The sequence below is a fragment of the Mitsuaria sp. GD03876 genome (assembly GCF_029840635.1).
GTDB lineage: Bacteria > Pseudomonadota > Gammaproteobacteria > Burkholderiales > Burkholderiaceae_C > Roseateles.
Genome location: NZ_JAOCCU010000037.1, coordinates 1 through 56,200 on the forward strand (window position 1 = coordinate 1; position 56,200 = coordinate 56,200).

The 56,200-nt window shown below is 70.5% G+C and carries 47 protein-coding genes (1 of these 47 cut by a window edge); 26 read left to right on the plus strand and 21 right to left on the minus strand.

Features of this window, described 5'->3' with window-relative positions; translation table 11 throughout:
* The first annotated feature begins 130 nt into the window (after positions 1 to 130).
* Positions 131 to 532: a response regulator gene (locus N5D62_RS20755; RefSeq protein WP_279759794.1), complete on the plus strand. Its 402-nt coding sequence runs from the start codon at positions 131 to 133 to the stop codon at positions 530 to 532.
* Positions 533 to 632: 100 nt separating this feature from the next.
* Here N5D62_RS20755 and N5D62_RS20760 read toward each other — a convergent pair whose 3' ends face one another.
* Together N5D62_RS20760 and N5D62_RS20765 are read right to left on the minus strand one after the other, a co-directional pair.
* Positions 633 to 1,973, minus strand: coding sequence for a sigma-54 dependent transcriptional regulator (locus N5D62_RS20760; RefSeq protein ID WP_279759795.1), 1,341 nt, complete (start codon positions 1,971 to 1,973; stop codon positions 633 to 635).
* Positions 1,966 to 3,852: an ATP-binding protein gene (locus N5D62_RS20765; RefSeq protein WP_279759796.1), complete on the minus strand. Its 1,887-nt coding sequence runs from the start codon at positions 3,850 to 3,852 to the stop codon at positions 1,966 to 1,968. Before N5D62_RS20765 ends, N5D62_RS20760 begins: the two co-directional genes overlap by 8 nt.
* Before the next feature lie 286 nt (positions 3,853 to 4,138).
* On the opposite strand from N5D62_RS20765, the gene N5D62_RS20770 reads away from it, so the two are divergent.
* The 4 genes from N5D62_RS20770 to N5D62_RS20785 are packed head-to-tail and all read left to right on the plus strand — an operon-like array spanning position 4,139 to position 7,764.
* Positions 4,139 to 5,062: a branched-chain amino acid ABC transporter permease gene (locus N5D62_RS20770; RefSeq protein ID WP_279759797.1), complete on the plus strand. Its 924-nt coding sequence runs from the start codon at positions 4,139 to 4,141 to the stop codon at positions 5,060 to 5,062.
* A 13-nt stretch (positions 5,063 to 5,075) separates the two neighbouring features.
* Complete coding sequence (locus tag N5D62_RS20775; protein WP_279759798.1) at positions 5,076 to 6,206, plus strand: ABC transporter ATP-binding protein; 1,131 nt, start codon at positions 5,076 to 5,078, stop codon at positions 6,204 to 6,206.
* Between the two features lie 22 nt (positions 6,207 to 6,228).
* The gene (locus N5D62_RS20780) at positions 6,229 to 7,023 is read left to right on the plus strand and encodes an ABC transporter ATP-binding protein (RefSeq protein ID WP_279759799.1); all 795 of its coding nucleotides are present in this window, start codon (positions 6,229 to 6,231) and stop codon (positions 7,021 to 7,023) included.
* Between the two features lie 24 nt (positions 7,024 to 7,047).
* Complete coding sequence (locus tag N5D62_RS20785; protein WP_279759800.1) at positions 7,048 to 7,764, plus strand: ABC transporter ATP-binding protein; 717 nt, start codon at positions 7,048 to 7,050, stop codon at positions 7,762 to 7,764.
* A 113-nt stretch (positions 7,765 to 7,877) separates the two neighbouring features.
* Here the strand turns inward: N5D62_RS20785 and N5D62_RS20790 are convergent, their stop codons facing one another.
* The 3 genes from N5D62_RS20790 to N5D62_RS20800 form a co-directional block, all read right to left on the minus strand.
* Entirely contained in the window at positions 7,878 to 8,471 is a 594-nt protein-coding gene (locus N5D62_RS20790) for a GNAT family N-acetyltransferase (protein WP_279759801.1), read from the minus strand.
* Positions 8,472 to 8,619: 148 nt separating this feature from the next.
* Entirely contained in the window at positions 8,620 to 9,603 is a 984-nt protein-coding gene (locus N5D62_RS20795) for an alpha/beta hydrolase (RefSeq protein ID WP_279759802.1), read from the minus strand.
* 172 nt (positions 9,604 to 9,775) lie between these two features.
* Complete coding sequence (locus N5D62_RS20800; RefSeq protein WP_279759803.1) at positions 9,776 to 10,264, minus strand: MarR family transcriptional regulator; 489 nt, start codon at positions 10,262 to 10,264, stop codon at positions 9,776 to 9,778.
* A 169-nt stretch (positions 10,265 to 10,433) separates the two neighbouring features.
* On the opposite strand from N5D62_RS20800, the gene N5D62_RS20805 reads away from it, so the two are divergent.
* A complete protein-coding gene (locus N5D62_RS20805; RefSeq protein WP_279759804.1) occupies positions 10,434 to 10,787 on the plus strand; it encodes a hypothetical protein in 354 nt (117 codons plus the stop codon).
* A gap of 35 nt (positions 10,788 to 10,822) precedes the next feature.
* Here N5D62_RS20805 and acpA read toward each other — a convergent pair whose 3' ends face one another.
* Positions 10,823 to 12,529, minus strand: coding sequence for an acid phosphatase (gene acpA, locus N5D62_RS20810; protein WP_279759805.1), 1,707 nt, complete (start codon positions 12,527 to 12,529; stop codon positions 10,823 to 10,825).
* A 169-nt stretch (positions 12,530 to 12,698) separates the two neighbouring features.
* Here acpA and N5D62_RS20815 point away from each other — a divergent pair, with 169 nt between their 5' ends.
* Entirely contained in the window at positions 12,699 to 14,129 is a 1,431-nt protein-coding gene (locus tag N5D62_RS20815; RefSeq protein ID WP_279759806.1) for a cytochrome c peroxidase, read from the plus strand.
* A gap of 159 nt (positions 14,130 to 14,288) precedes the next feature.
* Complete coding sequence (locus N5D62_RS20820; protein WP_279759807.1) at positions 14,289 to 15,371, plus strand: substrate-binding domain-containing protein; 1,083 nt, start codon at positions 14,289 to 14,291, stop codon at positions 15,369 to 15,371.
* Positions 15,372 to 15,384: 13 nt separating this feature from the next.
* Here N5D62_RS20820 and N5D62_RS20825 read toward each other — a convergent pair whose 3' ends face one another.
* The 3 genes from N5D62_RS20825 to N5D62_RS20835 form a co-directional block, all read right to left on the minus strand.
* Entirely contained in the window at positions 15,385 to 16,188 is an 804-nt protein-coding gene (locus N5D62_RS20825) for a class I SAM-dependent methyltransferase (protein ID WP_279759808.1), read from the minus strand.
* Between the two features lie 87 nt (positions 16,189 to 16,275).
* Positions 16,276 to 18,510, minus strand: a complete 2,235-nt coding sequence (locus tag N5D62_RS20830; protein WP_279759809.1) for a TonB-dependent receptor — start codon at positions 18,508 to 18,510, stop codon at positions 16,276 to 16,278.
* Between the two features lie 129 nt (positions 18,511 to 18,639).
* Positions 18,640 to 19,011, minus strand: coding sequence for a DUF2946 family protein (locus tag N5D62_RS20835; RefSeq protein ID WP_279759810.1), 372 nt, complete (start codon positions 19,009 to 19,011; stop codon positions 18,640 to 18,642).
* Between the two features lie 284 nt (positions 19,012 to 19,295).
* Here N5D62_RS20835 and N5D62_RS20840 point away from each other — a divergent pair, with 284 nt between their 5' ends.
* From N5D62_RS20840 to N5D62_RS20855, 4 genes are all read left to right on the plus strand, one after another.
* The gene (locus N5D62_RS20840; protein ID WP_279759811.1) at positions 19,296 to 21,041 is read left to right on the plus strand and encodes an Hsp70 family protein; all 1,746 of its coding nucleotides are present in this window, start codon (positions 19,296 to 19,298) and stop codon (positions 21,039 to 21,041) included.
* Complete coding sequence (locus tag N5D62_RS20845; RefSeq protein WP_279759812.1) at positions 21,041 to 22,822, plus strand: hypothetical protein; 1,782 nt, start codon at positions 21,041 to 21,043, stop codon at positions 22,820 to 22,822. Before N5D62_RS20840 ends, N5D62_RS20845 begins: the two co-directional genes overlap by 1 nt.
* A gap of 205 nt (positions 22,823 to 23,027) precedes the next feature.
* Complete coding sequence (gene lepB, locus N5D62_RS20850) at positions 23,028 to 23,726, plus strand: signal peptidase I (RefSeq protein ID WP_279759813.1); 699 nt, start codon at positions 23,028 to 23,030, stop codon at positions 23,724 to 23,726.
* 187 nt (positions 23,727 to 23,913) lie between these two features.
* Positions 23,914 to 24,624, plus strand: a complete 711-nt coding sequence (locus N5D62_RS20855) for a glutathione S-transferase N-terminal domain-containing protein (RefSeq protein ID WP_279759814.1) — start codon at positions 23,914 to 23,916, stop codon at positions 24,622 to 24,624.
* A 13-nt stretch (positions 24,625 to 24,637) separates the two neighbouring features.
* On the opposite strand, the gene N5D62_RS20860 is transcribed toward N5D62_RS20855, so the two are convergent.
* Genes N5D62_RS20860 through N5D62_RS20875 form a run of 4 tightly spaced genes read right to left on the minus strand, consistent with a single transcriptional unit; the run spans position 24,638 to position 28,930 of the window.
* A complete protein-coding gene (locus tag N5D62_RS20860; protein WP_279759815.1) occupies positions 24,638 to 24,877 on the minus strand; it encodes a SlyX family protein in 240 nt (79 codons plus the stop codon).
* On the minus strand, positions 24,874 to 26,718 hold the full coding sequence (locus N5D62_RS20865) for a DUF885 domain-containing protein (protein WP_279759816.1): 1,845 nt from the start codon (positions 26,716 to 26,718) through the stop codon (positions 24,874 to 24,876). Before N5D62_RS20865 ends, N5D62_RS20860 begins: the two co-directional genes overlap by 4 nt.
* 33 nt (positions 26,719 to 26,751) lie before the next feature.
* Positions 26,752 to 28,617, minus strand: coding sequence for a ferrous iron transporter B (locus tag N5D62_RS20870; protein ID WP_279759817.1), 1,866 nt, complete (start codon positions 28,615 to 28,617; stop codon positions 26,752 to 26,754).
* Positions 28,610 to 28,930, minus strand: a complete 321-nt coding sequence (locus N5D62_RS20875; RefSeq protein ID WP_279759818.1) for a FeoA family protein — start codon at positions 28,928 to 28,930, stop codon at positions 28,610 to 28,612. The genes N5D62_RS20870 and N5D62_RS20875 overlap by 8 nt, the downstream gene beginning before the upstream one ends.
* 254 nt (positions 28,931 to 29,184) lie before the next feature.
* Between N5D62_RS20875 and N5D62_RS20880 the strand changes: the two genes are divergently transcribed.
* The 12 genes from N5D62_RS20880 (at position 29,185) to N5D62_RS20935 (ending at position 42,434) form a co-directional block, all read left to right on the plus strand.
* Positions 29,185 to 30,177, plus strand: a complete 993-nt coding sequence (locus N5D62_RS20880) for a BMP family ABC transporter substrate-binding protein (RefSeq protein WP_279759819.1) — start codon at positions 29,185 to 29,187, stop codon at positions 30,175 to 30,177.
* Positions 30,178 to 30,203: 26 nt separating this feature from the next.
* Entirely contained in the window at positions 30,204 to 31,835 is a 1,632-nt protein-coding gene (locus tag N5D62_RS20885; protein WP_279759820.1) for an ABC transporter ATP-binding protein, read from the plus strand.
* Positions 31,832 to 32,965 carry an ABC transporter permease gene (locus N5D62_RS20890; protein ID WP_279759821.1) on the plus strand — a complete coding sequence of 378 codons (1,134 nt, stop codon included), beginning with the start codon at positions 31,832 to 31,834 and terminating at the stop codon, positions 32,963 to 32,965. Before N5D62_RS20885 ends, N5D62_RS20890 begins: the two co-directional genes overlap by 4 nt.
* Positions 32,958 to 33,923 (plus strand): ABC transporter permease, encoded by a 966-nt coding sequence (locus tag N5D62_RS20895; RefSeq protein WP_279759822.1) that lies wholly within the window; start codon positions 32,958 to 32,960, stop codon positions 33,921 to 33,923. Before N5D62_RS20890 ends, N5D62_RS20895 begins: the two co-directional genes overlap by 8 nt.
* A 2-nt stretch (positions 33,924 to 33,925) precedes the next feature.
* Entirely contained in the window at positions 33,926 to 34,372 is a 447-nt protein-coding gene (locus tag N5D62_RS20900) for a cytidine deaminase (RefSeq protein ID WP_279759823.1), read from the plus strand.
* A gap of 46 nt (positions 34,373 to 34,418) precedes the next feature.
* A complete protein-coding gene (locus tag N5D62_RS20905) occupies positions 34,419 to 35,276 on the plus strand; it encodes a purine-nucleoside phosphorylase (protein WP_279759824.1) in 858 nt (285 codons plus the stop codon).
* Between the two features lie 142 nt (positions 35,277 to 35,418).
* Positions 35,419 to 36,210 (plus strand): deoxyribose-phosphate aldolase, encoded by a 792-nt coding sequence (gene deoC, locus N5D62_RS20910; protein WP_279759825.1) that lies wholly within the window; start codon positions 35,419 to 35,421, stop codon positions 36,208 to 36,210.
* Positions 36,211 to 36,299: 89 nt separating this feature from the next.
* Positions 36,300 to 37,616 (plus strand): thymidine phosphorylase, encoded by a 1,317-nt coding sequence (deoA, locus tag N5D62_RS20915; protein ID WP_279759826.1) that lies wholly within the window; start codon positions 36,300 to 36,302, stop codon positions 37,614 to 37,616.
* A gap of 166 nt (positions 37,617 to 37,782) precedes the next feature.
* Positions 37,783 to 38,541, plus strand: a complete 759-nt coding sequence (gene trmB, locus N5D62_RS20920; RefSeq protein WP_279759827.1) for a tRNA (guanosine(46)-N7)-methyltransferase TrmB — start codon at positions 37,783 to 37,785, stop codon at positions 38,539 to 38,541.
* A gap of 119 nt (positions 38,542 to 38,660) precedes the next feature.
* Positions 38,661 to 39,890: a bifunctional phosphopantothenoylcysteine decarboxylase/phosphopantothenate--cysteine ligase CoaBC gene (gene coaBC, locus N5D62_RS20925; RefSeq protein ID WP_279759828.1), complete on the plus strand. Its 1,230-nt coding sequence runs from the start codon at positions 38,661 to 38,663 to the stop codon at positions 39,888 to 39,890.
* Between the two features lie 68 nt (positions 39,891 to 39,958).
* Positions 39,959 to 40,408, plus strand: coding sequence for a dUTP diphosphatase (gene dut, locus N5D62_RS20930; protein WP_279759829.1), 450 nt, complete (start codon positions 39,959 to 39,961; stop codon positions 40,406 to 40,408).
* Between the two features lie 181 nt (positions 40,409 to 40,589).
* Positions 40,590 to 42,434, plus strand: coding sequence for an Ig-like domain-containing protein (locus N5D62_RS20935; protein ID WP_279759830.1), 1,845 nt, complete (start codon positions 40,590 to 40,592; stop codon positions 42,432 to 42,434).
* Between the two features lie 27 nt (positions 42,435 to 42,461).
* Here N5D62_RS20935 and N5D62_RS20940 read toward each other — a convergent pair whose 3' ends face one another.
* Positions 42,462 to 45,815, minus strand: a complete 3,354-nt coding sequence (locus tag N5D62_RS20940; RefSeq protein WP_279759831.1) for an amidohydrolase family protein — start codon at positions 45,813 to 45,815, stop codon at positions 42,462 to 42,464.
* A 191-nt stretch (positions 45,816 to 46,006) separates the two neighbouring features.
* Here N5D62_RS20940 and N5D62_RS20945 point away from each other — a divergent pair, with 191 nt between their 5' ends.
* Positions 46,007 to 46,507, plus strand: coding sequence for a hypothetical protein (locus tag N5D62_RS20945; protein WP_279759832.1), 501 nt, complete (start codon positions 46,007 to 46,009; stop codon positions 46,505 to 46,507).
* Positions 46,508 to 46,549: 42 nt separating this feature from the next.
* Here the strand turns inward: N5D62_RS20945 and N5D62_RS20950 are convergent, their stop codons facing one another.
* Positions 46,550 to 48,130 (minus strand): MFS transporter, encoded by a 1,581-nt coding sequence (locus N5D62_RS20950; protein ID WP_279759833.1) that lies wholly within the window; start codon positions 48,128 to 48,130, stop codon positions 46,550 to 46,552.
* 116 nt (positions 48,131 to 48,246) lie between these two features.
* Here N5D62_RS20950 and N5D62_RS20955 point away from each other — a divergent pair, with 116 nt between their 5' ends.
* Positions 48,247 to 49,107 (plus strand): LysR family transcriptional regulator, encoded by an 861-nt coding sequence (locus N5D62_RS20955; RefSeq protein WP_279759834.1) that lies wholly within the window; start codon positions 48,247 to 48,249, stop codon positions 49,105 to 49,107.
* Between the two features lie 17 nt (positions 49,108 to 49,124).
* Here N5D62_RS20955 and N5D62_RS20960 read toward each other — a convergent pair whose 3' ends face one another.
* The 6 genes from N5D62_RS20960 to fusA all read right to left on the minus strand — a co-directional run.
* Positions 49,125 to 50,372: a type II toxin-antitoxin system HipA family toxin gene (locus N5D62_RS20960; protein ID WP_279759835.1), complete on the minus strand. Its 1,248-nt coding sequence runs from the start codon at positions 50,370 to 50,372 to the stop codon at positions 49,125 to 49,127.
* Between the two features lie 49 nt (positions 50,373 to 50,421).
* Entirely contained in the window at positions 50,422 to 51,159 is a 738-nt protein-coding gene (locus N5D62_RS20965) for a LytTR family DNA-binding domain-containing protein (protein WP_279759836.1), read from the minus strand.
* Entirely contained in the window at positions 51,156 to 52,328 is a 1,173-nt protein-coding gene (locus N5D62_RS20970; protein ID WP_279759837.1) for a hypothetical protein, read from the minus strand. Before N5D62_RS20970 ends, N5D62_RS20965 begins: the two co-directional genes overlap by 4 nt.
* Positions 52,325 to 53,404: a histidine kinase gene (locus tag N5D62_RS20975; protein WP_279759838.1), complete on the minus strand. Its 1,080-nt coding sequence runs from the start codon at positions 53,402 to 53,404 to the stop codon at positions 52,325 to 52,327. The genes N5D62_RS20970 and N5D62_RS20975 overlap by 4 nt, the downstream gene beginning before the upstream one ends.
* Positions 53,405 to 53,471: 67 nt before the next feature.
* Entirely contained in the window at positions 53,472 to 53,942 is a 471-nt protein-coding gene (locus N5D62_RS20980; RefSeq protein WP_279759839.1) for a hypothetical protein, read from the minus strand.
* Positions 53,943 to 54,116: 174 nt separating this feature from the next.
* A protein-coding gene (gene fusA, locus N5D62_RS20985; RefSeq protein WP_279759840.1) for an elongation factor G crosses the window boundary here: on the minus strand, positions 54,117 to 56,200 show its 3' portion. 19 nt of this gene lie beyond the right edge of the window; the window shows 2,084 of its 2,103 coding nt (coding positions 20-2,103); its start codon lies off the right edge, out of view; it ends in the stop codon at positions 54,117 to 54,119.

A 56,200-nucleotide genomic window follows, 5' to 3' on the forward strand; every position in this document is an offset into this window, starting at 1 on the left:
CGCCCGAGGGCACGGCGATTGCCCACCAGCGCCATCTCACGTCCGTGGCGTGATGCCGGGGGTCTGGTCTTGCCGCCGGTGCCCGCGCGTCCGGACGGCACTTCATGGACCTCTTGCCGCAGGGATTGCCATGCCGCGTCATGTCGTCATCGTCGATGACAACCTCGAATCCAGCGAGACGCTGGGCATCCTTCTCGAGCTGGAGGGGTACAGCACCGCGACCGCCGCGAGCCTGGGCGAGGCGCGGCTGCGCCTGGCCGAGCGCCGGCCCGACGTGCTGATCCTGGACCGGGTGCTGCCCGACGGGCAGGGCATGGACTTCGTGACCGAGGCGCTGAAGGGCGGTCCCATGACGATCGTCATGCTGACCGGCATGTCGGCGCCGGAGGACGCGGTGGAGGCGATCCGCCGCGGCGCGACCGCCTATCTGGTGAAGCCCGCGACGATCGACCAGTTGAACGCGGTCCTCGATGCGCAGCCGAGGAAGGACGATCGCCTGTCGCGGTATGGGGGCGGGGTTTTTGCGGCCTGACCGCGAAAATTTCTCTTCCCTGCCGGTGCGCCGGCGCCGCGCCGGGAGGGCGGCACACCGATCGCGCACCGGGCTCCCGCTGGCGCGCTCGTCGTGGTTCTCAGCGGAACTCGTCGAGCTGGATCCCGTGGCGGTGCAGCTTGTCGTACAGCGTCTTGCGCGGCGTCCCGAGCAGCTCCATCGCCGCCGGCACCTTCCCGCCCGCGCGCCGCAGCGCCTGCTCGATGAGCGCCTTCTCGACCATTTCCATCTGCCGCGCCAACGCCAGGTTGGGCACCGCCTGGATGGCGGCCGAGGAGTCCAGGTCGTCCAGCGCCAGCACGAAGCGGTCGGCCGCGTTGCGGATCTCGCGCACGTTGCCGGGCCAGTCGTGGGCCATCAGCTCGCGCAGCTTGTCGGGGGTGAGTTCGGGCGCCTCGCGCTCGTAGCGCTTGCAGGCCTGCGCGACGAAGTGCTCGAACAGCAGCGGGATGTCCTCGCGGCGCTCGCGCAGCGGCGGCAGCACGAGCGTGGCGATGTTGAGCCGGTAGTAGAGGTCGCTGCGGAACTGCCCGCGCTCGCCCATCTCCTTCAGGTCGGCCTTGCTGGCGGCGATGAAGCGGACGTTGATCGGCTGTTCCTCGTTGGAGCCCAGGCGCTCCACGCGGCGTTCCTGCAGCACGCGCAGCAGCTTGATCTGCAGCGGCACCGGCATGGTCTCGATCTCGTCGAGCAGCAGCGTGCCGCCGTTGGCGTGCTCGATCTTGCCGATGCGGCGCTTGCCGGCCGAGGTGAAGGCGCCGGACTCGTGGCCGAAGAGCTCGCTCTCGAACAGCGCCTCGGGCAGCCCGCCGCAGTTGATCGCGACGAAGTGGCGGTCGCGCCGCGGGCTCTGGTCGTGCAGGCAGCGCGCGACGAGCTCCTTGCCGGTGCCGGTCTCGCCCAGGATCATCACGTCGGCCGAGGTCGACGCCAGGTTCAGCACCTGGCGGCGCAACTGCTGCATCGCCGCGGACTTGCCCAGCAGCGCGGCCTCGATGCCGCTGGCCGCCGACAGCTGCGCGCGCAGCTCGTCGGCCGAGTGCCGGATCATGCGCAGGTCCAGCGCGCGGCGCGCGGTGTCCAGCAGCCGCTCGGGCGCGAAGGGTTTCTCGATGAAGTCGTAGGCGCCGCTGCGCATCGCCTGCACGGCCATGTTCACGTCGCCGTGCGCGGTGATCAGGATGACGGGGATCTGCGGATCGGTCGCCTGCACGTGCGCCAGCAGCGCGCGCCCGTCCATGCCGGGCAGCCGCACGTCGGTGATGACGATGACCTGCGCGCCGGGCTGCACGTGCGGCAGCGCTTCCTCGGCGGAGCGGCACGGCACGACGCTCAATCCCTCGAGCTCCAGCGTCTGCGTCAGGCTGACCCGCACCGGCAGGTCGTCCTCGACGAACACGACCTTGTAGCCCTCAAACATACTGGTCCTCCTCGGCCTGCCAGGTGTCGACCTCCAGGTCGAATTCGAAACTCATGCCTTGCTCCAGGCGGAGCGCGCGCAGCGCCCCGCCGAATTCGTGAACGATCTTGGACGAGATCACCAGCCCCAGCCCCAGGCCCTCGCCGGCGGGCTTGGTGGTGAAGAAGGGCTCGAACAGCCGCGGCAGCAGCGATTCGCTGAGCCCCGGCCCGGTGTCCTGCACCTGCACCAGCACGCGCCGGCCCTCGTCCTGCGGGACGGCGGCGACGCGAAGCCGGCGCTCGTGGCCCTCGTGCGGCGGCTCCGACGCGATCGCGTCGATGCCGTTGGCGAACAGGTTCACCAGCACCTGCTCGAGCCGGTTGGACTCGGCGCTGACGCGCAGCCCCGGCGGCACGTCGACGTCGATGCGCAGGTCCAGCGAACGGGTGCGGTGCTCCAGCAGCAGCCGCGCGTTGTTCACGCAGGCCAGCAGCGACACGGCCGCGCGCGCGGGCTCCGCCTTGCGGGCGAAGCTCTTGAGCTGGCGCGTGATCTGTCCCATCCGCTCGACCATGTCGTCCATCGTCTGCAGGTTGTCCGCGACCGCTTGCGTGCGACCGGCCTCCAGCAGACGTTGCGAATTCCGTGCCAGCGCGCGCAGCGCCGTCAGCGGCTGGTTGACTTCATGCGACAAGCCGGCCGACATCTGCCCCAGCACCGCGAGCTTGCTGGTCTGCAGCAGCTCGCCCTCGGCCTGGCGGCGCTGGGCGATCTGGTCGAGCAGTTCCTCGTTGGTCTGGCGGAGTTCCGCCGTGCGCTCGCCCACGATCAGCTCCAGCTGCGCATGCGCGTTCTGCAATTCGGTCTTGGCGTGGAAGAGCTGGCGCAGCGCGCGCCGGCGCGACGCGAGGTACAGCAGCAGCATGCCGATCGCCGCGCCGAAGGCCGCGCCGCTCCAGGCGGCCAGGCGCGCCTGGCGGCGCACCTCGGACAGGTCCGACAGCGCCAGCAGCCGCAGGCCCAGCGGCAGCAGCTGGCGCTCCTGCGCCAGCAGCGTCGTGCTGGCCGGCGCCGGCGCCCGCACCAGCAGGCTGTTGTAGGCCTCCAGCGCGCCGGGCAGGTTCAGGTCGGGGCCCACCCGCGGGTAGCGCGCGCTGGCCTGCAGCCGGTCGCGCTGCGCGACGTCGGCGCGGTTGAGCACCGCGTAGCGCCAGTCCTCGACCGAGCTCATGATCACCACGCCCTGGTCGTCGGACACCAGGATGCGCTCCCCCTGCGAGCGCAGCCCGAGGTCGACCCAGGTCGACTCCAACGGGGCCAGGTTCAGCTTGACGACGATGACGCCCTGCAGCTGCTGGTTGCGCCGCAGCGGATGCAGCAGGAAGAAGTTGGTGGAGCCGCTCAGCCCCGCCTGGCCGGCGTCGGAGGCGAAGAAGTGGTGGCGGTCGAGCTCGATGGCCTGCTGCAGCCGCAGCGGCGGGGTCAGCGGCTCGCTGGCCGCGAGCACCCGCCCGTCGGGGTCGGCCACGAAGATCTGCGTCGTGCCGGCGCGCACGTTCACCCGCGCCAGCATCAGGCTGGCGGCCTTGCGCAGCGCCTCGTCGCCGGGGTGGTCGACGAGCTTGACCAGCGTGTCGTCGATCGCCAGCAGGCTGGGCAGGTAGGCGTGGCGGCCGAGCTCGGTCTGCAGGTTGGAGGCGTAGAGCTCCAGCCGCTCGGTGGCCAGCGCGCTGAGCTGGTCCAGGCTGGCGCGCTCGCTGAGCCGGTGGCCCAGCAGCAGGCCCAGCAGCATCAGCACGCCGGTCAGGTACAGGTAGAAGCTGGGCCGGCCCAGGGAGTACGCCAGCCGTTGACGCAACGACGCGGAGGCGAAGGAGGAAGTGACGACCGGTTCCATGGAAGACGAGAAATCGCCGCCCAGTGTGCCCAAGTTGGCGCGCGGCAAGCACCCGGCGGGCCGGCTTTTTTACGGCTGGCGACTAATCGCCCGGCTGTCGAGGCGGTTTGTGCGGATTTCCGCACCTCGTTGCGTCGCCGAGACTGGGAACACAACGTCGACGGGTGCGCACGCATGCACCCATGTCGGTGAATACCCTTGAAACGGACGGACTGGCACGGGGGTTGCACCCCGAAGGGCCGTCACGCGGCGCGAGCCGTGTCCAACAACATGATGCTGGGGCCTTATGGAGATACTTTTTCAGCAGATCATCAACGGGCTGGTGCTCGGGAGCATGTATGCCCTCGTCGCGCTGGGCTACACGATGGTTTACGGGATCATCAACCTCATCAACTTCGCCCACGGCGAGGTGCTGATGGCCGGGGCCCTGGTGAGCTGGACCGTCGTCACGGCGCTGGCCGGCGCGGGGCTGCCGGGCTGGCTGCTGATGATCATCGCGCTGGTGTGCGCGATCGTGGTCTGCACGCTGCTCAACTTCACGATCGAGAAGATCGCCTACAGACCGCTGCGCAACGCGCCGCGGCTGGCCCCGCTGATCACCGCCATGGGCATGTCGCTGCTGCTGCAGACGCTGGCCATGATCATCTGGAAACCGAACCCGAAACCCTTCCCGCAGCTGCTGCCCACCGACCCGATCCAGATCGGCGGCGCGGTGATCACCGTGACGCAGGTGCTGATCCTGGTGTCGACCGTGGTGATCCTGGGCGGGCTGCTGTTCCTGGTGAACCACACCAAGATGGGCCGCGCGATGCGCGCCACCGCCGAGAACCCGCGCGTGGCCGCGCTGATGGGCGTCAAGCCTGACGCGGTGATCTCGCTGACCTTCATCATCGGCGCCGCGCTGGCCGCGGTGGCCGGCCTGATGTGGGCCGCCAACTACGGCACCGTGCAGCACTCGATGGGCTTCATGCCCGGACTGAAGGCCTTCACCGCCGCGGTGCTGGGCGGCATCGGCAACCTCGCCGGCGCGATGGTCGGCGGCGTGCTGCTGGGCCTGATCGAGGCGATCGGCGCCGGTTACCTCGGCGACCTGACCGGCGGCGTGCTGGGCAGCCATTACGCCGACATCTTCGCCTTCATCGCGCTGATCCTGGTGCTGACGCTGCGTCCGTCGGGCCTGCTGGGCGAACGCGTCGCCGACCGCGCCTGAGGAGCCCCGAACCATGTTCCAAAGCAAATCCTCCAAGCTGATCACCTTCCTGGTCGCCGGCGCGCTGCTGCTGGTGCTGCCGCTGTTCGCGCAGACCTTCGGCAACGGCCCGGTCCGGATCATCGACCTGGCGCTGCTGTACGTGCTGCTGGCGCTGGGCCTGAACATCGTGGTGGGCTACGCCGGCCTGCTCGACCTGGGCTACGTCGCGTTCTACGCGGTCGGGGCTTACCTGTTCGCGTTGCTCAACAGCCCGCACCTGGCCGAGAACTTCGAGCACATCGCCGCGGCCTTCCCGCAGGGGCTGCACCTGCCGCTGCTGCTGGCGATCGCGCTGGCGGCGCTGCTGGCCGGGCTGTTCGGCGTGCTGCTGGGCGCGCCGACGCTGAAGCTGCGCGGCGACTACCTGGCCATCGTGACGCTGGGCTTCGGCGAGATCATCCGGGTGTTCCTGAACAACATGGAATACCCGCTGAACATCACCAACGGCCCGCGCGGCATCGGCCAGATCGACGGCGTGCACTTCCTGGGCTTCGAGTTCAGCCAGAACCACGAGATCCTGGGCTTCGCCGTGAACTCGGTGTCGATGTACTACTACCTGTTCCTGGCGCTGGTGATCGCGTCGGTGGTGATCTGCTACCGGCTCGAGAACTCCCGCATCGGCCGCGCCTGGATGGCGATCCGCGAGGACGAGATCGCCGCCAAGGCCATGGGCATCAACACCCGCAACATGAAGCTGCTCGCGTTCGGCATGGGCGCGACCTTCGGCGGCGTGGCCGGCTCGATGTTCGGCGCCTTCCAGGGCTTCGTCTCGCCCGAGTCGTTCAGCCTGCAGGAGTCGGTGATGATCGTGGCGATGGTCGTGCTGGGCGGCATCGGCCACATCCCGGGCGTGATCCTGGGCGCGCTGCTGCTGGCGGCGCTGCCGGAAGTGCTGCGCTACGTCGCGGGCCCGCTGCAGGAGATGACCGACGGCCGCCTGGACGCGGCCATCCTGCGCCAGCTGCTGATCGCGCTGGCGATGATCACGATCATGCTGATCCGTCCGCGCGGCCTGTGGCCGTCGCCGGAGCACGGCAAGTCGCGGCCGTTGCCGCCGGGGTCGCAGCCGCCTGCGAACGCCGGCAGCACCATCAACGCCTGACCCGTGCGAGGAGCGAGAAACAATGACTGAAACCGTACTGAAAGTGGCCGGCGCGTCCAAGCGCTTCGGCGGCCTGCAGGCGCTCTCCGACGTCGGCATCGAGATCAAGAAAGGCCAGGTCTACGGCCTGATCGGCCCCAACGGCGCCGGCAAGACGACCTTCTTCAACGTCATCACCGGGCTGTACGTGCCCGACGGCGGCACCTTCGAGCTGGGCGGCCAGCCCTACAAGCCGCAGGCGGTGCACCAGGTCGCCAAGACCGGCATCGCGCGGACCTTCCAGAACATCCGGCTGTTCGCCGAGATGACCGCGCTGGAGAACGTGATGGTGGGCCGCCACGTGCGCACCCGCTCGGGGCTGATGGGCGCGGTGTTCCGCACCCCCGGCTTCAAGAAGGAAGAGGCCGACATCACCGCCCGCGCCCGCGAGCTGCTGGAGTACGTGGGCATCGCCAAGCACGCCGACTTCAAGGCCCGCACGCTGTCCTACGGCGACCAGCGCCGGCTGGAGATCGCGCGCGCGCTGGCGACCGATCCGAAGCTGATCGCGCTGGACGAGCCCGCCGCCGGCATGAACGCGACCGAGAAGGTCGTGCTGCGCGAGCTGATCGACCGCATCCGCAACGACGGCCGCACGATCCTGCTGATCGAGCACGACGTGAAGCTGGTGATGGGCCTGTGCGACCACGTGTCGGTGCTGGACTACGGCAAGCTCATCGCCTCCGGCACGCCGGCGGAGGTGCAGCGCAATCCCAAGGTGATCGAGGCCTACCTCGGTGCCCACGCGGCGCAGGAAGCGGCCCACGCGGCCCCCTGATCCCGACCCATGGAAACTGAAAAGATGGCAGACAACATCCTCCTCCAGGTCGAGGGCCTCAAGGTCGCCTACGGCGGCATCCAGGCAGTCAAGGGCGTGGACTTCGACGTGCGCGAGGGCGAGCTCGTCTCGCTGATCGGCGCCAACGGCGCGGGCAAGACGACCACGCTCAAGGCGGTCACCGGGCTGCAGCCGGTGGCCGTGGGCGACATCAAGTTCCTCGGCCGCTCGATCAAGGGCCAGGGCGCCTGGAACCTGGCCAAGCAGGGCCTGGTGATGGTGCCGGAGGGCCGCGGCACGTTCACGCGCATGACCATCACCGAGAACCTGCAGATGGGCGCGTTCATCCGCAAGGACAAGGAGATCGAGGCCGACATCGAGAAGGTCTTCGGCCTGTTCCCGCGGCTGAAGGAACGCCGCGCGCAGCTGGCCGGCACGATGTCGGGCGGCGAGCAGCAGATGCTGGCGATGGGCCGCGCGCTGATGGCGCGTCCCAAGCTGCTGCTGCTGGACGAGCCGTCGATGGGCCTGTCGCCGATCATGGTCGACAAGATCTTCGAGGTCGTGAACGACATCCACCAGCAGGGCGTGACCGTGCTGCTCGTCGAGCAGAACGCCAGCCGCGCGCTGGAACTGGCCACCCGCGGCTACGTGATGGAGTCGGGCGCGATCACGATGAAGGGCGACGGCAAGGCGCTGCTCAACGACCCGAAGGTGCGCGCGGCCTACCTGGGCGAATGACGCGGCGCGCCGCCGGGCGCGTTCCCCACGAAGAAGGGCTCCCTCGGGAGCCCTTTTGCATTGGCCCTGGCGTCGGCGCCGGCCTCGATGCGGAGGCCGCGGGGGGCGCTGGTTCAGGCCTCGCCGGGCCGGTCGCGCGGCACCAGCGCGAGGTAGTCGTCGAGCCGGCCGCCGTCCAGCGGCTTGACCATCACGCGCAGCGCGTTGACGCGCTCGCCCATCGTGAGGCCGTCGCGGCGGCGCACCTCGACGAAGCCCTGGCGTTCCCAGAAGCGCTCGGCGCGCCGGTTGCCGACCACCACGCCCAGCCGCACCCAGGCCGCCCCGTGGCGGCGCATCCAGCGCTCGAGCTCGGCGTAGATCTCGCGAGCGGCCGGCGAGCCGTGCAGCGACGTGGCCACGATGAACAGCCCCACCAGCCACACGCCGGGCGCCATCAGGTCCGACACCAGCGACGCCATCGCGACCAGCTCGCCGCTCTCGTCGGCGTAACCGAGCAGCCGCTTGGCGCTGAAGCTCCAGCCTTCGGGGGGAACGTCGCGGATCTCCTCACGCGCTTCGTCCACCCGCGGGGGGAGGCCGTTGACCTCCTCGAAGTACAGCGGGTTGCGCTCGTAGAACCGTTGGAGAAGGTCCTCGTCCTCGGCCTGAAGTTCGAACACGCGCACGTGCGGCAACAAGGAGGAGGGCGGGAGGGGAATCGGCATCGGCAGGGTCCACGTGCCGGCGCCTCGGTGCGCCGGCCATCGGAAAGATCACCGAGCGTACCAAACGAATCGCATGCCGAAATCCCACGTCTCCCTTCCCCCGAAGGTGGGGGAAGGGCGGAGCGGTCGTCTCCCGACGACCGGAGGCTCACTGGCGGATGAAGGCCAGCAGGTCGGCGTTGAGCCGGTCCTTGTGCGTGTCGGTCAGGCCGTGCGGCGCGCCTTCATAGACCTTGAGCTGCGCGCCCTTGATCAGCTTGGCGGAGGCGCGGCCGGCGGTGTCGATCGGCACGATCTGGTCGTCGTCGCCATGGATGACCAGCGTGGGCTTGTCGAACTTCTTCAGGTCCTCGGTGAAGTCGGTCTCGGAGAACGCCTTGATCGAGTCGAACGTGTTCTTGTGGCCGCCTTGCATGCCCTGGAACCACCAGTTGTCGATCAGGCCCTGCGAGACCTTCGCGCCCGGGCGGTTGAAGCCGTAGAACGGACCGGCGGGGATGTCCTTGTAGAGCTGCGAGCGGTTGGCCAGCTGCGCGGCGCGGATGCCGTCGAAGACCTCCTTGGGCACGCCGTTGGGGTTCTTGTCCGACTTCACCATGATCGGCGGCACCGCCGAGACCAGCACCGCCTTGGCCACGCGCGAGGTGCCGTGGCGGCCGATGTAGCGGGCGACTTCGCCGCCGCCAGTGGAGAAGCCCACCAGCACCGCGTTCTTCAGGTTCAGCGTCTCGATGACGGTGGCCAGGTCGTCGGCGTAGTGGTCCATGTCGTTGCCGTCCCACGGCTGGCTGGAGCGGCCGTGACCGCGGCGGTCATGGGCGATCACGCGGTAGCCCTGGTCGGCCAGGAAGATCATCTGCGACTCCCAGCTGTCCGAGTTCAGCGGCCAGCCGTGGCTGAAGACGACGGGCTGGCCGTTCTTCGGGCCCCAGTCCTTGTAGTAGAGCTGCACGCCGTCCTTGGTCGTGATGAAGCTGCCCGCGGGCTGGGCGCCGGCGACCTTGGCGGGAGCGGCCTTGGCCTCGGCCGCGAGGGCCGGCGTGGACACCGCGCCGACGGCGGCGACGGCGAGCGTCGACAGCACCAGCAGCTGACGGCGGGATTGGCGGGCGAGGGAAGCGAGTGCGTTCATGGTGGGCTCCTTCAGGGGGGTGGGTGAGAGGTGGGGTGAGAGGCGGGGGGTGAGAGGTGACGGGGCGTTGCGTGGTGGTGGATGAAAACGGGTTGTCTTGCGTTTGCGAATTATTCGTGTGCTAAGTATTTGGGGCGGTCGAGCATGGCTTGAAGTCGGGGGGACGCGGAGCTCAGCCGGCGGACTTGCGAGCCATCCGCTCGCGCAGCGTCAGCAGCCGGTCGCGGAGGTCCATCAGCTCGGCCAGGTCGGAATCCGACGCGTCGACGATGCATTGCGGCAGGTGCATGGCGCGCTTGCGCAGCGCGCGGCCGGCGTCGGTCAACGTGATCAACACCTGGCGCTCGTCCTGCGGCGGGCGGTCGCGGCTGACCAGGCCCGCGGCCTCCAGCCGCTTGAGCAGCGGGGTCACGGTCGGGGAGTCGAGGAACACGCGCTCGCCGATCTCGCCGACGGTCAGGCCGTCGCGCTCCCACAGCACCAGCATCACGAGGTACTGGGGGTAGGTGAGCTCCAGGTCCTTGAGGAGCTCGCGGTAGACCTTGTTCAGCCCCAGCATCGTCGAGTAGATCGCGAAGCAGAGCTGCTGGTCGATCTCCAGCGGGACCGCGGCGTCGACCTTGCCGGTCGACTTCTGCTTGGAGGTGGTGGTGCGTGCCATGGAGCGAAATTTAATTCGCACGCAAAGTAATTGCAAGCGAAAAGATTCGCCGGGGTCCGGCGCAGGGTCTTCGACGCCCGGCGACACCGCCGCCGTCATCAGCCGCTACATCGCGCGCGGGCACAATGCGCGCCGCCCGACAGGGCATCCACAACCACAGGGAGAACCCATGCGCCACGTCGCATTCGCTCAAGCCGCGCTGGTCGCGGCCACGCTCTTCGCCGCCCAGTCCGCCTCGGCCCAGGAAGTCGGCTTCCGCCGCGTGCTCAGCATCGGCTGCCACAACACCGACAACACCTGCTTCGTCACCCTCGACGGCGCCCCCTTCGGCCAGACCTCCGGCTGCCCCCGCGCGCCCGACACCGAAGTCCGCTTCGACAACGGCGACACCGCCGAAGGCCGGCGCACCTACGCCTCGCTGCTCCTGGCCATGCAGACCGGCGCCCCCGTGACCGTGTCGATCAACGGGTGCACCGTCCAGGGCTCGATGAAGCTGCAGTACTTCCGGGTCTACAAGGGCTGACTTCGGGTCGAGGCACCGGGGACGGTGCCTTCCGCTTACTGCTGGAGATCCAGCGCCGCGGTCATGTCGCCCATCGGCTGGCCGCCGGCCGCCTTGAGGGCGTCGTCACGCTGCTTGAGGCCGGGCAGCAGGTCCAGGCCGAAACGGCGCGTGATCAGGCGCAGCACCGAAGCGGTGTCGTACTGCGTGTGGTCGACCGTGCCCTTCTTCGAGTAGGGCGAGATGATCAGCGCCGGGATCCGCGTGCCCGGGCCCAGCTTGTCGCCCTTGGGCGGCGACAGGTGATCCCACTGGCCGCCGTTCTCGTCGTAGGTCACCACGATGACCATGTTCTTCCACTGCGGGCTGGCCTGCAGTTTGGCCACCAGGTCGGCGATCTTCTGGTCCGCGTTGACGATGTTCGCGTAACCCGGATGCTGGTTGTACAGGCCCTCCGGCTTGTAGAACGTCACCGCCGGCAAGGAACCCGCCGCCGCGTCCTTGACCAGGTCGTCGTAGTCCTTCATGTGCGTCGCGCGATCGGTCGCGTTCTTCACCGGGTCCATGTTGGCGTAGAAGTTGAACGGGTGATGGTGCGTCTGGAAGTCCACCGCGTCCGTCGCCGCCACGCCGTTGGCATTGCCCGCGTAGATCACCGTGCGCTTGGCCGTCGCCACCTGCTGGCCGTCCTTCACCGCCGCGTTCCACGAGCCCGCGTACCAGGCCCAGCTCACGCTCTCGGCGCTCAGCAGGTCGCCGATGTTCTTCTGCGTCTGCGCCGGCAGCGTCGTGTTCTTCGACGCGTCCGCGAACAGCGCGTCGTTGCCGTTCAGGTCGGCCGGGCCGTTGCCGCTGGGCTGGAAGGCCGGCTGCATCGTGTTGACCGCGTAGAACTTGTTGTCGCCGAAGTAGTTGGCCGGCGTGATGTTGCCCGAGCCCGCGAAGGTCGGCGCGCCGTCCAGCGCCGAGGCCTTGCTCGTCCCCGCCAGCGTCAGGTTGCTCGTGTACGAGCCGTCCGCGTTCTTGTCCACGACCTGGATCGTCGGCTTGGCCGCGGCCGTGTCGGCGTTCGGGTACTCCGGCGCGCAGGCGCAGATCAGGTACTGGTGGTTCAGGAAGGAACCGCCGAAGGCGCCCTGGAAGAAGTGGTCCGCCAGCGTGTACTGCTGCGCCAGCTTGTACAGCGGCGAGCCGCTGTAGTCGAAGTAGCCCATCACCAGGCCGCCCGAGTCGGCGAAGGCGGCGAACATGTCGTTCTTGCCGCCGTTGATCTGCATCTGGTTCTCGAAGAAGCGGTGATACAGGTCGCGGGTGACGACGGAGCCGTCGATCGTGGCGTTGGCGCTGGCCTTGAAGGCGGTGCCGATGTTGAACGGCGCGTTGGCCAGGCCGGCGCTCTGCGCCTGCGAGACTGTCACCGCGCTGCCCGGCGCCGTCACGCCGCCCCAGACCGGCGGCAGCGTCGCCAGCGCCTGGCCGTTGCGGTCCTTCTGCGCGATGTAGGCGGCCGTCGGCTTGCCGTCGCTGCCGACCACGGTGCCCAGGCCGTCGGCGCCGGGGAAGTTGCCGTACAGGTTGTCGAAGGCGCGGTTCTCGGCGTAGATCACGACGATGTTCTGCACCTTGCTCTGCAGCTGCGCGGTCGGGTCCGTGGACGCGGCATCGTCGTCCTTGCCCAGGCAGCCGCCCAGCATCAGCATCGCGCCGAGCGCGAGCGGGGTCAGCGCCAGGGTCAGGCGCGGGGCACGGGAGGAAATCTTCATGTGGCTAGCTCCAACAGGGGAATGGCGAACGGCGCGCAGCTTCGTTTCGCCGCATGACACGTCCGTGTCATTCCGTGCCGGTACACCGTTGTTTGCGCACAGTTCCTGCGTGGCGCGTGAGAGATGCGTTAAGAACCTTGCGTGATTCCGTGAATCCGTTGCTGTTTCGTTGCTGACCACCGTGATCGACCCGACCGCTTCCCCCATCCCCGCCACCCGCCGTGCGCGTCGCGCCCCGCCGTCCTGGTTCACTGCCGCCGCCGTCGCGGGCGGCGCCGTCGCCTGCCTGGCTTTCGGGATCGGCCTCGGCCACGCCGCCGCGCCCGGCGACGCCCACCCGCCGGCCCCCGTGCCGGCCGCCGCGGTCGTGAAGGTCGCCACGGCGTCTCCTTCCGCCTCGGCCACCGCCGCGCGGCCGTTCTACGCGACCGCCTTCGAGCGCAAGCCCGATGCGAACGCGCTGACCGAGCTCGGCCGCAAGCTGTTCTTCGACAAGACCTTGTCGGCCTCGGGCGCGATGGCGTGCGCGTCCTGCCACGACCCGGCGCATGCCTACGGCCCGCCGAACGCGCTGCCGGTGCAGCCCGGCGGCGCCAGCGGCGCGGTGCCGGGACTGCGCGCGGTGCCGTCGCTGATGTACCGGCAGCAGACGCCGCAGTTCTCGGAGCGCTTCTTCGACAACGACGGCGACGACAGCCTCGACCAGGGCCCCACCGGCGGCTTCGCCTGGGACGGCCGCGCCGCGTCCGCGCACGAGCAGGCGGAGGCGCCGCTGCTGTCACCGTTCGAGATGGCCAACACCGACCGCGGCGCGGTGGTGCGGCGCATGGCGGGATCGCCCAACGCCGCCGCGCTGCGCGAGGCCTTCGGGCCGCGCCTGTTCGACGACGCGGGCCTGGCCTGGAACGCGCTGGTGCTGGCGCTGGAGGTGTTCCAGCAGAACCCCAAGGACTTCGCGCCGTTCAGCAGCCGCTACGACGCCTACCTGCGCGGCAAGGGCGTGCTGACGCCGCAGGAGGCCCGCGGGCTGGCGCTCTTCGAGGACAAGGGCAAGGGCAACTGCGCGTCGTGCCACGTCAGCGTGATCAAGCGCGGCGCGTTCCCGCTGTTCACCGACATGGGCCACATCGCGATCGGCGTGCCCCGCAACCCGGCCATCCCGGCCAACCGCGACCCGGCCTTCCACGACCTGGGCACCTGCGGCCCGCTGCGCACCGACCTGAAGGACCACCCCGAGTACTGCGGCCTGTTCAAGACGCCGTCGCTGCGCAACGTGGCGACGCGGCGGGTGTTCTTCCACAACGGCGCGATGCGCTCGCTGGAGGAGGCGGTGCGCTTCTACGCGCTGCGCGACACGGACCCGGCGCGCGTCTACGGCCGCGACGCCAAGGGCCGCGCGCGCAAGGACGCCGACCTGCCGGCGAAGTACGAAGGCAACCTCAACCGCGAGCGCCCGTTCGGCGGCGAACCCGGCGACAAGCCGTCGCTGAGCGAGCCCGAGATCCGGGACATCGTCGCGTTCCTGAAGACGCTGGACGACGTGCCGCCCGCGGCGCTGGCGTCCACCGGGAAGGGCCCCGGCGGGCGCGCCGGCCGCTGAGCATGCCCGCAGCCCGGAGGCCCCAAGCCGCCGGCTCCAAACCGCCAGCCACGCGGCCCGCCGACCTCCGACCTCCGGCGGCCTGCCGGCCCCCCGTGGCCGCGCGATGGCGCAACGGTCCCGACGGGCGCAAGATCGCGCCCCGAGGAGACCACACCGATGACTGTCCGCCGCCATGCCGGCCTGTCCCGCCGCGCCTTGCTGGGCCTGGCGAGCCTCGTGCTCGCCGCGAGCCAGGCGGCGCACGCGACACAGGGGTCGCAGGGAACGCCCGCCGCCGCGAAGGAGCGCCCGCGCCGCGTGGCCTTCATCGCGCAGGACTTCCGCAACGGCGGCATCGCCGCGGTCTTCCGCGGTTTCGAGGAAGCCTGCCGGGAACTCGGCTGGACCTTGCAGGTCAGCAACGGCGGCGGCGAACGCGCCCGGCTGCGCGCGGAGTTCGGCCGCGCGCTGGCCACCGGTCCGGACGGCATCGTGCTGGGCGGCTTCAACGAATCCGACGTCGCCGACCTGCTGCCGCAGGAGCACGGCGCGGCGCGGCCGGTGCTGGTCGGCTGGCACGCGGCATCCCGGCCCGGCGCGACCTCGCTGCTCTACGCCAACGTCACCTCGGACCCGACGGCGGTCGCGGACATGGCGGTGGAGCTGGCGACCCAGTCCGAACGGCCGCGCGTGGGCGTGGTGATCTTCGGCGACAGCCGCTTCGAGATCGCCAACGTCAAGACCCGGCGCATGGCCGAGGGGCTGCAGCGCTGCGCGCGCTGCGAGGTCCTGGCCATCGAGGACCTGCCGATCTCGAGCGCCGCGCGCGACATGCCCGCGGCGCTGACGCGGCTGCAGCGGCGCTTCGGCGCGCGCTGGACCCATGTGCTGGCGATCAACGACGTCTACATGGATTCGCTGAGCTTCCCGCTCCGCGCGATGGATCGCGCCGATGTCGTCGGCATCGCCGCGGGCGACGGCTCGCGGCTGGCGCTGAGCCGGATCCGCTCCGGCCGCTCGATGCAGCTGGCCACGATCGCGGAACCCACCGGCCTGCAGGGCTGGCAGCTGGCCGATGAACTGCGGCGGGCCTTCGCCTCGCAGCCGCCCAGCGGCCGGGTCGCGCAGCCGATCGCGGTGACGACGCAGCTGCTGCAGGCCTTGCCGGTGCTGGGCAGCGTCGACGACCGGCTGGGCTACCGGGAGAGCTACCGGCAGGAATGGTTCGGGTCTCCCGAGCCGCGGACGCCGCGGCCCTGAGCCGCGGTCGGCGTCAGGCCGAGGGCGCAGGTCCCGTCGAGGCGCCGTCGACACCGACATCGCCGTCGACACCGACATCGCCGCCGTCGCCGTCGGTGGCGCCCGTGTCAGTGGCGGGCCGCCGGCCGCAGAAGAACTCCCACACCGACTTCGGCTTGCCATAGCGGCTCAGCGTGCGCTTGGCCAGGTGCTCGATGTCGAAGCAGGGCGCGAGCGCCTCGCGCAGCTTCTCCTCGGTGAAGAACTGCTTGGCGACGCCGTCGACGACGACGAGCCGCCAGTCCGACGCGTCGTCGGGCGCGCCGTAGTGCCAGTCGTCGGACGCGTTGACGCAGCCGATCAGCTTGCCGCCGTCGGCCAGCACCCGGGCGATCTCGCACAGCGCGCGGCGCGTGTCCTCGCGGTCGAAGTAGTGCAGCGACAGCTGCGCCACCGCGAGGTCGAACTCGCCGTCGCGCAGCATCGGCATCGCGCGCACGTCGGCCAGCAGGGGCCGGGCGCGTGGCGACTGCTGGCGGCAGCGCGCCAGCGCCTCGGCCGAGATGTCCATCGCGGTGACGTCCACGCCCATCTCCAGCAGCGCGGCCGTCTCCCAGCCGTCGCCGCAGCCGATGTCCAGCGCGCGCCGCACGCCGGGCAGCCGGTGCTGCCAGCCGCTCAGCCAGGGCTCCTGCTGGCTCAGCGCGTGCGCGGCGTAGCGGCGGTCCCAGACGTCGGCGGGCGCGTCGGGCATGTCGGGCACGGCGGGCGCGACGGGCGCGGCGTGTGAGTCGGGCGCCTCCTCGGAGGCGGGCAGGTCGGGCGGTAGGGCGGTCATGCGGCCGAGCCTACCGTGTCCGACCCCGCCGCGCGGTGCGCCGGCCCACCTTCACCCGATCCAGGCGACAGGGCCGGCGGCCTCCGCTCAGAACGTCTTGGTCAGGCTGACGTAGACGGTGCGGCGCTGCCCGTACTGCGGCGCGCCGACGCCGATGCCCGAGCCGTCGCGCAGCTGGTAGCCCTTGTCGAACAGGTTGAGCACCGACAGCCGCGCCTCCACCGGACCGCCGCCGCCCAGGTCCAGCGTCTTGCTGACATCGGCGTTGACGCTGGTGTACGAGGGCAGGTGGGTCGTGTTGGCGAAGCCGTTGCGCAGGCCGCTGCCGAACAGCGCGCTCGCGCCGACCGCGTAGCCCTCGGGCAGCCGCACGTTGAAACCGGCCGAGGCGCTGAGCTTCTGCTCATGGTCCAGGTGCACCCAGTTGCCGGCGATGAAGTCCAGCTCGTCGGGCTCGAAGTTGAACTGGCCGGTCTCGACCTGCTTGGCGCGCGCATGCACGCTTCCCAGGTTCACGTAGGCCGACCAGTCCTTCTCCTTGTAGCTGGCCGACAGGTCGACGCCGTAGATGCGGCCGTGCGCGTAGTTGAAGGCCGAGTAGATGAGCGCGTTGCCGAACTGGCCCTCGTCCTGCAGGTGCTGCACCGCGCGGTAGTAGCCGTCCACGCCCAGCGTCAACTGGGGCGTGACCTGCCAGGCCAGGCCGGCGTCGTAGTAGTTGGAGCGCTCGGACCGGACCGCGGTGTTGGCGTCGCTGGGCAGCGCGTTGGTCGTGCCGGCGAAGGCCGCCACCGAGGTGGTGTCGATCTTCTCCGTCGGCGGCGGCGTGAAGTAGCGCGCGTAGCCGGCATGGGCGCGCAGCGTCGGCGTGGCGTCCCACACCAGGCCGATGCGGGGGCTGAGCTGGTGTTCCTTGGTCACCGTGTCGACCTGGTCGTAGCGCACGCCGTAGTTCAGCGTCAGCGCGCGGTCCAGCTTCCATTCGTCCTGCAGGTAGGCGCCCCACAGGTGGCCGCCCAGGCGCCCGCCGTCGGCGATGGACAGCGGCGTGGCGCTGGTCGGGTTGCCGCCGTCGTCGGCCGGGAACACCCGCGCGTCGTTGCGCGTGCTGGCGTGCTCGCGTTGCGCGAACAGGCCGGTGCGCAGCGTGTGCGCGCTGTCCAGGCGCCAGCTCAGGTCGGCCTGCGCGCCGTTGGCCTCGTTGCGGCGCAGGATGTCCGCGGCCACGCCCAGGTACTGCAGGTCGCCGACCGGGTCGGGCGTGTAGTGCACGTCGGTCGTGCGGTGGAACAGCGAGACCTGGTAGTCCACGTCCCGGCCGAGCGCGCCCTGGTAGCTGAGCACCGCGAAGCGGTTGCGCTCGCGCTGGCGGGCGTCGAGCGTGCTCGAGTCCTTGTCCGGCACGCCGTCAAGTTGGAACGCGGTCGACTGCCCCGGCGAGTTCGGGATCTGGAAGCGGTTGTTGGTGACGCCGGCCATCGCGGTGATGCGGCTGTCGTCGCCCAGCAGGTAGGACACCAGGCCGAAGGCCTTGCCCTGGTGCGTGCGGTCGTGCAGCGCGTCGCGCGAGGCGGTCGGGTTCTCGATGCCGAGGTCGTTGCCGAGGTAGGAGCCGCTGAACTCGTAACTCAGCCGGCCCTGGCTGCCGTGCAGCGACAGGTCCAGCTCGCGCGAGCGCTGCGTGCCCAGCGTGACGCCGACGCTGCCGGCCAGCGGCTTGTCGTCGCCGTCGACGCCCTTGGTCGTGATGTCGACGATGCCGGCGGTCCGGTAGCCGTATTGCGCCGGCAGCGCGCCGGTGAGCAGGCTGATGCTGTCGGCGAAACGCGTCTCCAGCGTCTGGCCGAAGCCGCTGATCGCCTCCGGGATGACGACGCCGTTGATGCGGTACTGCAGGTTGGCATGGTCGCCGCGCACGTGCAGCCCGCCGTAGGAGTCCTGCACGACGCCCGGCGTCTGCAGCAGCACCTGGTTCAGCGGCGTGTCGTCGCCCTGCGGCAGGCGGCCGATGTCGGCCTTGTCGAACTTGTAGATCGTGCTGCCGGTGTCGGGCGAGAGGCCGTTGCGCGCGGCATCGAGCCGGCTGCGCGCGCCCTGCACCTGCACCGTGGGCAGCGGGGTGCCGGGCGAGGCGGAGGGGGCGGCCTCGGTCGAGGCGGAGGGCGAAGAGGAGGGCGAAGACGAAGCGGCGGAAGCGCCCGTGGCGGGCGAGGCCGAGGCGGGCGAGGGCGCGCCGTCGTCGGCGCGCGCGGGCAGCGCGTGCAGCAACGGATAGGCGAGCGACAGGGACAGCGCGAGCACGCGCAGCGGTGGCATGGACATGGTGGTTCTCTGAAGGCGACGGACCACGGAGCAAGGGTCCGGCGCGAAGTCGGATCGGACGCGGGCCGGCGCCGCCCGGGCTTCAGCGAAGCGCGGGCGCGATCGGCGACGCGGTCGGGGAGGACGGGATCAGAGAACCAGGGGCGGGCCGCGGCTGCGCGGCTGGGGCGCGGGCTGGGAGCGCGAGCCGTGCTCGACGACCGGCGCCTGGACATGGGCGGCGCTGGCCAGCGCGAGCACCGGCGGCTCGGACCGGGCCGAGGCGGCCAGGTCGTCGAAGGCCAGGCACAGCTCGCACAGCTGGTCCGCGGACAGTTCGTCCGGATCGGCATGCGTCTGGCCGTCGCCGTGCGCGGTGGCCGCCTGGGCGACGGTGGCGCCCGCCGGCGCATGCCCGCGGCCCTGCGCATCGGTCAGGTGACCGATGCCATGCCACACCGCGCCCTGCTGCGACAGCAGCATGAACAGCGGGAGCAGCAAGTGCAGGAGGTGCTTGCGCATGGGGCGCGATTATGAGGGCCGCCGCGATCCGCGCAATTCGTCACGCGAGTCGCCGCCGTGACGGCGTTCACCCTCCTGAGGGCGATGGGGCGGGGCCGGTCCGGCGGATAGTGTGGCGCCTCGCGCGCGCGGCCCCGCTGGACGCGCCCCGATCAAGGCGTCGCTCGCGCGCCTGCCGGCGGCCCAAGGCCGTCCCCGTCGCCACTGCCACTGCCGCTGCCGCTGCCGCTGCCGCCACCGTTTCCGCCACCGTTTCCGTTTCCGTTTCCGATCTTCCCCTGCCCATGACCGACTCCGCGTTCGTCCCCGACCTCGTCGGCATCGACCTCGGCACCACGCATTCGCTGGTCGCCTACTGGCACGACGGTGCCGCCCACCTGATCCCCAACGTGCTCGGCGCGACGCTGACGCCGTCGGTCGTCAGCCTCGACGCCGACGGCAGCGTGCTGGTCGGCGCCGCGGCGCGCGACCGGCTGCAGTCGCACCCGGACCGCACCGTCGCCAGCTTCAAGCGCGGCATGGGCACGGCCACGCGCTACACGCTGGGCCCGCAGTCCTTCCGCGCCGAGGAGCTGTCGGCGATGGTGCTGCGCGCGCTGCGCGCCGACGTCCGCGCGCGCTTCGGCCGCGACGTGGACCGCGCCGTCATCACCGTGCCCGCCTACTTCTCCGACGCGCAGCGCGCCGCGACGCGCAACGCCGGCCTGATCGCCGGCTTCGTCGAGGTCAGCCTGCTCAACGAACCGACCGCCGCGGCGCTCGCCTACGGCCTCAACGAGCAGGAGGACAGCCAGTTCCTGGTCTTCGACTTCGGCGGCGGCACCTTCGACGTGTCCATCCTGGAGCTGTTCTCCGGCGTGATGGAGGTCCGCGCGACCGCCGGCGACAACCAGCTCGGCGGCGATGACGTCGATGCCTGCATCGAGCGCTGGGTGATGGCCCAGGCCGGCCTGCCCGACGTGCTGCTGCGCGACGACCGCTTCGTCTCCACGCTCAAGGCGCGCTGCGAGGCGGCCAAGCGCGCGCTCGGCGCCAACGGCTCGGCGCCGGTCGCCTTCCGGCACGAGCAGCACGTGATCGACCTGACGCTGCGCGCCGAGGAACTCGAGCGCATCATCCAGCCGGTGCTGGACCGGCTGCGCCATCCGGTCGAGACGGCGATCCGCGACGCCCGCATCGGCACCGCCGACCTGTCCACCGTGGTGCTGGCCGGCGGCAGCTCGCGGCTGCAGGCAGTGCGCCAGCTGGTGACGCGGATGTTCGGCAAGTTCCCCGCGGCCAGCATCAATCCGGACGAGGTCGTCGCGCTGGGCGCGGCGGTGCAGGCCGGGCTCAAGGCCAACGCGGCGGAACTGGCCGAGCGCGTGATGACCGACGTCTGCCCCTACACGCTGGGCATCGAGAGCGCCCGGCAGGTCACCGCCGATCGCCTGACGGCGGGTTTCATGTCGCCGATCCTGCCGCGCAACACCGTGGTGCCGGCCAGCCGCGTCGAATCCTTCCACCCGGTCCATCCGGAGCAGAAGGTGATCCAGGTGCGGGTGTTCCAGGGCGAGGCCCGGCTGGTCAAGGACAACATCCTGCTGGGCCAGTTCGACGTCGACCTGCCGCGCTTCAGCGCCGAGCACCGGCCGCATGTCGACGTGCGCTTCACCTATGACATCGACGGCCTGCTCGAGGTCGAGGCCACGCCGATGCTGGGCGATCGCTCGGCCGGCGAGCCGCGCCGGCTGGTGATCCAGAACTCCGAGGAGCGGCTGTCGCCCGAGCAGGTCGCCGAGCGGCTCCAGGCGCTGGCCGAGCTGAAGCTGCATCCGCGCGAGCGCATGGAGATGCGCGCGCTGGTGGCGCGCGCGGAGCGGCTGTTCATGCAGCTCGGCCGCGAGGACCGCGAGCGCCTGGGCACCGCGATCACGCGCTTCGAGCTGGACCTGGATTCGCAGGACCCGCGCCGCATCGAGCAGGGCGCCGAGGCGCTGCAGCGCCTGGTGCGCGGCATCGAGGCGGACTCCCCGCTGGGAGCGGTCTGATGCCGGTGCTGCTGCCCCACTACTTCGTCGCGCTCGGCCTGGACGACACCGCCACCGAGGCGGACGTCAAGGCGGCCTACGCCACGCGGCTCAAGCGGCTGGACCGCGCGAAGGACCCGCTCGGCTTCCAGGAACTGCGCGGCCACTACGAAGCCGCCATCGCCCATCTGCGCGACGGACGAGGATTCGTCCGCATCGAGGTCGCGGACGAGGCGGCGCCGGACAGGGCCGCCGACGAGGCGCCTGTCGAGCCGGTGCCTCCGGCGCCCGAGGCTGAGTCCACGCCCGCGCCCGCGCCCACGCCCGCGACCATGCCTCGGCCGCAGCTCGAAGCTGAGCCCAAGCCCGAGCCCGAGCCCGAGCCCGAGCCCGAGCCCGAGCCAGAGCCCGAGCCGAAGCCTGAACTTCAGCCAGCGCCAGCGCCGTCGCCTGCCGGGCGGCGGCCGATGCCGTTGCCGCAGCCCGACCTGCAGGTCGATCCGGCCAAGCTGGCCGAGGCCGCGTACGAGGCTTTCCTCGCGGCCTTCTGGCGCATCGACGCGCGCGCGCTGGCCGCGGCGGTCGGCCTGCTGCGCGAGTCGCTGGAGTCGCCCGGGCTGGAATCGCTCGCCGCGCGCGAGGCCTTCGAGCGGCGCATCGCCGAGGCCGTCGCCGAGCGCGCGCTGCGGCGCCGCACCGGGCTGCTGTTCTTCGCGGCGCTGCAGGCCCTGCGCTGGTCGGAGCGGCCGCCGCTGGTCCCGGCCGGCGAGGCCGAGGGCCGCCTGCATCGCTGGATCGATGCCGCCTTGCTGCTCGACGAGCAGACCCGCATCGTCTGGCTGTGGCTGGCCGAGGAGCCGCGCCACGCGCTGTTCGACGCGATCCCGCTGACGCGCGGCTTCGACTGGAACAACGCAATGCGCGAGGCCTGCTGCGCGCCGGGCGAGCTCGGCCGCTGGCACGAGATCTCGCAGGTGACGCCGCTGGGACGGGCCCCGTCGCTGGGCGAGTGGCCGCCGCCCGCGCGCACCTCGCTGCGGGATTGGCTGGCGTGGCTGAAGTCGCCGGCCTTCCTGATGCTGGGCGCGCCGCTGCTGACCGCCGCGGTGGTCATGAGCCTGCTGTGGCTGCGCGGCGAGGACCCGAACCGGCCCAAGCCGCCGAGCTGCGCCGACCACATCGCCGCGGCGACCGCCGCCCACTGGAAGGCCTTGTCGATCGAGACCGTCGAGCTGCTCAACCGCTGCGCCAACGAGGCGCCGCCACCGGCCTGCGAGGACCGCGAGCACCTCAAGCGCCTGAACCGCCTGGCCGCCGTGGTGATGCAGTCCTACGACGGCGCGCCGGCGGGCAAGGGCTACCTGTTCGACAGGAACCGGATCGTGCTGGACCCGGAGGACGGGCGGCTGCTCGGCACCACCGGCGATCCCTGCGACTCGGCGTTCCGGCAGGTCTACCAGACCGGCGGCTGGCTGCGGCTTGGCCATGGTCCGACCGCCGAGGCCATCGTGCGCCAGGGCGCGGCCTGCACGCTGGCCAACGGCGCGATGCGCGACGGCCCGGTCGAGTCGTCGATGTCGATGAGCACCATCCTGGGCGAATGGTCCGAGGACACCTGGTCCTACAAGCTGCTCAGCCGCACCGACGCGTGGCAGGCGCAGGCCCATCCGAACGGGCTGGCCGGCGTCGCGCCCGCGCCGATCAAGCTGGCCTCGCTGATCACGACCGACGCGGCGCTGATCGCGCCACGGCAGGAGAACTGGGAGCGCACCGCGCCGGCCTGCCAGCCCGCGGGTCGTTGATGGCCGAACGCTGGACGCTGACGGCGGGCGCCGGCCCCGTCCGCGGCGACAGCGACAGCGATGGCGAGGGCGGCGCGCTGGCGCCGCCGGTCGCGCGGCGGGCGCCATCGGGGCGGCGTTTCCCGCCGCTCGCCGCAGCGCGGCGCCTCGTCCGGGGCCGCTCGCCACACTGGGTCCTTCCCCGTGACGACCCAGGAGCGATCCCATGACCTCGACGACGCCGTTGATCCGCCGGCTGCGCGCCCTGCTGCGCGAGAACCGCGGCTTCCTGATCTTCCTCGCCGGTTTCCTGTTCTTCCGCACCGCGATCGCGGACTGGAACCCGGTGCCCAGCGGCTCGATGCGGCCGACGATCCTCGAGGGCGATGTCGTCTTCGTCGAGCGCGTCGCCTACGACTGGAAGCTGCCGCTGACCGACATCTCGGTGCGCCGCGTCGGCGAGCCCCAGCGCGGCGATGTCGTGACCTTCGGCTCGCCGCGCGACGGCACGCGGCTGATCAAGCGGGTGGTCGCGGTGCCCGGCGACACCGTCGAGCTGCGCGGCGACCGCTTGATCCTCAACGGCCAGCCCGCGACCTACGCGCCGCTGGAGGAAGTGGCGGAGGCGCTCGCGCCCGGCGTCGCGGTGCGCGGCGTGCGCGCGGTCGAGCAGTGGGGCGGCGAGCGCCGCGTCGTGCAGTTCCTGCCCGACGTCAACGCGCGGCGCGACTTCGGACCGATCGTCGTGCCCGCGGACCAGTTCTTCATGATGGGCGACAACCGCGACAACAGCGAGGACTCGCGCTTCATCGGCCTGGTCCCGCGCCGGCTGATCATCGGCCAGGCGCACCGGGTGCTGGTGTCGGCCGACATCACCGCGCGGTGGGCGCCACGCTGGGACCGCTTCGCGGCGCCGCTGCGGTGACCGTCGAGGCGCCGTCGGGCGCCGTTGACCGCGGGCCGGGAACGGCGGCGTGCCGGGAGCCGGGCGACAAGGGCGCGGGCCGGCGCGCCCGCAGCACGACTCGCATTGACCCGCGCGGGGCAAGGTCTCTGCGCCGCCGCCGAGAATCGCCCGTCATCCCTTCACGCAACGATCCGACGGACACCCCATGACGGACCTGACCCGCTTTCCCATCACGACGAAGTGGCCCGCGCAGCACCCCGAGCGGCTGCAGCTGTACTCGCTGCCGACGCCCAACGGCGTGAAGATCTCGATCGCGCTCGAGGAACTGGGCCTGGCCTACGAGCCGCACCTGGTCAGCTTCCAGACCGACGACCAGCTCAGCCCCGAGTTCCTGTCGCTGAACCCGAACAACAAGATCCCCGCGATCATCGATCCCGACGGCCCGGGCGGCGAGCCGCTGCCGCTGTTCGAGTCCGGCGCGATCCTGGTCTACCTGGCCGAGAAGACCGGCCGGCTGATCCCGCAAGACCCGGCACGCCGCTACGAGACGCTGCAGTGGGTGATGTTCCAGATGGGCGGCATCGGGCCGATGTTCGGCCAGGTCGGCTTCTTCCATAAGTTCGCCGGCAAGGACTACGAGGACAAGCGTCCCCGCGACCGCTACCTGGCCGAATCGAAGCGGCTGCTGGCCGTACTCGAGCAGCGCCTGACCGGCCGCGGCTGGATCATGGGCGACGAGTACACGATCGCCGACATCGCCATCTGGCCCTGGGTCAACAACCTGGTCGGCTTCTACGGCGCGGGCGACCTGGTGGGCTTCGGCGAGTTCAAGGAAGTGCAGCGCGTGCTGGGCGCCTTCTTGGCGCGCGACGCCGTCAAGCGCGGGCTCAACATCCCGGCGCGCCCGGCGGCCTGAGCGGATCCACCGCTCAGTAGTGCGGCGGCAGCTCGTCCCGCAGGCTGCCGCTGCCGGTCCCGTCGCCGCGGCCCTCCGGCACCTGCCGGCGCAACTGCGCGATCTCGCGCACCAGCGCGTCGATCTGCTCCTGCTGCTTCGCCACCTGCGCGTTCAGGTGGTCGACCAGGTCCTCGGCGAAGCTGGCCTTGATCTCCAGCTCCGTGACCCGCGCCTCCAGCACGCGGACCTCGGCGGCCGCGTCGGAGCTCATGGCGCGGCCTTCGCCGGCCGATGCGCCATCAGCTCGGCGATCACCGACACCGGCGCGTTGCCGTAGCTCAGGAACTCCTCGTTGAAGGCCTTGAGCTGGAAGTCCTTGCCCAGCGCCTGCTTGCGCTGCTCGCGCAGTTCCATGATGTCGCTGTAGCCGCTGAAGTAGCTGGTCAGCTGCACCGAGGTCAGCTGCACCCGGCGCCACTTCTCGCGCGCTTCGCGCTCGGTCTGGAAGGCCTGGCGCGTCAGCAGGTCCAGCGCGTCCTGCTCGCTCATGCCGAGCACGTGCACGCTGTAGTCCAGGATGGTGTTGGTGACGCTGCGCAGGTTCCACTTGCCCCACATCAGCCACATTTCCGGCGCGTTGCCGCCGTAGCCGGACTCCAGCATCATCCGCTCGCCGTAGACGGCCCAGCCCTCGACCATCGCGCCGTTGCCGAACAGCGTCTTGACCAGCGACGGCGACTTGTTGGCGTGGACCAGCTGCGTGTAATGCCCCGGCACCGCCTCGTGGATGTTGAGGATCTGCAGGATCCAGCGGTTGTACTCGCGCAGCGTGCTCTCGGCCTGCTCGGGCGTCAGGTCGTCCATCGGCGTGACGTTGTAGTACGTGCGGTCCTGCGGCCGGTAGGGGCCGGGCGCCTCGATGCCGGCGCCGGCGATGCCGCGCTGGTAGACCGGCGTCTCGCGCACGATCAGCGGCTTGGACGGATCCTGCGTCAGCAGGTCGTGATCGGCGATCCAGCGCTCCAGCTGCGGGATCTGCGCGCGGATCTCGGCCACGAAGTCCTCGCGCTTCACATGCTGCTCGCTGAGCTTGCCGATCACCGCGCCGATGCGCGCGAGGCGATCCTCGGGCTTGGGCGCGTCGCCCATGGTCTGCGTCCACAGCTGGTCGGACAGCTGCGCCATCTGCGTCAGCAGCGCCTCGCGCGCCTTGAGCGCGCGCTGGTACATCTGCTCGGCCGAATGCGCCGACTGGATGTCGTAGCCGAACTTCTTGTCGTACAGCGCCTGGCCGAGGCGGAAGCTGCGCGCCTTGCCGCTGGCCTGGCCCTCGGCGAGCAGCTTCCTGAGTTGCACGCGATAGCCCTCGACCGCGGCCTTCGCGGCGGCGACGCGGTCGGCGAGCCGCTTGCGCTCGACGGCGGTCAGCCCCGCATCGGGCCCTTGCGCGGCCTTGGCCACCTCGTCGAGCACGCTCAGCACGCCCGGCGCCTGGTCGATCGCCAGCTGCGTGTGCTCCAGCGTCGGCTGCTTGAGCAGCGAGGCGCCGGCGCGGTAGTACGCCGGCACCTGCGCCAGCCGCGCCGAGAGCGTCTTCAGCCGCGCCGGCAGCGGCGCGTAGTCGGTGGCCAGGATGTAGTCGATCGGGCCGGCGATGTTGAGTTCCGACGGATTCCACTCGTACTCGCGCAGCTCGGTCAGCTGGAAGCGGTCGTCGCGCAGCTTGTTGAGCAACTGGCCGAGGTCGGTGCGCGAGGCCGCGTTCAGCGTCGACGCGTCGACGGCCTCGAAGCGCGCGAGCCACTGCGCGGTGAAGGCCAGCGCGCGGGCGCGCATCGCGCGGTCGGGCGCGGGCAGCTGGTCGGCGAATTCATAACGGCCCGCGCTGATCGCGGCGTCCGGGTCCAGGCGCCAGAGGGCCTCGATGTAGTCGTTGGCCAGGCGCTGGAAACGGGTGTCGGCATCGGCCGCCACGTCCGGTTCGAGCTTGATGACGCCGCGCACGGGCTTGGCGGCTTCGGTGGCGGAAGCGGGCGTCGCGCCCAGCAGGCCGGTCAGGCCGAACGTCGTCAGCGCGGCCGCGGCCAGGGCGGTGAGGGTGGGGCGATTCATCATGGGGCGCGAGCATAGCTCGCGCCCGGGCGCTCAGCCGACGATCCAGCGCGTGACGTGGAAGGTCGCCCACGACGCGCCGTAGGCCAGCGCGAACAGGTAGGCCAGCATGATCGCGGGGATCTTGTAGCCGCCGGTCTCGCGCTTGACCGCCGCGATCGTCGACAGGCACTGCGGCGCGAAGATGAACCACGCCAGCAGCGAGAACGCGGTCGGCAGGCCCCAGCTCGCGGCGATCAGCGGCGTCAGCGCCTGCGCGGCCTCGTCGCCGGTGGCCGACAGCGAATACACCGTGCCCAGCGCGCTGACGACGATCTCGCGCGCGGCCATGCCCGGCACCAGCGCCAGGCTGATCTGCCAGTTGAAGCCGATCGGCTCGAAGATCCACGCCAGGCCGCGGCCCAGGTAGCCGGCGAAGCTGTACTCGATGGCCGCCGGGCCGGTGGCGCCCTCGGGCGCGCCGGGGAAGGTCGACAGCACCCACAGCAGCAGCGTCAGCGCCAGGATGATGCCGCCCACGCGCTTGAGGAAGACCTCCGCGCGCTGCAGCAGCCCGATGGCGACGTTGCGCGCGTGCGGCCAGTGGTAGCTGGGCAGCTCCATCATCAGCGGGCGCACCTGGCGGCCGGCGTCGGTGAAGCGCTTGAGCACCCAGGCCACCGCCATCGCCACCAGGATGCCGGCGAAGTACAGGATGAACAGCACCAGCCCCTGCAGCTCGATCCCGCCCCACAGCTCGCGCTGCGGGATGAAGGCGCCGATCAGCAGCGCGTACACCGGCAGCCGCGCCGAGCAGGTCATCAGCGGCGCGATCAGGATGGTCACCAGCCGGTCGCGCGCGTTGGCGATCGAGCGCGTGGCCATGATCCCGGGGATCGCGCAGGCGAAGCTCGACAGCAGCGGGATGAAGCTGCGGCCCGACAGGCCCACCGAGCCCATCAGCCGGTCCAGCAGGAAGGCCGCGCGCGGCAGGTAGCCGGACTCCTCCAGGATCAGGATGAAGAAGAACAGGATCAGGATCTGCGGCAGGAACACCAGCACGCCGCCGACGCCCGCGATCAGGCCGTCCACGACCAGGCTGCGCAGGTGGCCTTCGGGCAGCAGCGCGCCGGCCTGTTCGCCGAGCCAGCCGGTGCCGGCCTCGATCCACCCCTTGGGCACCTCGGCCCACGCGAACACCGCCTGGAACAGGAAGAACAGCAGCACCGCCAGCAGGATCGGTCCGATCACCGGATGCAGCACGACGCGGTCGAGCTTGTCGCTGGGCAGCTCGCCCTGCAGCTGGTCCAGGCCGAGCGCCTTGAGCACGTGGTTGATGCGGGCGGTGTCCTCGCCCTCGGGCACGGCGGGCGCCGTGGCCCACAGCGCGGGCTGGTCCAGCACCGCGCGCAGGTCGTCCAGGCCGTCGCCGTCGGTGGCCACGGTGCGGATCACCGGCACGCCCAGCAGCTCGCCCAGGCGCGCGGTGTCGATCTCGATGCCGCGCCGGCGGGCCAGGTCGGACATGTTCAGCGCCACCACGCAGGGCAGGCCCTGGCGCTGCACCGACAGGAACAGGCGCAGGTTGCGGCGCAGGTTGGTCGCGTCGAGCACGCACACGACCAGGTCGGGGCGCTTCTCGCCCTGCGCGCGGCCGGCCAGCACGTCGACGGTGACGCGCTCGTCGGGCGAGCGTGGGTACAGCGAATAGGTGCCGGGCAGGTCCAGCACGCGCAGCAGCTTGCCGGCGGCGGTCTTGAGGCGGCCTTCCTTGCGCTCGACGGTGACGCCGGCGTAGTTGGCGACCTTCTGCCGGCTGCCGGTCAGGCGGTTGAACAGCGCCGTCTTGCCGCAGTTGGGATTGCCGACCAGCGCCAGCAGCGGCCCGGACGGATGCAGGTGGACGACGGCCTCATGCATGGGCGGCTCCCGGGGCGCCGGTCCCGGCGTCCGCCGGCGACGTCAGCCCGCCGTGGGCGCCGCCCTCCAGGACCACGCAATCGGCCTCCGCGCGGCGCAGCGCGAAGGTCGACTGTCCGATGCGCACGACCAGCGGGTCGGCGCCGGGCATCGCGCGTGCCAGCACCGCGACATGCTCGCCGGGAACGAAGCCGAGTTCCTCCAGCCACTGCTTCCATTCCGGGGCATGGGCCGGCGCCTGCAGCGCCTGGACGCGGTGCGCCTGGCCGATGGCGGCCTGGGCGAGGGTGGGGACGGGAAGGACAGCGCTCATGTCGTCGGGATGGCCTGCGGGCTAGCGAAGCGAAACATTCTAAATGATAGTGATTCTCAACTTGCCTGGCTGAACCGGAGTGAATGTTCGGTCAACCCGAGGGCGCATTGCGATGCGCGTCAATGCCTCAAACGCAGCAATGGAAGGCCGAAGTTGATGGGCCCGCAAACGTTTAGCGTTTTCCTTGACGTGGCTTACACTCGCGCCTTCATAAAATGCCCGGTTGCTCCTCACCTTCCGCAACGAGACCGCAAATGATGAAGCCTTCCCAGTCGTTCTCCTGGACTGCCGTCGCCCTGGCCCTGGCCGTGGCGTCGGGCGCGGCGGCCGCGCAGACCACCCCGGCGGTGATCTTCGACATGGGCGGCAAGTTCGACAAGTCGTTCAACGAGGCCGCCTACCGCGGCGTCGAGCAGTGGAAGAAGGACACGGGCGGCAAGTACCTCGAGTTCGAGATCAGCAACGAGACGCAGCGCGTGCAGGCGATCCGCCGCATGGCCGAGCGGGGCGCCAGCCCGATCATCTCGGTGGGCTTCGCCCAGGCGTCGGCGCTGAACCAGGTGGCCAAGGACTTCCCCAAGACCAAGTTCGTCATCATCGACGAGCGGGTCAACCAGCCCAACGTGCAGTCGGTGCTGTTCAAGGAACAGGAAGGCAGCTTCCTCGTCGGCGCGCTGGCCGCGCTGACCAGCAAGACCGGCAAGGTCGGCTTCGTCGGCGGCATGGACATCCCGCTGATCCGCAAGTTCGAGTGCGGCTATGAGCAGGGCGCCAAGGCGGCCAATCCGAAGGCCGAGGTCTTCAAGAACATGACCGGCACGACCGCCTCGGCCTGGAACGACCCGACCCGCGGCGGCGAGCTGGCCAAGGCGCAGTTCGCCAAGGGCGTGGACGTGGTCTTCGCCGCGGCCGGCGGCACCGGCGTCGGGGTCTACCAGGCGGCCAAGGACGCCGGCAAGTTCGCCATCGGCGTGGACAGCAACCAGAACCACCTGCAGCCAGGCACGATGCTGAGCTCCATGGTCAAGCGCGTGGACGTGGCCGTCTACAACGTGCTCAAGGAATGGAAGCCCGGCATCAGCGTGCTGGGCCTGAAGGAAGGCGGCGTCGAATACGCCGTCGACGCGAACAACGCCAAGCTGATCTCGCCCGCGGTGAAGACCAGGCTCGACGCGTACAAGGCCGACATCATCGCCGGCAAGATCAAGGTCGCGGACTACATGGCGGACAACGCCTGCAAGAACTGACCCTCACGCGAGCGAGCGTTCCTGACATGACACAGTCCCCACGCGGCGCCGCCGCGCCCGCGGTCCGTCTGTGCGACATCTCCAAGCGCTTCGGCGCGGTGCAGGCCAACCGGGCGGTGAGCCTGGCCGTGGAGCGCGGCACGGTGCACGGCCTGGTCGGCGAGAACGGCGCCGGCAAGAGCACGCTGATGGCGATCCTCTACGGCTACTACCACGCCGACGAGGGCCACATCGAGGTCGACGGCCAGCGCGTGAGCATCGCCAATTCGCATCAGGCGATCGCGCTGGGCATCGGCATGGTCCATCAGCACTTCATGCTGGTGGACACGCTGTCCGCGCTGGACAACGTGATGCTGGGCGCGGAGCCGGCGTTCTTCCTGTCGCGCGCCAAGCGCCAGGTGCGCCGCGAGCTCGAGACGCTGATGCGCGACACCGGCCTGACGGTGCGCCTGGACGCGACGGTGGCCGACCTGCCGGTGGGCGAGCTGCAGCGGCTGGAGATCCTCAAGGCGCTGTACCGCGGCGCCCGCATCCTGATCCTGGACGAGCCGACCGCGGTGCTGACGCCGCAGGAGACCGACCAGCTGTTCGAGGTGCTGCGCCGCCTGCGCGAGCGCGGCACCACCATCCTGCTGATCACGCACAAGCTGCGCGAGGTGATGGCGCTGTGCGACGCGGTCACCGTGATGCGCGCCGGCGCCGTGATCAAGACCAGCGCGATCGGCGACACCAGTCCCGAGGACCTGGCCGAGAGCATGGTCGGCCGCAAGGTCAACCTGGGCCGTGACGGCGGCGCCGCGAAGCCCCGGTCGACGCAGCCGGTGCTCCGGGCCGAAGGCCTGACCGTCGCCGCGGGCGAGGCCGGGTCCGGCGTGCACCTGCTGGGCAACGCCTCGCTGGCGCTGCGCCCGGGCGAGATCGTCGGCGTGGCCGGCGTCTCGGGCAACGGCCAGAGCGAGCTGCTGGAAGTGCTGGCCGGCATGCGCGCGCCCGACGCGGGCACGCTGCACGTCGCGGGCCGCGACTTCCACGCCGCGTCGTGGATGGACCCGCGCACCGCGCGCGAGCTCAAGCTCGCGCACGTGCCCGAGGACCGCCACGCGCTGGGCATGGTGCTGAGCTTCCCCGCGTGGGAGACGGCCGCGCTCGGGTATCACGGGCAGGACGCGTACCGCGCCGGCCCGATGGGCCTGGGCATGAACCAGCGCCACCTGCGCGCGCGCACCGCCGAGATGATGGAAAGCTTCGACGTGCGCCCGCGCAACGCGGAGCTGGGCTCGTCGAAGTTCTCCGGCGGCAACCAGCAGAAGCTGATCCTGGCGCGCGAGATCGGCCAGCAGCCGGCGGTGCTGCTGGTGGGGCAGCCCACGCGTGGCGTCGACATCGGCGCGATCGAATTCATCCACAACCAGCTGCGGCGCCTGCGCGACGCGGGCTGCGCGATCCTGGTCGTGTCCAGCGAGCTCGACGAGATCCTCGCGCTGGCCGACCGCGTCATCGTCATGAACGCGGGCCGCATCACCGGCGAGCTCGCGATCGACGAGTGCACCGAGAAGAACCTGGGCCTGCTGATGTCCGCTTCCCCGTCGACCTCGCCGACGTCCCCGACGTCTTCCCCGACCCCTGACAAGACCGCCGGCGCGGCCGTGGCCCCATGAGCAGCCAAGCCTTGCAGATGCCGCGCTGGATGGACCTGGTGCTGCTGCCGCTGTGGAACCTGCTGGTGGCGCTGGCGGTGGCCGGCGGCGTCGTGCTGCTGATCGGCGCGAGCCCGGTGCAGGCGCTGTCGGTGCTGCTGGAAGGCGCGCTGGGCAGCGCCCGGGGCCTGGGCTACACGCTGTACTACACGACCACCTTCATCTTCACCGGCCTGGCCGTGGCGGTCGCCTTCCACGGCGGGCTGTTCAACATCGGCGGGGAAGGGCAAGCGACGCTGGGCGGCATCGGCGTGGCGCTGCTGTCGCTGTGGCTCGCGCCCAAGCTGCCCGGCTTCGTGATGATCCCGCTGGCGATCGTCGCGGCGGCGCTGTTCGGCATGGTCTGGGCCGCGGTGCCCGGTTACCTGCAGGCCTGGCGCGGCAGCCACGTCGTGATCACGACGATCATGTTCAACTTCCTGGCCGCCAGCCTCAACGGCTACCTGCTCGTGAACTGGCTGCGCCCGAACGGCTCGATGTCGGTGGAGAGCGACGCGTTCGCCGACTCGGCCCGCATCCCGGCCGTGCACGAGCTGCTGGCGAAGTTCGGCGTCGAATGGCCGTCCTCGCCGCTGAACCTGTCGATCCTGCTGGCGCTGGCCGCCTGCGTCTTCGTCTGGTGGTTCCTGTGGAAGAGCCGCGCCGGCTACGTGCTGCGCGCGGTCGGCGCCAATCCGGGCGCCGCGCATTACGCGGGCATCCGGCCGCGCTGGCAGGTGCTGGCGGCGATGGGCCTGTCGGGCGCGCTGGCCGGGCTGGTCGGCGTCAACGAGATCGCCGGCGTGCAGGGCAAGCTGACGCTGGACTTCGTCGCCGGCGCCGGGTTCACCGGCATCGCGGTGGCGCTGATGGGCCGCAACCATCCGGTGGGCATCGTGCTGGCGTCGCTGCTGTTCGGCACGCTGTACCAGGGCGGCGTGGAGGTCTCGTTCGAGGTCCCCGGCTTCAGCCGCGAGATGGTGGTGACGGTGCAGGGCCTGATCGTGCTGTTCGCCGGCGCGATGGCGATGGTGAGCGCGCCGATGTTCGCCAAGCTCTATGCGGCATTCGCGCGCCAGCCGCGCGGCGCCGAGGGGAAGTCCCATGGATGAGGTGCTGATCGGCTCCGTGCTGGCGTCGACGCTGCGCGTCACGACGCCGCTGCTGTTCGCGGCGCTCGCGGGCCTGCTGTCGGAGCGCTCCGGCGTCGTCGACATCGGGCTGGAAGGCAAGATGCTGTCGGCCGCGTTCGCCGCGGCGGCGGTGGCCAGCGTGTCGCATTCGACGACGCTGGGCCTGCTGGCGGCGATCGGCGTGGCGATCGCGATGTCGATGGTCCACGGCTTCGCCACGGTCACGCACCGCGGCGACCAGGTCGTTTCCGGCGTCGCGCTGAACATGGTGGCCGCCGGCCTGACGGTGGTGCTGGGCATCGCCTGGTTCGCGCAGGGCGGCCAGACGCCGCCGATCGATTCGGCGCAACGCATCACCGGGCTGCTGCCGCAGTGGGCGGAGCCAACGCCGGGCAGCTGGTTCGCGTCGGTGATCGGCCACGGCCTGCTGAGCCACAACGCGCTGGTCTACCTGGCCTTCGCGCTGGTCGTCGTCGTGTGGTTCTTCCTGGAACGCACCCGGCCGGGCCTGCGCCTGCGCGCGGTCGGCGAGAACCCGGCGATGGTCGACGCCGCCGGCGTGTCGGTGCCGCGGCTGCGCTACACCGCGCTGGCGCTCAACGGCATCCTGTGCGGCCTGGGCGGCGCCTACCTGACGCTGGCGCAGAACGCCTCGTTCTCGCCCAACATGACCGCGGGCCGCGGCTTCATCGCGCTGGCCGCGATGATCTTCGGCAAGTGGAAGCCGGTGCCCACGCTGTGCGCCTGCCTGCTGTTCGGTTTCCTGGATGCCGTGGCGATCCGCCTGCAGGGCGTGTCGCTGCCGGGCATCGGCGAGGTGCCGGTGCAACTGATCCAGGCGCTGCCCTACATCCTGACCGTGGTGCTGCTGGCCGGCTTCATCGGCCAGGCGATCGCGCCCAAGGCGCTCAGCAAGCCGTACGTGAAGGAGCGCTGATCATGGCGACGTCCCAGGACCTGATCGCGGCCATCCCGCTGCCGGCCGGCGTGATCGAGCGGCTGCTGAAGGCCGCGCTCGACGCCCGCCAGCATGCGCATGCGCCGTACTCGAAGTACTTCGTCGGCGCCGCGGTGCTCGACGAACACGGCCGCATCCACGCCGGCTGCAACATCGAGAACGCCGCCTACCCGCAAGGCTGGTGCGCCGAGACCAACGCGCTGGGCCACATGATCATGGGCGGCGGGCGCGTGGCGCGCGCGGTGATGGTCACCGGCGCCGGCTCGGAAATCATCACCCCCTGCGGCGGCTGCCGCCAGAAACTGCGCGAGTTCGCGCGGCCCGACGACCTGATCGTGATCGCGGGCGACGCCTCCGGCGTGCGCGCGCACTGGACCCTGGAGCAGCTGCTGCCCGCCAGCTTCGGTCCGGACCACCTGAAGCCCTGAACACCGACATCGACGCGGCCGCCCGGGCCGCGACAGGAGAACCGACATGTCCATCCCCCTGCACGGCGCCGAGCTCGACGCCGCCATCACCGCCAGCATCGCCACGCTCAAATCGACCTTCGGCGAGCAAGGCCCCGAAGTGGCCGTCGTGCTGGGCTCCGGCTGGTCCGGCGCCGTCGACCAGCTGCAGGACGTGACGCACCTGCCGTACGCGCAGCTGCCGGCCTTCCCGCAGCCCAAGGTCGAGGGCCACGTGGCCGAGATCGCGGTGGGCCGCGTCGGCCAGCAACGCGTGGCGATGCTGCGCGGCCGCGCCCACACCTACGAGAGCGGCGACTGCACCGGCATGGCCGGCGCGATCCGCGCGCTCAAGGCCTGGGGCGTGAAGGTGCTGGTGCTGACGAACGCGTCGGGCAGCCTGCGCTCGCACCAGCCCCCGGGCAGCCTGATGCTGATCTCGGACCACATCAATGCGCCGCAGCGCTCGCCGCTGACGGGCCTGCCGGGCAGCGACCGCTTCTGCGACATGAGCGTCGCCTACGACGCCGAGCTGCGCCGGCAAGGCTTCAAGGTGGCCCGCGAGCACAACATGGTGTTGACCGAGGGCGTGTACGTGTGGGCGGTCGGCCCGCACTTCGAGACGCCGGCCGAGATCCGCATGTTCGCCGCCTGGGGCGCGGACGCGGTCGGCATGAGCACCGTGCCGGAGACCATCCTGGCCCGCCACGCCGGGCTGCGCGTCGCCGGCCTGGCGCTGATCACCAACATGGCCGCCGGCATGTCGGACGAGGCGCTGACGCACGCGCTGACGCTGCAGCAGGCCAAGGCCTCGGGCGAGCGCGCCGCGGCCTTCCTGGGCCAATACTTGGCCTCGTTGGCGACGCTGGAATCGCTCAAGGCCTGATCGGCCGGAAGGCGCAATATCGGGGCGGCACCCGAGTCCCGCGGGGCGGTGCCGATCGATCCCGTCCGGGGCAGGGTGCGCGCGGCGCCTGGCCCTGGCCAGCCACAGCCGCGCGCTGCGTGACGCAGCCTGGGAGCAGTAGATGACGACCGACATGAGTCTCGAACCGATCAGCCTCGAACAAGCCGCGCGCCTGGCGCTGCGCTGCCTCGACCTGACCAGCCTGAACGACGGCGACACCGCCGCCGACATCGACGCGCTGTGCGAGCGCGCCATCGGCGCGCCGGAGCGCGGCCACGTGGCCGCCGTGTGCGTGTGGCCGAAATTCGTCGCGCAGGCGCGTGCCGCGCTGCCCAAGGACATCCGCGTCGCCGCGGTCGCCAACTTCCCCGACGGCAGCCTGGACCTGCCGCGCGTGCTGGCCGAGGTCGACGCGATCGCGCAGGCCGGCGCGCAGGAGGTGGACGTGGTGCTGCCGTACCGCGCGCTGATGAAGGGGCAGTCGACCGAGGTCGGCGAGTTCCTGGCTGAGGTGCGCCACGCCACGCGGCCGCTGACGCTGAAGGTGATCATCGAATCGGGCGAGCTGGGCTCGCCCGCGCGCATCGCCGAGGCGACGCGCCAGGCGCTGATGGCCGGCGCCGATTTCGTGAAGACCAGCACCGGCAAGAGCAAGGTGTCGGCCACGCCCGAGGCGGCGGCGGCGATGCTGCGCGAGATCGCGGGCAGCGGCCTGGGCAACGCCGGCTTCAAGGCCTCGGGCGGGATCCGCTCGGTGGCGGACGCGCGCGTCTACCTGCAGCTGGCGGCCGAGGCGCTCGGCGCCGGCGCGCTGACGCCGCAACGCCTGCGCTTCGGCGCGAGCGGGCTGCTCGGCGACATCGAGGCCGTGCTGGCCGGGCAGGACAGCGCGGCCGTCAGCGCCGCCTACTGAAACCCGGCGCGCCACCGCCGACCGGGCCGCGACGCCGCGCCACGCCGGCGCGCGCCAGACAACGACAACACATCGAGGGGACGCGGCAGATGCTGGCGCAGGAAATCATTCGGGCCAAGCGCGAAGGACGCGCGCTGGACGAGACCCAGATCCAGCACTTCGTGCGCGGGCTGGTGGACGGCAGCTGGAGCGAGGGGCAGGTGGCCGCGCTCGGCATGGCAGTGTTCCTGCGCGGGATGGGCCGCGACGAGGCGGTCGCGCTGACGCGCGCGATGATGCGCAGCGGCCGCGTGCTGGCCTGGGCGGACATGCCGGGACCGGTGCTGGACAAGCACTCCAGCGGCGGCGTCGGCGACAAGCTCAGCCTGATGATCGCGCCGATGGTGGCGGCCTGCGGCGGCTACGTGCCGATGATCGCGGGGCGCGGGCTGGGCCACACCGGCGGGACGGTCGACAAGCTCGAGGCGATCCCCGGCTACACGACGGCGCCCGCGCCGGCCGACTTCGACCGCATCGTGCGCACGCTGGGCTGCGCCGTCATCGGCCAGACCGGCGACCTGGCACCGGCGGACAAGCGCTTCTACGCGGTGCGCGACATCACCGCCACCGTCGAGAGCGTGCCGCTGATCACCGCCAGCATCCTGTCCAAGAAGCTCGCGGCCGGACTGCAGGGCCTGGCCATGGACATCAAGTGCGGCAACGGCGCGTTCGCCGCGACGCCGGAGTTCGGGCGCGAGCTGGCGCAAAGCATCGTGGACGTGGCCGGCGGCGCGGGACTGCGCACGCGCGCCCTGATCACCGACATGAACCAGGTGCTCGGACGGGAAGTCGGCAACGCGCTGGAAGTGCGCGGCGCCATCGACTACCTCACCGGCCGGCAGCCCCGGGAGGCGCGCACCCATGAGCTGACGCTGGCGCTGTGCGCCGAGATGCTGGTGCTGGGCGGGCTCGCGCCCGACACGGCCGCGGCCCGCGTCAAGCTGCAGGCAGCACTCGACAGCGGTTCGGCGGCGGAACGCTTCGCCCACATGGTCGCGGCACTCGGCGGACCCGCCGACCTGCTGGAGAAACCCAATACCCACCTGGCCGCCGCGCCCGTCGTCCGCCCCGTCCCCGCACCCCGCGCCGGACGCGTCGTCGCCATGCAAACCCGCGACATCGGACTCGCCATCGTCGAACTCGGCGGCGGACGCCGGCTGCCCGGCGACACACTCGACATGCGCGTCGGCTTCGATCGGTTCGCGCAACTCGGCGATATCGTCTCGGCCGGGGAACCGGTCGCCTTCGTCCACGCGGCCGACGAGGCGTCGGCTCAGCGCGCGATCGAGCAGGTGCTCGACGCCATCACCATCGACGACGCGCCCGCATGGACGCCAGCGCCGCTCGTGATGGAGGAACTCGGCTGAGACCGAGCACGTGTCGGCAGAACCCGGTGCCGGCCGGCCTCATACGCTCCACATGTTCCGCAAATCGGCCGGCCGGCACCGGGTCCCGCCGACACCGATACAGCACGCAGCGCGGGCCAATGCCCCCCGTCAGTAAAATTCGCGCCCTCGTTTCCTGATTTCCGCCATGTCCGATTCCATCGATTCCATCGATCCCGTCGATCACGACGATCACGACGACAAGCCTGAAGGCGAGGGCATCCACCATCCGCGCGCGCGCATCCGCAGCTTCGTCGTCCGCGCCGGACGCATGGGCACCGGACAAATCAAGGCACTCGCGGAACTCGGACCCAAGTTCGTGCTCCCGTTCAAGGACGAACCCCTCGACTACACGGCTACCTTCGGCCGGCAGGCACCGGTGGTCTTCGAAATCGGCTTCGGCATGGGCGGACCCACCGCACAGATCGCCCAGACCCTCCCAGGCATCGACTTCATCGGCTGCGAAGTCCACGAACCCGGCGTCGGCGCACTGCTCAAGCTCATCGGCGAGCAGGACATCCCCAACATCCGCATCCTCCAGCACGACGCCGTCGAAGTCCTCGACCACATGATCCCCAAGGGCTCGCTGGCCGGCGTCCACATCTACTTCCCCGACCCCTGGCACAAGAAGCGGCACAACAAGCGCCGCCTCGTGCAGCCGCCCTTCGTCGCCAAGCTCGTGGAACACCTGGCGCCCGGCGGCTACCTCCACCTGGCCACCGACTGGGAACCCTACGCCCAGCAAATGCTCGAGGTCCTCAGCGCCGACCCGGACCTGGCGAACACCTCCTCGCGCCCCGACGGCTACGCCGACAAGCCCGAGTACCGCCCGCTGACCAAGTTCGAACACCGCGGCCTGAAGCTCGGTCACGGCGTCTGGGACCTGGTGTTCAAGCGCAAGGGCTGAGGCCCCGGCCCCGGCCGCTGGTCATTGGCCAGTGGCGGCGTGACCAAGGTCAGGCGCGGCCGGGCCCTGCAAGGCCTTTCAGGGCGCGTCAAAAGGTCGCGCTGGTAGAGTTCCGCCCCATGTCCGAATCCAACTCCCTCGCCGGTCGGCACGTCCTGCTCGGCCTGTCCGGCGGCATCGCCTGCTACAAGATCGCCGAGCTGACGCGGCTGCTGGTGAAGGCCGGCGCCACGGTGCAGGTGCTGATGACGGAGGCCGCCGAGGCCTTCATCACGCCGGTGACGATGCAGGCGCTGTCCAACCGCCCGGTGTTCACCAGCCAGTGGGATGCGCGCCCCGACAACAACATGGCGCACATCAACCTGACGCGCGAGGCGGACGTGATGCTGATCGCGCCGGCCAGCGCGGACCTGATCGCCAAGCTGGCGCAGGGCCGCGCGGACGACCTGCTGCCGCTGACCGCGCTGGCGCGTCCGGCGCAGCGCTGCGCGCTGCTGCTGGCCCCGGCAATGAACCGCGAGATGTGGGCCCATCCGGCCACGCAGCGCAACCTCGCTCAAGTGCAGGCCGACGGCGCGCGGGTGCTGGGCGTGGGCACCGGCGACCAGGCCTGCGGCGAGGTCGGCGACGGCCGCATGCTGGAGCCGGCGCAGCTGCTCGAGCACGTGGTGTCGCATTTCCAGCCCAAGGTGCTGGCGGGCCGCAAGCTGCTGATCACCGCCGGTCCGACCTACGAGGCGATCGATCCGGTGCGCGGCATCACCAATCGCTCCAGCGGCAAGATGGGTTTCGCGATCGCGCGCGCGGCGGCGGAAGCCGGCGCCGAGGTGACGCTGGTGGCCGGGCCGGTGCACCTGCCCACGCCGTTGGGCGTGACCCGCGTCGACGTGCTGAGCGCCCGCGAGATGCTGGACGCGGTGCTGCCGCGGGCCGCCACGCACCAGGTGTTCGTGGCCACCGCCGCGGTCGCGGACTGGCGCCCGGCGCAGGCCGCGGAGCACAAGATCAAGAAGAACGCCAAGGCCGGCGAGGCGGTCGCGCCCGTGCTGGAGCTGGCGGAGAACCCCGACATCCTGGCCACGGTCGCCGCGTTGGCGCATCCGCCGCTGTGCGTCGGTTTCGCGGCCGAGAGCCAGGACCTGATCAAGCACGCCCGCGAGAAGCGCCAGCGCAAGAACGTGCCGCTGATCGTGGCCAACGTCGGCCCGGCGACCTTCGGCCAGGACGACAACGCGCTGACGCTGGTCGACGCCCGCGGCGAACGCGAGCTGTCGCGCGCCGACAAGCTGACGCTGGCCCGCGAGCTGGTGCGCGAGATCGCGCAGCGGCTCACCACCTACAGCGCCTGACGCGCGACGACCCCGGCGGACGACCGACGATCGACGTCCGCCCCCGATTTCCCTTTCCTGTTGATCTCATGACCACCATCGATCTGAAGGTGCTCGACCGCCGCATGGCCGAGCAGCTCCCCGCCTACGCGACGACCGGCAGCGCCGGCCTGGACCTGCGCGCCTGCCTGGACGAGGCGATCACGCTGGCCCCTGGCGACACGACGCTGGTGCCCACCGGCCTGGCGATCCACATCGGCGATCCGGGCCTGGCCGCGATGATCCTGCCGCGCTCGGGGCTGGGCCACAAGCACGGCGTGGTGCTGGGCAACCTGGTGGGGCTGATCGACTCGGACTACCAGGGCCAGCTGATGGTCAGCGTGTGGAACCGCGGCAAGGACGTGTTCACGATCCAGCCGATGGAGCGCATCGCGCAGATGGTGATCGTGCCGGTGGTGCAGCCGACCTTCCGCGTCGTCGAGGACTTCGACACGTCCGAGCGCGGCGCGGGCGGTTTCGGTTCGACCGGCAAGACATGATCGCCCGTGGGGCGGCGCTGCTTGAAGGCTGTCAAGCCGAAGGACTCGACCCCACTGATTCAAAGGATGCCGCCGCTCCATCGAGGTCAATGAGGGGCGATCAATAGCCCAACGGCGTCAGAGTCAGGACAAGTCGCCGTTGCAAGACTCGCAGTCTTTTCCCCTGAAAGGACTGTTGACTGTGAGCGATCTCTCCTCTTCGAAAGCGGCTCGTCGTCCGGCCGCGCCTGGCGCCCCCGAGTCGAATGTCGTCCCCGTCGCGCGATCCCCCGCGGCCAGGCGCCGGCCTGACGACGAGGCCGACGATGCGGCGGGCGAGGCGACGGCCGAGGCCGCGCAAACCACGGACGCCATCCCCTCGGAGTCGGGTGGCGATGCGGGACCGAACCACGCGGCGCTGATGGGCGTTGGCGTGCTGGCCGCGGTGGGCCTCGCGGCGGCCGCTGGTGGCGGCGCGGGCGCGGGCGACCACGTGACGCCCTCGGACCAGGTCCATCCCGAGGCGTCCAAGCCGGGCGCCCCGATGCCGGAAACACCGAAGCCGGGCGCTCCAAGGCCGGAAGCGCCCAACCCGGAAGCATCGAAGCCGGACATGCCCGCCTCGGAAGCTCCAAAGCCGGAAACGCCCGCCCCGGACAACCCGAGTCCGGAAACGCCCCGACCACCCGTCGACCCGTTCAACCCCGTCGATCCCGTCGATCCCGTCGATCCCCCGAAGCCCGCTGTCCCGGAAACGCCGGTGGAACCTGGCAAGCCGGCCACGCCGCCCGTGGTCGAGCCTCCAGTCGAGCCGACGCCGACGCCGACGCCGATCGACCCGACCCCTCCCACCGCCGTCACCCTGGCACTCAAGCACGACACCGGCGCGGATGCCACGGACCGACACACGAGCGACGCGACGGTCACGCTGACCGGGCTGGAGCCGGACGCCTCCTGGCGGTACAGCACCGATGGCGGCAAGACCTGGCACGCCGGGTCCGGCCAGGAGTTCGTCCCCCTCGTCGCCGACGGCCCGTGCAGCGTGCAGGTGATCCAGCGGGACCAGGCCGGCAACGACAGCCTGCCTGCCTCGCTGGCGTTCACGCTCGATACGGGCGCTCCCACGCTGGCCTTGAAGAACGACACCTGCCGCATGCGTTGGGACGACCAGCAGGGCATCCGCGTCCCGGAAGTGGAGGCCCACGCGCACGACGGGATCACGAAGGACGGGACCTTGGTCGTGAACGGCCTCGAGGCGGGTGCCCCTTGGTCATACAGCCTGGATCATGGCCAGCATTGGATCGCTGGATCGGGCAACGAGATCGCCGCGGCCGCGCTCGGCGCGGATGGCCTCAAGACCATCCAGGTCAAGCGGACCGACGCCAGGGGCGGCGGCTTCTCGGAGTTCTCGTTCACGCTGGATACCACGGCCAAGGTCCTGCAGCTTCAACTGAAGCAGGACGACGGCCAGTCGCCAGATGACTTCGTGACGTCGGATGCCACGATGCGGGTCATTGGCCGGGAAGAGGGGGCCGCGGTCGTCTCGGAGCGATACGTGGCCGATTGGACCGCCCAAGGCACCGTGTCGGAAGTCGATGTCAGTCGAGGTGACGGCCTGCTCGTCGTCCGGGCCACGCAGATCGACCTGGCGGGCAACGAGAGCTCGGGCGGGCGATGGCTCGCCGTGTTCAAGGACAGCGCGAATACGGTGACGGGGCCGCAATTGAAGGAAGCCGATGTCCTGCACGGGACCGCGGGTGCCGACACCTTCGCATGGCCGAAGGCACGATTCCACACCTGGGTGCTGGACTACGACGCGCGCCAGGGCGATGTCCTGGATCTCGCCGCGTTGCTGTCCGTGGCCGAGGGCGCTTCGATCGATCGCTACGTCCAGGTCGGTCGAGACGGCACGCAACCGTACCTGGTGCTCGACGAAACAGGCAGGGGAAATTTCACCTTCCCCTCGACGAGCATCACGCTGGGCAACATGGATGCCGATGCCCCGATCGTCCTGCACACCGCCAATGGCGGCGTGTTCACCGTCTGAGGACGTCTTGCGGGGACTGGCCGCGTGTCAGTCCCCGTGTCCGTGCCCGTTCTCCACCCCCGCCGCCTCCGCATCCACCGGCGCGCTCGCATTCGCGCCATCGAAGAAGAACGGCTTGCGCGCCTTCTTCGCGGGCCAGGTTTCGTTCATCGACGGGATGTCGAAGACGCGGCCACCCTGCATGACCTGTGAGATCCGGTCGCTCTGGCGGATGTCCTTGAGCACATCCCCGTCGAGGATGACGAGGTCGGCGAGCTTGCCCGGCTCCAGCGAGCCGATGTCCTTGTCCAGCCCCAGGTAGCGCGCCGGATTCAGCGTCGCGGTGCGGATCGCCTCCAGCGAGGTCATCCCGCCCATCCCCATCATCCACATCTCCCAATGCGCGCCCAGGCCTTCGCGCTGGCCGTGCGCGCCGATGTTCACCGCCACGCCCGCGCGTTGCAGTTCGGTCGCGGTCCTGGCGACCTGGATGACGTTGAAGTCCTCCTCCGGCGCGGTCTCGCGGCGCACGCTGCGCGGCTCCAGCACCGCCTTGGGCACGAACTTGCTGAGGATCGGATGACGCCACACGTCGGTGCGTGCGTACCAGTAGTGCTCGCCGTCGAGGCCGCCATAGGCGACGTTCAGCGTCGGCGTGTAGCCGACCTGCGTCTGCGGCCACAGCTGCTTGACGTCCTCATAGACCTTGGCGACCGGCAGCGCGTGCTCGATGCCGGTGTGGCCGTCCACGACCATGCTCATGTTCATCTGGAACAGCGAGCCGCCCTCGGGCACCACCATCATCCCGGTCTCGCGCGCGGCCTCGAGGACCTGCTGGCGCTGGTCGCGGCGCGGCTGGTTGTAGCTCTTGACGCTGATCGCGCCGGCTGACTTCAGCCGCTTCAGGTGGGTCTGCGCGTCGTCGAGCCCGTTGATCACCGCGCTGAAGTCCGCCTTCGCGCCGTACAGCACGGTGCCGGTGGAGAAGATCCGCGGCCCGACCACGCGGCCGGTGCGCTGCATCTCGGACTGGGTGTAGATGTCGCTGGTGCGGTTGGACGGGTCGTGCAGTGTGGTCAGCCCGAAGGCGAGCGACGCGTAGTTGATCCAGCTCTGCTGCGGGACGATCTCGCTCTCGGCCATCGTGCCGTGCCAGTGGGCGTCGATCAGCCCCGGGATCACCGTCTTGCCGGCGGCCTGGATCGTCTCGGTCCCCGCCGGGATCGTCACCGACGCCCGCGGCCCGATCGCCGCGATCCGGTCGCCGTCGACCAGGATCGCGCCGTCCTCGATGACCTCGTCCGGCTTGTTGGCGTTCATCGTGACCAGGCGCGCGCCGACGATCGCGATGCGGCCCTTGGGCTTGTCCGCCGTCAGCGTCAACGCGATCGGCGCGCCGTGCTCGGCCGGCTTGAAGCCCGGCTGCAGCGCCTGCGCCACCGGCACGGTGAACAGCTCGTTGCCCAGCGCGTAATGCAGCGCCTTGCCGTCGCCTGACCACTGGAGGTCGTCGCCGGCGTTGACGTCGAGTTTCTTCACCGGCATCGCCTCGGCCTTCGGGCCGACGGTCTGCAGCTTGCCGGCCGGCGCCAGCGGCGTGAGGTAGGTGTGGAAGCGCTCGGTGAAGCCGAGCCAGCGGCCGTCCGGCGACACGGTGAAGCGGGTCGCGAACTCGCTCTTCGCGACGGCGAGCTCGCTGCGTTCGGTCAGGCCGAGGCGCACGAGCTGGTGATTCGAATCGACCTCGCCGGTGGTCTGCTTGCGGGTGACGTAGAGCGTGTCGTTGTCGGCGCCGAACTGCGGCGCCTCGCCGTCCTTGGTGACGCGGCGCGGCTGGCCCTTGCCGTCGGCGGCCGCGACGTAGACGCCGGGCTCCAGGCTGTTCCAGGGCGAGGTCAGGAAGCCGCCCTTGGCCTTCTGGTAGGCGACGGTCCTGCCGTCCGGCGAGAACGCCGGCGACAGGTACTTGCCCGGCTCCGGCGTGACGACGGTGTCGCGGCCGCTGGCCAGGTCGAGCGTGCGCACGCGGCCCTGGTCGGCGTCGTTCCAGCTGACGTAGACGAGCTGGCGGCCGTCGCGCGAGAAGGCCGGGAAGTACTCGAAGCGCTCGGTCTGCGCGGTGAGCCGCTTCGCCTCGCCGACGGGCTGGCCGTCGCGCAGCTCGCTCGCGTAGAGGTAGCCGGCCGAGGAGAACACGACGCGCTTGCCGTCGGGCGAGACCTTCACCCAGCGCAGCATCTTCGACGCGAAGGTCGCGGGCGCGACCTCATGCGCGACGCGCAGCGCGGGTGTGACCTGGCGTTCGTCCTTGACGTGGAAGGGGATCTCGACGGCGCTGGACTTGAACGGGTCGATGCGCCAGAGCTTGCCCTGGGCCCAGGCGACGAGCTGCTTCGAATCGGGCATCCAGGCGATGCCGGGGTAGACGCCGTGGACGGACCAGGACTCCTGCAGGTCGCGTTCCATGCCGGTCCAGGCGGGGGATTCGCGGCCGGTCTTGAGGTCCTTGAGGAACAGCGTGGTGCGGGAGCCCGAGGCGTCGCGCAGGCGGCGGATGAAGGCGAGGGTCTTGCCGTCGGGCGAGGGCGTGGGGCGGATCGCGCCGCCGGCGCCGGTGACGAAGGGCTCGCTGGTGCCGTCGGTGAGGTCCTGGCGGTAGATGCGGAAGATCTCGCCGGTGCTGTCCTTGTTGTATTCGAATTGGCGGCCCGGGGTGCTGTCCTGGGAGTAGTAGAGGAACTTGCCGTCGGGCGAGAGCGCGGGTTCGCCGAGGTCCTTCTGCCAGTTCGGCTTCTCGTTGAGCTGCTGGCCCTTGCCGCCGTCGACGTGATAGAGCCAGATCTCGCCGCTGCCCAGCGAGCGGGTGCCGGTGAAGTGCTTGCGGGCGGCGATGTACTGGCCGTTGGGGTGCCAGACCGGGTTGTTGAGCAGGCGGAAGTCTTCGGTGGTGATCGCGCGGGTGTTGGTGCCGTCGGCGTTCATGACCCAGATGTTGTCGCCGCCGCCGGCGTCGGAGACGAAGGCGATCTGCTTGCCGTCGGGGGAGAAGCGGGGCTGCATCTCCCAGGCGATCGAGTGCGTGAGCGCCTTGGCCTCGCCGCCCTCGATGGGCATGACGTAGAGGTCGCCGAGCAGGTCGAAGACGATGCGCTTGCCGTCGGGGCTGACGTCGACGGACATCCAGGTGCCGGAGCGCACGTCGAGGGTGGCGGTGCGCTTCTCGCCGGGTGGCTGGTTGACGTTCCACTTGGCCTTGGCGGGCGCGGAGGCGGCGGCGTCGGGCGACGCGGGCGCGTCGGCGGCGAAGGCGGCGGCCTGCAGCGCCAGGCCAAAAGCGATCACGCCCGCGCGGGCGGGCGTGACGGGGAAGCGGGTCGGCTTCGTGAGCGTCTTGTTCGGCATGGGGCACCCTGGGGTAAAGAGTGCCGGGAGCATAGGTGCGGGCTTTTGGTCAGCCTGACCGGGTTTGCGAGGGCATGACGAATGGACGTGCGAGGGGCGATCGGCGCCTCGGGCGCTCCGCCGTCCTCCCGTTTGAGGATGCGCCCGGATTCTTCGGTGGCTATCGTTGTCGCCAGGCGGGGAGGCCGGGTATGGGGAACGAGACGTCTCTTGAATCTGAGAAAGCACAGTCAGTTGCAGAGAACCCGCCCTATCCGCAGAAGGTCACGTACGCCTGGCTCCGGGCCCAAGTGCCGGTGCAGTTCTGGCTCTGGTTTGGCGGGTTGATCGCCACTGCCTTCGTTGGCGGATTCACGGTTGCGAACCTGCCTCTGGTCCAAAGGATGTTCTCTCCCAAGGACGCGGTTGACGTGGCGTCGTTCGTGAACAAGAGCGTCGTGGAAGGCGGGTCTTACACGCTGGGGGCCGGAAGTTCTGCCATCGAGATCTACGTCGATGACGTGGTTGTCCGGCGCCGCGTGGTGAAGCTGAATGTGGGCTTGCGCGGTGGGACGAAGGAACGTATCGAAGTGGGACTGAACCAGGAGCGCCAACTCAGGATCGGAAACGCGGTCTTCAGCATGGTCGTTCACGATATTGCTGACATCAAGTACGGCAGGGACGTCGCAGTCATGAGCCTTCGCCAGCTATGAGGATGCTTGCTACCGGCCGTACGACATCCCACTCTGCCGAGATCACTGGCCTTGCAAGCGGTGGCTTGCGGTCGACGTTCGCTTCGCACCGCTGAACACCCCCCAGCTCGCCGCCGCCGTCGCCCACGCGGCGACGCCGCCAAACAGCATCACCCACCCGAACCCCTGCGTCACCGCCGCATGGATCGCAGCCGCGGCGGCCTCCGGCGTGACGAGCGAAGCCAGCATCTGCCGCCCGCCGCTCACGTCGCCGCCCGCCAGCCGTTCCGCGAGCATCCGCACCCGCTCCGGGCCGAGCGCCTCGCCCAGCGCGGTTCGCAGCCCCGCCGCGATCCCCGCCAGCAACAGCAGCCCCATCACCGCGATGTTGATCGCCAGCGTGATCAGCCGCGCGCTGACGTCCATCCCCGACGCCATCCCCGCGCGATGTGCCGGCACCGACGACGTCGTCATGTTGGTCGCCGGTGTCGTCGTCAGCCCGAGCCCGATGCCCGCCACCAGCGCGCCGGGCAGCACCGCCCACACGCTCACGTCGGTGAACCGGCTCCCGGCCAGCATCAACAGGAACCCCAGCCCGATCGTGAACAGCCCCGCCGGGATCACTACTCGCGCCTCATGCCGCATCAGCAGCCATTGCGCGATCGGCGGCATGACGAGGAAGGGCACCGTGTAGGCCAGCAGCGCCACGCCGCTCGTCGCGACGTCCATGCCGAGCCCCGCGCCGAAGTACAGCGGCAGGTAGATCATGAACGGCCAATAGCTGCAGTTCATCCCCACGCACCCAAGGATCGCGCCCGAGAAGTCGCGGATGCGGAACACGCTGAAGTCGAACATCGGATGCGCATGCGAGCGCTCCGCGACGACGAAGCCGACCAGGCCGAGCACCGTCGCCGCGGCCAGCGCGAGCGCCGCCGGGCTGCGCCATCCGAGGCTGTCGCCCCGCGTGATGAGCGAGGTCAGTCCCAGCACCGCCACCGTGAGCGTCACGATCCCCGCGAGGTCCAGCCGTTGCCGCCGGGCCTGCGGGTCGCTGGACTCGCTCACGCCGGCGCCGATCAGCGCCAGGCCGGCCAGCGCCAGCGGCGCGTGGGCGACGAAGACCCAATGCCAGCTCGCCAGCGCCACGATCGCGCCGCCGATCACTGGCCCGAAACCCAGGCCGATGCCCGCCACCACGCCCCAGATCGAAAACGCCCGCGCCCGCTGCGTCCCCTCGGGGAACTGGTGCGACAGGATCGCGATCGAGCAGATGAACATCGCGCCGCCGGCCATGCCTTGCAGGAAGCGCGCGGCGATCAGCGCCGCCGTGTTGGGCGCCAGCCCGCACAGCAGCGAGGCGATGCCGAACGCGAGCACCGTGACCGCGAAGACGCGGCGGCGGCCGTAGCGGTCCGCCAGCGTGCCGGTGGCCATCAGCACGCTGGTGCAGGCGATGGTGTAGGCGTTCATGATCCATTGCAGGTCCCGGAAGTCGGCGTGCAGCCGCGCCTCCAGGATCGGCAGGATCACCGGCACGCTGGAGATCTCGAGCCCGAACATCAGCGCCGCCAGGCAGACGGCGGCCAGCGCGAGCACCGGCGACCGGGCCGCGGGGGAGTCGAGGGGAGCAGGGGAGGCAGACATGAAGGTCCTTCGGCGACGTGAACAACAGCGACGGCCATTCTTATGACCCTCGTTTCATGGGGCAAATGATTTGATTTGGCGGGATTCAGCGCGCCGCTTCATTAATCTCCGGCCTCATGAGCTTCGATCCCAGCCTCCTCCAGGCCTTCCTCGCGGTGCACCAGGCCAACGGCTTCACCCGTGCGGCCGAACGCCTGCACCTCTCCCAATCGGCCGTCAGCCATCAGATCCGGCGGTTGGAGGAACTGGTCGGCCGGCCGCTGTTCGTGCGCACGACGCGACGCCTGAGCCTCACCGCCGACGGCGAGGACTTTCTGCGCCTGTCGCAGCGGATCCTGCAGGCGCAGGATGCGCTCGCGCAGCATTTCCGGCAGTCGCCGATCGAGGGCACGGTGCGCTTCGGCGTGCCGGAGAGCTTCATGAGCGAAGGCCTGCCGCGGCTGCTGCGCCAGTTCTCGCGCGGCTGCCCGAACGTGCGACTCGAGGTCAGCGTCGGCCTCACGCTGGACCTCGCGACCCTGGTGCGCGAGCGGGCGCTGGACCTCGCCGTCGTGGTGTCGGCCGCGGGCCAGGGGCGAGGGCAACTGCTGCAGCGCCTGCCGATGGTCTGGGCCGCGAGCGAGGACTTCGAGCTGTCGTTGCAGCGCTCGCTGCCGCTGGCGTATTCGCCGCCGCCCTGCGTCTGCCGGGAGATCAGCATCGACGCGCTCAACCGCGCCGGCATCGCCTGGCATGGCGCCTTCAGCTCGCACAGCCTGCAGGACCTGCGCGCGGTCGCGCTGAGTGGGCTGGCGGTGACCTCGTTCACGCGGGATCACCTGCGCCCCGGCATGGTCGCGCTGGGCGAGCGGGACGGCCTGCCGCCGTTGCCATCGCTGGACTTCACGCTCGACTACGCGGAGGAGGAGGCAGGAGCGAGAAGTCCGGCCGTGAGCGAGCTCGGGCGTCTGATCGCCGCGGCGCTCACGGCAGCTTGAAGGGGGGCACGGTCCGGTCAGCGGCCGTGCATCAGCCCGCTTTCCCACACTGCGGACATCTCCGCGAGCAGTGTCTTTGGAATGCGGTCGTCCCCGACCGCGATCTCGAGGGTCTCCCGCATGCCGGCGGCAAGGCGAGAGAGCACGGCCTTGGGATCGTCGACGCCGCAGAGCCTGCCGAATGCGATCAGTTCCTCCGTCGTCGGATAGGCCTTCGTCGCATGTCGGCCAGCAAAGAGCTTGAGCGCCATCGTGCGGTCCTCCAACTCCGGTCCGCCCGCGTACTGCGTGTAGCGATAGATCGCAGTGGTCACGACGTCGAACATGGGCGCGAGCCACGCATCCTCCGCCGATCGGTACAGAACGCCGAAGTTCTTGAGATGCGCGTCGCCGTTTCGGACCATCACCGAGAACGCCACCTGTTCAAAGAATCGATGCAACTGCGACGGCGGCAGCTGGATCAGCTGCAGCAGTTCGCAGACGCGCTGGTAGCTGCCGTGGTACTTGCGGTCCGAAAGGATGTCTCGTACCCGCTTGCCGGAGAGCGCCGCCACGTCCTCGAATCCCAGTCGCTCGACATTCCCGCCCGGGTGCGCGATCACGTCGAAGCGATCGACGAGCAGCAGCTGGCCGTCATCGGAGAGGTCAAAACCTGGCACCTCGATGCCGGCCCGCCTGGCCGCGCTCAGGCAGAGGAACTCATTCGCTGCCAGGCCGGGATAGGCCGGGCTGGCCGCCTTGACGATGAGCGACGGGATGGGAATCGTCGGCCGGTCCGGCACCATGATCTTCGGCTGCATCCCGGCGATGCCGGCCCCGGTGTTCAGGTAGGCGCGAACCAGCTCGTCGAACAGCTCCGGCGTGTAGCGCATCCGGAGCAGCGATTCCCGGCTCAGCGTTTGCGCGCGCGGGGAGGGCACCGCCCCCGGCATCGTGAATCCCAATCGTCCGATGCCGTTCTCCCCGATCAGGGCGAGCAGGTGCATCGGCGTCGTCGGCTGCTTTGGAAACAGCTGCCGGATCCTCATGAACAGGTCACCTTCCGGAAGGTTCTGATCCATGGAGGGGAACAGGTCGCCGGCCTGCCAGCTCAGCTTCGCGCTCGGCGGCATCAGCAACGACACGGAGGGCTGGTCGGGCGACGGATCCAGGTAGCGGAACTCGTAGGTGGAGCCCTTGATGAGTTGGCCAGCCTGGCCGAGGGCGCCGATGCTGACGTTGTGCAAGCTATGGCGTGCGTTCGATCGAGTTTGGCTGTAGGCCATGGCGTGCATTCGATGTGCGGCGCCGCAGCATCCATCACGCCTCGCGCGCTCACAACAACTTAAACCGATGCGCATGCGCCGGACTGACCGCCAGCGTCTCCGGCCGGTGCTTCAGCGCGATGCTCAGCTTCCCGCCCAGCGACCGGCTCACCGACTTGATCGCGCTGGCGTTGACGATGGTGGAGCGGTGCACCTGCCAGAAGCGCTCGCCGTCCAGGCGCTGGATCAGCTCCTTGAGCGGCACCGAGATCAGCGCCTCGGTGTCCGCGGTGACGACGACCACGTACTTGCTGTCCGCCCGGAAGTACAGGACGTCGTCGACAGCGATCAGCTGCAGCTCGCGGCCGAGCTGCACCGTGATCCAGCGCAGCGGCTCGATGCCCGGCGTCGCCGTCGCGCGCGCCAGGCCGGCCAGGTCGGCCGGCGTCTGGTGCAGCCGTTCCTTGAGCCGCAACAGCGTCTTGGCCATCCGCGCCGGATCCAGCGGCTTGAGCAGGTAGCCCACCGCGCCTTCGTCGAAGGCCTGCACCGCGTAGCGCTCGTGCGCGGTGATGAAGACCACATGCGCGCGCCTTCCGATCAACTGCGCGACCTCCAGCCCGGACAGACCCGGCATCTGCACGTCCAGCAGGCAGACCTCGGGCCGCAGCTGCTCGACCAGCCGCAGCGCCTCGTGCCCGTCGCGCGCCATGCCCACCACCTGCGCCTCGGGCCACTGGCGCAGCAGCTCCTCGCGGATCTCCTGCGCGAGCAGGGTTTCGTCTTCGGCGATCAGGATGCGGGTCATGTCGAGGTCGGAATGGGCCAGGTCAGGGTGAACAGGGGCAGGTCTTGCGTCACCAGCGCCAGCGCGGCCGCGTCGCCGTGCACGGCGCGCAGGCGCTGACGCAGCTCGGCCAGCGGCACGCGGGCGGCGACGCGGCGCGTGGCCTCGGCATCGGGACCGAGCGCCTGCAGCCGCAACTGGGCCAGGCCCGGCGCGTCGAGGCCGTCCCGCGTGCCCACGTGCAGCGACAGGCCCCAGAGCGTGCCGCCCGCGTCGTCCAGCAGCGGGCGCACCAGCGGCAGCAGCACCATCGGCGCGATCGGCCAGTCGGGGGCGTCGTCCAGCCGAGCGAGGTGCAGCCGCCCCATGTGGACCGGGTCGGGGCTGGCCAGGCAGGCATAGGCGCGCAGCGCGACGACCTCGCGGTCCAGCGTCGACACCTCGGCCTCGAGGTGGGGTTGCTGCGCGCGCAGCAGCTCGATCAGCATTGCCAACCGCGCCAGCGCCCTCGGCGGGTCGTGGCCGAGTTCCGCGTCGATGACGCCGAGCTGGTCCGACAGCAACGCCGGGTCCACGCGCGCCTGCAGCGCCAGCAGCTGCGCGGCGGCCAACTGGCGCTGTCGGGCAGCGGCCGCTTCCTGCAGCGCTTCCAGCCGAGCCTGCGCGCGCCGCGACTGGCGCAACTGCACGTAGACCGTCATGCCCAGCGCGTGCCAGCCCAGCGTGCTGGCGGCGAGCTTCAGGTCCTCGCTCGGTCCCCACCAGGCCGCCTTGCCCAGCACCGGATGCAGGGCCGGCGCGATGACCCACACGCCCAGCAGGATGGTGATCAGCACGACCAGCGGATAAGCGGCCCATGTCGGCAGCCGGCCGCGGTCGACCAGCGCGTCGGCGCCGCGGGTCAGCAGCACGGCGGGGACGCCGAACTGCAGCACGTTGTAGGCCGTCGTCGTGAACAGGCCCTCGCTGAGCGAGTTGGCCAGCGGCGTGCCGTTGGCCACCAAAGTACCCACGCCCACCAGCGCCATCCAGACGAGGTCGCCGCCGGGCAGCGGCCACGCCGTCGGGGACGTGGAGGGGGCTACCGCCGCCGATGGGGATGGCGACGACGATGGCGATGCCTCGAAGGTCGGCGAAGGCGCCAAGGTCTCCGGATCCTGCCTTGCCGGATCGCGAGCCGGCGCGCTCATGCGGACCTCCGGGGGAGTTGAATCCTCGCGATCAGCCCGCTGGGTTCGTTCAACAGCAGTGTCAGCCGCGCCTCGGCGCCGTACAGCGCGGCCAGTCGTGCGCGCAGCGTCACCAGGCCGGTGCCGCCGCCGCTGCCCGCGGACATGCCCACGCCGGTGTCGGCGACCTCGAGCCGCAGCTGCCCCGGCCGCTCCGGGTCGGGCCCGGCGCGCACCGCGATCTCGCCGCCGTCGACCTGCGGCGTGATGCCGTGCTTGATGGCGTTCTCGGCCAGCGTCAGCAGCGAGGTCGACGGCACGATCGCCTCGTCGAGCCCCGGCGCGATGTCGAAGACCACCGTCAGCCGCTCGGGGCCGATGCGTCGCTGGTGCAGCGCGAGGAAGGCGCGGACCAGCTCCAGCTCCCGCGCCAGCGGCGTCTGCGTCTGGCGCAGGTCGGGCAGGGCGGCGGACAGGTAGCGGCGCAGCTCGGACAGCATCTCGCGCGCCGCGGCCGGGTCGGTCTGGGCCAGCCGGCGCAGATGAGCCAGCGTGTTGAACAGGAAATGCGGCTCGACCTGCGCCTGCAGCAGCGCGCTGCGGGCTTCGTCCAGTTGCCGGGCCAGGGTGCGCGCGTCGACCTGCATCGACGCGGCGTCGGCCTCGCCCCGGCGGCGGCGGCGGTGGTACTCCACCGTCAGGCAGGCGACCGTCGCGAACATCGCATGCATCTGCAACTCGTAGGCGCTCCGCGCGATCCGCTGGCCCTCATTCATCCCGAGCAGCGCGCCGAGCGTCGGGACGATCAGCGTCAACGCCAGGATCTGCACCGCCAGGCCCCGCGGGCGGTCGGTGGCCGGCAGCCAGCGCTGCGTCAGGATCGCCAGCGCCCACAGCGCGCCGTACCACGCGGACAGTCCCATCCAAAGCCTCAGCCAGCCTTGCTCCGGCGAGCAAGCGCCCGCGAGCACCCCGAGCGAGCAGGCCAGGCGCTGAGGCAGCACCAGCCCGGCGGCCAGCGCCACGGCGAGGGCGGCGGCGAGCAGCAGCTCGCGGCGGTCGGTGTCGATGAGGCGGGCGAGGGTGGCGGACGTCATGGGGAGCCGGCGAACCGGCGAGGGCGGGAAACCGGGCGCGGCCGGATGAGGATCGTGGATCGAGGGATCAGCGTGGCGACGCGGTGACGGCGACTGCCGTCGAGGCGGCGGAGGCCGGCTGGCCCGGCGCGAAGCGGATGGTAAGCCGGTAGCCCTGCGGAACGCCGCCCTGGCAGGTGAGCGCGGGCAGCGCGATCCGCACGCGCGTCGCGTAGGCCCGGTGGCCGTCGACGGCGATGTCGCGCACCTGGCCGCGGGCATCGACTTCGAACCGGGCCTGGACCTCGCCGGCGGCGTCCACGCGCTGGGCCGCGCCGGCGAGCAGTTCTTCCAGTTGGGCCGACGCATCGGGACAGACGGCGGCCGGTGCGGACGCTGTGGATGCCGCGGCCGATGGGGATGTCGATGCGCCCGCCGCCGCGGACGCTGACGCCCCGGTGAGGCTGGACTGCGCCTGGACGGGCATGGCGATCAAGGCGCTCAACAAGAGCGAGGTGGTCGAGGTCGAGAAGAAGGCGGCGGGGATGAAGGGCGTCATGGCGGCTCCCGGTGTCAAGGTGCCGCGGAAGTTACGCAGCCACCCCGCTCAAGGCAGCACGCGCCAGACGAAGCCCGGGTTCGAGCCGACGAATCGAAGGGGAGAGGCGACGATCGTCAATGAAAAACGGGCCGCATCGCGGCCCGCTTCCTGTGACGAACGCGCGAAGCGCGTTTACTTGGCGCGCGCCGTCATGATCGCGTCCGCCACGTTCTTCGGCGCCTCGGAGTAATGCTTGAACTCCATCGTGTAGGTCGCGCGGCCCTGGGTGGCGGAACGCAGCGAGGTCGAGTAGCCGAACATCTCGGACAGCGGCACCTCGGCCTTGATGATCTTGCCGCCGCCGACCATGTCGTCCATGCCCTGCACCATGCCGCGCCGGCTCGACAGGTCGCCCATCACCGTGCCGGCGTAGTCCTCCGGCGTCTCGACCTCGACCGCCATCATGGGCTCCAGGATCACCGGGCTGGCGCGCCGGCACGCTTCCTTGAAGCCCATCGACGCGGCCATCTTGAACGCGTTCTCGTTCGAGTCCACGTCGTGGTACGAGCCGAAGGTCAGCGTCACCTTCACGTCCACCACCGGATACCCCGCCAGCACGCCGTTGGGCAACGTGTCGATCACGCCCTTCTCGACCGCCGGGATGTACTCGCGCGGCACCACGCCGCCCTTGATCGCGTCGACGAACTCGAAGCCCTTGCCCGCATCCTGCGGCTCCAGCGTGAACACCACGTGGCCGTACTGGCCCTTGCCGCCGGACTGGCGCACGAACTTGCCTTCCACGTCCTCGACCTTCTTGCGCACCGTCTCCCGGTAGGCCACCTGCGGCTTGCCGACGTTGGCCTCGACGCTGAACTCGCGCTTCATCCGGTCGACGATGATCTCCAGGTGCAGCTCGCCCATGCCCGAGATGATGGTCTGGCCCGACTCCTCGTCGGTGCGCACGCGGAAGGAGGGGTCCTCGGCCGCGAGCCGCCCCAGCGCCAGGCCCATCTTTTCCTGGTCGGCCTTGGTCTTGGGCTCCACCGCCTGCGAGATCACCGGCTCCGGGAACACCATCTTCTCCAGCGTGATGATCGCGTCCGGGTCGCACAGCGTCTCGCCGGTCGTCACGTCCTTCAGGCCCACGCACGCGGCGATGTCGCCGGCCAGGATCTCCTTGATCTCCTCGCGCTGGTTGGCATGCATCTGCAGGATCCGGCCGATGCGCTCCTTCTTGCTTCTGGTCGGGTTGTAGACCGAGTCGCCCGACTTCAGCACCCCCGAATACACCCGCACGAAGGTCAGCTGGCCCACGTACGGGTCGGTCATCAGCTTGAAGGCGAGCGCGCTGAACTTCTCGTTGTCGTCGGCCTTGCGCGTCGTGTCCTTCTCGTCGTCGTCGGTGCCGTGCACCGGCGGGATGTCCACCGGCGACGGCATGAAGTCGATCACCGCGTCCAGCATCCGCTGCACGCCCTTGTTCTTGAAGGCCGTGCCGCACAGCATCGGCTGGATCTCGCCGGCGATCGTGCGCTGGCGGATCGCGCGCCGGATCTCGGCCTCGTCCAGCTCGCCGGACTCGAGGTACTTGTTCATCAGCTCCTCGTCCGCCTCGGCCGCGGCCTCGACCATCTTCTCGCGCCACTCGTCGGCCTGCGCCTTGAGCTCCGCCGGGATCTCCTGGTACTCGAACTTCATGCCCTGCGAGGCCTCGTCCCAGACGATCGCCTTCATCTTGAGCAGGTCGATCACGCCCTTGAACTGGTCCTCCGCGCCGATCGGCAGCACGATCGGGACCGGGTTGGCCTTGAGCCGGTCCACCATCATCTGGCGCACCCGGTAGAAGTCCGCCCCGATCCGGTCCATCTTGTTCACGAAGGCCAGCCGCGGCACCTTGTACTTGTTGGCCTGGCGCCAGACCGTCTCCGACTGCGGCTGCACGCCGCCGACCGAGTCGTACACCATCACCGCGCCGTCCAGCACGCGCATCGAGCGCTCCACCTCGATCGTGAAGTCGACGTGCCCGGGGGTGTCGATGATGTTGATGCGGTGCTCCGGATAGGACAGGTCCATGCCCTTCCAGAAGCAGGTCGTCGCGGCCGACGTGATCGTGATGCCGCGCTCCTGTTCCTGCTCCATCCAGTCCATCGTCGCCGCGCCGTCGTGCACCTCGCCGATCTTGTGGTTGACCCCGGTGTAGAACAGGATGCGCTCCGTCGTCGTCGTCTTGCCGGCGTCGATGTGCGCCGAGATGCCGATGTTGCGGTAGTGCTCGA

Excerpts from the sequence above, each read along its gene's own strand:
- N5D62_RS20945 (WP_279759832.1), top strand. The coding sequence starts at position 46,007 with ATGGGGAACGAGACGTCTCTTGAATCTGAGAAAGCACAGTCAGTTGCA.
- N5D62_RS20790 (WP_279759801.1), bottom strand. The coding sequence starts at position 8,471 with ATGCCGATTCCCCTCCCGCCCTCCTCCTTGTTGCCGCACGTGCGCGTG.
- N5D62_RS20950 (WP_279759833.1), bottom strand. The coding sequence starts at position 48,130 with ATGTCTGCCTCCCCTGCTCCCCTCGACTCCCCCGCGGCCCGGTCGCCG.
- deoA (WP_279759826.1), top strand. The coding sequence starts at position 36,300 with ATGCTGGCGCAGGAAATCATTCGGGCCAAGCGCGAAGGACGCGCGCTG.
- N5D62_RS20835 (WP_279759810.1), bottom strand. The coding sequence starts at position 19,011 with ATGCGCAAGCACCTCCTGCACTTGCTGCTCCCGCTGTTCATGCTGCTG.
- N5D62_RS20785 (WP_279759800.1), top strand. The coding sequence starts at position 7,048 with ATGGCAGACAACATCCTCCTCCAGGTCGAGGGCCTCAAGGTCGCCTAC.
- N5D62_RS20870 (WP_279759817.1), bottom strand. The coding sequence starts at position 28,617 with ATGCATGAGGCCGTCGTCCACCTGCATCCGTCCGGGCCGCTGCTGGCG.
- N5D62_RS20855 (WP_279759814.1), top strand. The coding sequence starts at position 23,914 with ATGACGGACCTGACCCGCTTTCCCATCACGACGAAGTGGCCCGCGCAG.
- N5D62_RS20905 (WP_279759824.1), top strand. The coding sequence starts at position 34,419 with ATGTCCATCCCCCTGCACGGCGCCGAGCTCGACGCCGCCATCACCGCC.
- N5D62_RS20900 (WP_279759823.1), top strand. The coding sequence starts at position 33,926 with ATGGCGACGTCCCAGGACCTGATCGCGGCCATCCCGCTGCCGGCCGGC.
- N5D62_RS20860 (WP_279759815.1), bottom strand. The coding sequence starts at position 24,877 with ATGAGCTCCGACGCGGCCGCCGAGGTCCGCGTGCTGGAGGCGCGGGTC.
- N5D62_RS20940 (WP_279759831.1), bottom strand. The coding sequence starts at position 45,815 with ATGCCGAACAAGACGCTCACGAAGCCGACCCGCTTCCCCGTCACGCCC.
- trmB (WP_279759827.1), top strand. The coding sequence starts at position 37,783 with ATGTCCGATTCCATCGATTCCATCGATCCCGTCGATCACGACGATCAC.
- lepB (WP_279759813.1), top strand. The coding sequence starts at position 23,028 with ATGACCTCGACGACGCCGTTGATCCGCCGGCTGCGCGCCCTGCTGCGC.
- N5D62_RS20960 (WP_279759835.1), bottom strand. The coding sequence starts at position 50,372 with ATGGCCTACAGCCAAACTCGATCGAACGCACGCCATAGCTTGCACAAC.
- N5D62_RS20800 (WP_279759803.1), bottom strand. The coding sequence starts at position 10,264 with ATGGCACGCACCACCACCTCCAAGCAGAAGTCGACCGGCAAGGTCGAC.
- N5D62_RS20820 (WP_279759807.1), top strand. The coding sequence starts at position 14,289 with ATGACTGTCCGCCGCCATGCCGGCCTGTCCCGCCGCGCCTTGCTGGGC.
- N5D62_RS20880 (WP_279759819.1), top strand. The coding sequence starts at position 29,185 with ATGATGAAGCCTTCCCAGTCGTTCTCCTGGACTGCCGTCGCCCTGGCC.
- N5D62_RS20845 (WP_279759812.1), top strand. The coding sequence starts at position 21,041 with ATGCCGGTGCTGCTGCCCCACTACTTCGTCGCGCTCGGCCTGGACGAC.
- N5D62_RS20780 (WP_279759799.1), top strand. The coding sequence starts at position 6,229 with ATGACTGAAACCGTACTGAAAGTGGCCGGCGCGTCCAAGCGCTTCGGC.
- N5D62_RS20775 (WP_279759798.1), top strand. The coding sequence starts at position 5,076 with ATGTTCCAAAGCAAATCCTCCAAGCTGATCACCTTCCTGGTCGCCGGC.
- N5D62_RS20840 (WP_279759811.1), top strand. The coding sequence starts at position 19,296 with ATGACCGACTCCGCGTTCGTCCCCGACCTCGTCGGCATCGACCTCGGC.
- N5D62_RS20825 (WP_279759808.1), bottom strand. The coding sequence starts at position 16,188 with ATGACCGCCCTACCGCCCGACCTGCCCGCCTCCGAGGAGGCGCCCGAC.
- N5D62_RS20975 (WP_279759838.1), bottom strand. The coding sequence starts at position 53,404 with ATGACGTCCGCCACCCTCGCCCGCCTCATCGACACCGACCGCCGCGAG.
- N5D62_RS20795 (WP_279759802.1), bottom strand. The coding sequence starts at position 9,603 with ATGAACGCACTCGCTTCCCTCGCCCGCCAATCCCGCCGTCAGCTGCTG.
- coaBC (WP_279759828.1), top strand. The coding sequence starts at position 38,661 with ATGTCCGAATCCAACTCCCTCGCCGGTCGGCACGTCCTGCTCGGCCTG.
- N5D62_RS20760 (WP_279759795.1), bottom strand. The coding sequence starts at position 1,973 with ATGTTTGAGGGCTACAAGGTCGTGTTCGTCGAGGACGACCTGCCGGTG.
- N5D62_RS20830 (WP_279759809.1), bottom strand. The coding sequence starts at position 18,510 with ATGTCCATGCCACCGCTGCGCGTGCTCGCGCTGTCCCTGTCGCTCGCC.
- N5D62_RS20895 (WP_279759822.1), top strand. The coding sequence starts at position 32,958 with ATGGATGAGGTGCTGATCGGCTCCGTGCTGGCGTCGACGCTGCGCGTC.
- N5D62_RS20965 (WP_279759836.1), bottom strand. The coding sequence starts at position 51,159 with ATGACCCGCATCCTGATCGCCGAAGACGAAACCCTGCTCGCGCAGGAG.
- N5D62_RS20770 (WP_279759797.1), top strand. The coding sequence starts at position 4,139 with ATGGAGATACTTTTTCAGCAGATCATCAACGGGCTGGTGCTCGGGAGC.
- acpA (WP_279759805.1), bottom strand. The coding sequence starts at position 12,529 with ATGAAGATTTCCTCCCGTGCCCCGCGCCTGACCCTGGCGCTGACCCCG.
- N5D62_RS20865 (WP_279759816.1), bottom strand. The coding sequence starts at position 26,718 with ATGAATCGCCCCACCCTCACCGCCCTGGCCGCGGCCGCGCTGACGACG.
- N5D62_RS20890 (WP_279759821.1), top strand. The coding sequence starts at position 31,832 with ATGAGCAGCCAAGCCTTGCAGATGCCGCGCTGGATGGACCTGGTGCTG.
- N5D62_RS20980 (WP_279759839.1), bottom strand. The coding sequence starts at position 53,942 with ATGACGCCCTTCATCCCCGCCGCCTTCTTCTCGACCTCGACCACCTCG.
- deoC (WP_279759825.1), top strand. The coding sequence starts at position 35,419 with ATGACGACCGACATGAGTCTCGAACCGATCAGCCTCGAACAAGCCGCG.
- N5D62_RS20875 (WP_279759818.1), bottom strand. The coding sequence starts at position 28,930 with ATGAGCGCTGTCCTTCCCGTCCCCACCCTCGCCCAGGCCGCCATCGGC.
- N5D62_RS20765 (WP_279759796.1), bottom strand. The coding sequence starts at position 3,852 with ATGGAACCGGTCGTCACTTCCTCCTTCGCCTCCGCGTCGTTGCGTCAA.
- N5D62_RS20805 (WP_279759804.1), top strand. The coding sequence starts at position 10,434 with ATGCGCCACGTCGCATTCGCTCAAGCCGCGCTGGTCGCGGCCACGCTC.
- dut (WP_279759829.1), top strand. The coding sequence starts at position 39,959 with ATGACCACCATCGATCTGAAGGTGCTCGACCGCCGCATGGCCGAGCAG.
- N5D62_RS20970 (WP_279759837.1), bottom strand. The coding sequence starts at position 52,328 with ATGAGCGCGCCGGCTCGCGATCCGGCAAGGCAGGATCCGGAGACCTTG.
- N5D62_RS20955 (WP_279759834.1), top strand. The coding sequence starts at position 48,247 with ATGAGCTTCGATCCCAGCCTCCTCCAGGCCTTCCTCGCGGTGCACCAG.
- N5D62_RS20885 (WP_279759820.1), top strand. The coding sequence starts at position 30,204 with ATGACACAGTCCCCACGCGGCGCCGCCGCGCCCGCGGTCCGTCTGTGC.
- N5D62_RS20755 (WP_279759794.1), top strand. The coding sequence starts at position 131 with ATGCCGCGTCATGTCGTCATCGTCGATGACAACCTCGAATCCAGCGAG.